This window comes from Paraburkholderia sp. BCC1885, from assembly GCF_900996235.1.
Lineage (GTDB): Bacteria > Pseudomonadota > Gammaproteobacteria > Burkholderiales > Burkholderiaceae > Paraburkholderia.
Window position 1 is genome coordinate 1 of record NZ_CAAJGM010000211.1, and the last position, 57671, is coordinate 57671.

General features: G+C 62.6%; 44 protein-coding genes, 1 tRNA gene, 1 pseudogene and 2 riboswitches (1 of these 48 running past the window's edge). Of the genes and pseudogenes, 11 read left to right on the forward strand and 35 right to left on the reverse strand.

Translation table 11 applies throughout. The features are described 5' to 3' along the window. Nucleotides 1–26: 26 nt before the first annotated feature. From FQ755_RS22860 to FQ755_RS22885, 6 genes are all read right to left on the reverse strand, one after another. Nucleotides 27–1436 carry a YfjI family protein gene (locus FQ755_RS22860; protein WP_260858803.1) on the reverse strand — a complete coding sequence of 470 codons (1410 nt, stop codon included), beginning with the start codon at nt 1434–1436 and terminating at the stop codon, nt 27–29. Beyond that, complete coding sequence (locus FQ755_RS22865; RefSeq protein ID WP_144157299.1) at nt 1436–1786, reverse strand: hypothetical protein; 351 nt, start codon at nt 1784–1786, stop codon at nt 1436–1438. Before FQ755_RS22865 ends, FQ755_RS22860 begins: the two co-directional genes overlap by 1 nt. Next, nucleotides 1779–2402 (reverse strand): hypothetical protein, encoded by a 624-nt coding sequence (locus FQ755_RS22870; protein ID WP_144157300.1) that lies wholly within the window; start codon nt 2400–2402, stop codon nt 1779–1781. Before FQ755_RS22870 ends, FQ755_RS22865 begins: the two co-directional genes overlap by 8 nt. Next, nucleotides 2399–2908: a helix-turn-helix transcriptional regulator gene (locus tag FQ755_RS38260; RefSeq protein ID WP_260858804.1), complete on the reverse strand. Its 510-nt coding sequence runs from the start codon at nt 2906–2908 to the stop codon at nt 2399–2401. Before FQ755_RS38260 ends, FQ755_RS22870 begins: the two co-directional genes overlap by 4 nt. Nucleotides 2909–3101: 193 nt before the next feature. Continuing rightward, nucleotides 3102–4037: a hypothetical protein gene (locus FQ755_RS22880; RefSeq protein WP_144157301.1), complete on the reverse strand. Its 936-nt coding sequence runs from the start codon at nt 4035–4037 to the stop codon at nt 3102–3104. Between the two features lie 233 nt (nt 4038–4270). Next, nucleotides 4271–4346 (reverse strand) — tRNA-Arg (locus tag FQ755_RS22885). A 280-nt stretch (nt 4347–4626) separates the two neighbouring features. Between FQ755_RS22885 and FQ755_RS22890 the strand changes: the two genes are divergently transcribed. Further along, the gene (locus tag FQ755_RS22890; RefSeq protein ID WP_144157302.1) at nt 4627–5538 is read left to right on the forward strand and encodes a c-type cytochrome; all 912 of its coding nucleotides are present in this window, start codon (nt 4627–4629) and stop codon (nt 5536–5538) included. Between the two features lie 119 nt (nt 5539–5657). On the opposite strand, the gene FQ755_RS22895 is transcribed toward FQ755_RS22890, so the two are convergent. Continuing rightward, entirely contained in the window at nt 5658–7742 is a 2085-nt protein-coding gene (locus FQ755_RS22895; RefSeq protein WP_144157303.1) for a UvrD-helicase domain-containing protein, read from the reverse strand. A gap of 189 nt (nt 7743–7931) precedes the next feature. On the opposite strand from FQ755_RS22895, the gene FQ755_RS22900 reads away from it, so the two are divergent. The 8 genes from FQ755_RS22900 to FQ755_RS22935 all read left to right on the forward strand — a co-directional run bounded on the left by FQ755_RS22900 (nt 7932) and on the right by FQ755_RS22935 (nt 19137). Beyond that, complete coding sequence (locus FQ755_RS22900) at nt 7932–8984, forward strand: oxidoreductase (protein ID WP_144157304.1); 1053 nt, start codon at nt 7932–7934, stop codon at nt 8982–8984. Between the two features lie 175 nt (nt 8985–9159). Then, entirely contained in the window at nt 9160–9507 is a 348-nt protein-coding gene (locus FQ755_RS22905; protein ID WP_144157305.1) for a hypothetical protein, read from the forward strand. A gap of 140 nt (nt 9508–9647) precedes the next feature. Beyond that, nucleotides 9648–9750: riboswitch (glycine riboswitch) on the forward strand. Nucleotides 9751–9795: 45 nt separating this feature from the next. Beyond that, nucleotides 9796–9957, forward strand: a riboswitch (glycine riboswitch). 84 nt (nt 9958–10041) lie between these two features. Next, nucleotides 10042–11160, forward strand: coding sequence for a glycine cleavage system aminomethyltransferase GcvT (gene gcvT / locus FQ755_RS22910; protein ID WP_144157306.1), 1119 nt, complete (start codon nt 10042–10044; stop codon nt 11158–11160). 63 nt (nt 11161–11223) lie between these two features. Continuing rightward, nucleotides 11224–11604, forward strand: a complete 381-nt coding sequence (gene gcvH / locus FQ755_RS22915; RefSeq protein WP_144157307.1) for a glycine cleavage system protein GcvH — start codon at nt 11224–11226, stop codon at nt 11602–11604. Between the two features lie 87 nt (nt 11605–11691). Beyond that, on the forward strand, nt 11692–14622 hold the full coding sequence (gene gcvP / locus FQ755_RS22920) for an aminomethyl-transferring glycine dehydrogenase (RefSeq protein ID WP_144157308.1): 2931 nt from the start codon (nt 11692–11694) through the stop codon (nt 14620–14622). Nucleotides 14623–14788: 166 nt separating this feature from the next. After that, nucleotides 14789–15883: an alginate lyase family protein gene (locus tag FQ755_RS22925; protein WP_409937537.1), complete on the forward strand. Its 1095-nt coding sequence runs from the start codon at nt 14789–14791 to the stop codon at nt 15881–15883. A gap of 28 nt (nt 15884–15911) precedes the next feature. Then, nucleotides 15912–17300: an L-serine ammonia-lyase gene (locus tag FQ755_RS22930; RefSeq protein WP_144157310.1), complete on the forward strand. Its 1389-nt coding sequence runs from the start codon at nt 15912–15914 to the stop codon at nt 17298–17300. A gap of 121 nt (nt 17301–17421) precedes the next feature. Next, nucleotides 17422–19137, forward strand: coding sequence for a thiamine pyrophosphate-binding protein (locus FQ755_RS22935; protein ID WP_144157311.1), 1716 nt, complete (start codon nt 17422–17424; stop codon nt 19135–19137). Between the two features lie 244 nt (nt 19138–19381). On the opposite strand, the gene FQ755_RS22940 is transcribed toward FQ755_RS22935, so the two are convergent. Beyond that, complete coding sequence (locus FQ755_RS22940) at nt 19382–20530, reverse strand: branched-chain amino acid ABC transporter substrate-binding protein (protein ID WP_144157312.1); 1149 nt, start codon at nt 20528–20530, stop codon at nt 19382–19384. 88 nt (nt 20531–20618) lie between these two features. Further along, on the reverse strand, nt 20619–24569 hold the full coding sequence (gene putA / locus FQ755_RS22945) for a trifunctional transcriptional regulator/proline dehydrogenase/L-glutamate gamma-semialdehyde dehydrogenase (protein WP_144157313.1): 3951 nt from the start codon (nt 24567–24569) through the stop codon (nt 20619–20621). 295 nt (nt 24570–24864) lie between these two features. Here putA and FQ755_RS37570 point away from each other — a divergent pair, with 295 nt between their 5' ends. Then, nucleotides 24865–25017: a hypothetical protein gene (locus FQ755_RS37570; RefSeq protein WP_186308630.1), complete on the forward strand. Its 153-nt coding sequence runs from the start codon at nt 24865–24867 to the stop codon at nt 25015–25017. Nucleotides 25018–25323: 306 nt separating this feature from the next. Here the strand turns inward: FQ755_RS37570 and FQ755_RS22955 are convergent, their stop codons facing one another. The 3 genes from FQ755_RS22955 to hemE all read right to left on the reverse strand — a co-directional run bounded on the left by FQ755_RS22955 (nt 25324) and on the right by hemE (nt 30810). Next, nucleotides 25324–26763 (reverse strand): YeiH family protein, encoded by a 1440-nt coding sequence (locus FQ755_RS22955; RefSeq protein ID WP_144157314.1) that lies wholly within the window; start codon nt 26761–26763, stop codon nt 25324–25326. 192 nt (nt 26764–26955) lie between these two features. Further along, entirely contained in the window at nt 26956–29241 is a 2286-nt protein-coding gene (locus FQ755_RS22960; protein WP_260858806.1) for a primosomal protein N', read from the reverse strand. A 456-nt stretch (nt 29242–29697) separates the two neighbouring features. Continuing rightward, a complete protein-coding gene (gene hemE, locus FQ755_RS22965; RefSeq protein ID WP_144157316.1) occupies nt 29698–30810 on the reverse strand; it encodes a uroporphyrinogen decarboxylase in 1113 nt (370 codons plus the stop codon). Between the two features lie 190 nt (nt 30811–31000). Between hemE and FQ755_RS22970 the strand changes: the two genes are divergently transcribed. Further along, a complete protein-coding gene (locus FQ755_RS22970; RefSeq protein WP_144157317.1) occupies nt 31001–31822 on the forward strand; it encodes a transporter substrate-binding domain-containing protein in 822 nt (273 codons plus the stop codon). Nucleotides 31823–32640: 818 nt separating this feature from the next. Here FQ755_RS22970 and FQ755_RS22975 read toward each other — a convergent pair. The 23 genes and pseudogenes from FQ755_RS22975 to FQ755_RS23085 all read right to left on the reverse strand — a co-directional run. Further along, nucleotides 32641–34370, reverse strand: a pseudogene (locus tag FQ755_RS22975) (AMP-binding protein). Between the two features lie 265 nt (nt 34371–34635). Next, nucleotides 34636–35061, reverse strand: a complete 426-nt coding sequence (locus FQ755_RS22980; protein ID WP_144143810.1) for a F0F1 ATP synthase subunit epsilon — start codon at nt 35059–35061, stop codon at nt 34636–34638. A gap of 87 nt (nt 35062–35148) precedes the next feature. Next, a complete protein-coding gene (atpD, locus tag FQ755_RS22985) occupies nt 35149–36543 on the reverse strand; it encodes a F0F1 ATP synthase subunit beta (RefSeq protein ID WP_144157318.1) in 1395 nt (464 codons plus the stop codon). Between the two features lie 85 nt (nt 36544–36628). Further along, nucleotides 36629–37513, reverse strand: coding sequence for a F0F1 ATP synthase subunit gamma (gene atpG / locus FQ755_RS22990; RefSeq protein WP_144157319.1), 885 nt, complete (start codon nt 37511–37513; stop codon nt 36629–36631). A gap of 236 nt (nt 37514–37749) precedes the next feature. Then, the gene (gene atpA, locus FQ755_RS22995) at nt 37750–39291 is read right to left on the reverse strand and encodes a F0F1 ATP synthase subunit alpha (protein WP_144157320.1); all 1542 of its coding nucleotides are present in this window, start codon (nt 39289–39291) and stop codon (nt 37750–37752) included. 59 nt (nt 39292–39350) lie between these two features. Next, a complete protein-coding gene (locus FQ755_RS23000) occupies nt 39351–39890 on the reverse strand; it encodes a F0F1 ATP synthase subunit delta (protein ID WP_144157321.1) in 540 nt (179 codons plus the stop codon). Nucleotides 39891–39892: 2 nt separating this feature from the next. Then, nucleotides 39893–40363, reverse strand: coding sequence for a F0F1 ATP synthase subunit B (locus FQ755_RS23005; protein ID WP_144157322.1), 471 nt, complete (start codon nt 40361–40363; stop codon nt 39893–39895). Between the two features lie 137 nt (nt 40364–40500). Continuing rightward, nucleotides 40501–40770, reverse strand: coding sequence for a F0F1 ATP synthase subunit C (gene atpE / locus FQ755_RS23010; protein ID WP_007180033.1), 270 nt, complete (start codon nt 40768–40770; stop codon nt 40501–40503). A gap of 94 nt (nt 40771–40864) precedes the next feature. Continuing rightward, the gene (atpB, locus tag FQ755_RS23015; protein WP_144157323.1) at nt 40865–41716 is read right to left on the reverse strand and encodes a F0F1 ATP synthase subunit A; all 852 of its coding nucleotides are present in this window, start codon (nt 41714–41716) and stop codon (nt 40865–40867) included. Nucleotides 41717–41869: 153 nt separating this feature from the next. Next, on the reverse strand, nt 41870–42412 hold the full coding sequence (locus FQ755_RS23020) for an ATP synthase subunit I (RefSeq protein WP_144157324.1): 543 nt from the start codon (nt 42410–42412) through the stop codon (nt 41870–41872). A gap of 279 nt (nt 42413–42691) precedes the next feature. Continuing rightward, nucleotides 42692–43786: an SLC13 family permease gene (locus tag FQ755_RS23025; RefSeq protein WP_144157341.1), complete on the reverse strand. Its 1095-nt coding sequence runs from the start codon at nt 43784–43786 to the stop codon at nt 42692–42694. 70 nt (nt 43787–43856) lie between these two features. Continuing rightward, the gene (locus FQ755_RS23030; protein ID WP_144157325.1) at nt 43857–44744 is read right to left on the reverse strand and encodes a ParB/RepB/Spo0J family partition protein; all 888 of its coding nucleotides are present in this window, start codon (nt 44742–44744) and stop codon (nt 43857–43859) included. A gap of 38 nt (nt 44745–44782) precedes the next feature. Beyond that, nucleotides 44783–45553: a ParA family protein gene (locus tag FQ755_RS23035; protein WP_144157326.1), complete on the reverse strand. Its 771-nt coding sequence runs from the start codon at nt 45551–45553 to the stop codon at nt 44783–44785. Nucleotides 45554–45629: 76 nt separating this feature from the next. Then, nucleotides 45630–46325, reverse strand: coding sequence for a 16S rRNA (guanine(527)-N(7))-methyltransferase RsmG (rsmG, locus tag FQ755_RS23040; RefSeq protein ID WP_144157327.1), 696 nt, complete (start codon nt 46323–46325; stop codon nt 45630–45632). Next, on the reverse strand, nt 46322–48289 hold the full coding sequence (mnmG, locus tag FQ755_RS23045; RefSeq protein WP_144157328.1) for a tRNA uridine-5-carboxymethylaminomethyl(34) synthesis enzyme MnmG: 1968 nt from the start codon (nt 48287–48289) through the stop codon (nt 46322–46324). Before mnmG ends, rsmG begins: the two co-directional genes overlap by 4 nt. A 173-nt stretch (nt 48290–48462) precedes the next feature. Further along, nucleotides 48463–49215: an ABC transporter ATP-binding protein gene (locus FQ755_RS23050; RefSeq protein WP_186308628.1), complete on the reverse strand. Its 753-nt coding sequence runs from the start codon at nt 49213–49215 to the stop codon at nt 48463–48465. Between the two features lie 11 nt (nt 49216–49226). Next, the gene (locus FQ755_RS23055; RefSeq protein WP_144157329.1) at nt 49227–51011 is read right to left on the reverse strand and encodes an ABC transporter permease subunit; all 1785 of its coding nucleotides are present in this window, start codon (nt 51009–51011) and stop codon (nt 49227–49229) included. Nucleotides 51012–51015: 4 nt separating this feature from the next. Then, nucleotides 51016–52071, reverse strand: a complete 1056-nt coding sequence (locus tag FQ755_RS23060; protein ID WP_144157330.1) for a branched-chain amino acid ABC transporter permease — start codon at nt 52069–52071, stop codon at nt 51016–51018. A gap of 301 nt (nt 52072–52372) precedes the next feature. After that, nucleotides 52373–53539 (reverse strand): ABC transporter substrate-binding protein, encoded by a 1167-nt coding sequence (locus FQ755_RS23065; protein ID WP_144157331.1) that lies wholly within the window; start codon nt 53537–53539, stop codon nt 52373–52375. A 562-nt stretch (nt 53540–54101) separates the two neighbouring features. Beyond that, nucleotides 54102–55073 carry a branched-chain amino acid ABC transporter permease gene (locus FQ755_RS23070; RefSeq protein ID WP_186308629.1) on the reverse strand — a complete coding sequence of 324 codons (972 nt, stop codon included), beginning with the start codon at nt 55071–55073 and terminating at the stop codon, nt 54102–54104. Continuing rightward, complete coding sequence (locus FQ755_RS23075; protein ID WP_144157333.1) at nt 55073–55957, reverse strand: branched-chain amino acid ABC transporter permease; 885 nt, start codon at nt 55955–55957, stop codon at nt 55073–55075. The genes FQ755_RS23070 and FQ755_RS23075 overlap by 1 nt, the downstream gene beginning before the upstream one ends. Before the next feature lie 187 nt (nt 55958–56144). Then, nucleotides 56145–57362 (reverse strand): ABC transporter substrate-binding protein, encoded by a 1218-nt coding sequence (locus tag FQ755_RS23080; protein WP_144157334.1) that lies wholly within the window; start codon nt 57360–57362, stop codon nt 56145–56147. A gap of 56 nt (nt 57363–57418) precedes the next feature. Next, a protein-coding gene (locus FQ755_RS23085; RefSeq protein WP_144157335.1) for an ABC transporter ATP-binding protein crosses the window boundary here: on the reverse strand, nt 57419–57671 show its 3' end. The gene runs 503 nt beyond the window's last position; 253 of the gene's 756 nt are visible here — the last part of the coding sequence; its start codon lies beyond the right edge, outside the window; it ends in the stop codon at nt 57419–57421.

Below are 57671 nucleotides of genomic sequence, written 5' to 3' on the forward strand. Positions count from 1 at the left end.
ACGGCGAAGGGGGCATGCGGAGGTGATCAGACGAGGCGCGGTGGATAGCCGTGAGAACCCGAAGTGAATGCCCAAGGGTTCACGATCAGTTCGAACTTGATGACGCGATGACCGTTTTCCCTGCGGGTGGCGACTTGGGCGAAACCCTGCCCACAGATCCAGGTGATCGCCTCGACTATTTCAGCCTTGGTCCACCCGAAGTTCGGCGCCCCCACTTCAACATCGGCCTTCAGACAGCTCAGCGTATGCAGTCCGGCTTGGCGTGCGCTACCGCACAGGGAGTCCAGCAGTCGTAGCCCACGTTGCGCGACCTCCGGCACCGGCTTCGGCGGAAACACCGTTGCAAGCCAGCACGCTCCGAAGAATTCCGCGATTGTCACAGCTCGGGCCATCGTGTCGGGCGATACCGCACCGTCATATCGCTCGAACACGTGCATGCAGCCAGCGATCCGGCGAGCGTTAGCGGCTAGACGAACGGCAAACACGATCGCATCCCTTGGTGACAGCGCGGCGCTCGCCATGAATCGGAAATGCTCCTGAGCTTGCCGCAGGATCTGCTCGGCATCCGGCTCCAACTTGATATCCGGAAGCTGACCAACCGACATCTCCTTGAGCTTGAGCCGTCCGCTCGCGATCAGCTCAACGATACGGTGATCGTAGTCCAGCAGAGCGAATTCCGGTTGCTGCTCGCCGGCCCCCTCAATGGCAAGTTCATCGGTCTCCATCATGAGAAGCCGGAACAGGTACCCCGAAGCCATGGCGCTTTGACCATACTTGTCTAGCCAATCGCGGTTTGCGTCGTCTTGCACGTTGACGCAAGTGACTAAGATTGCGCTGTCCGGCGCGTGCTCGGCGAGATCCTCATCGTCGTCATCCGCGCGATCGAACGGCGGCATAGTACTGTCGTACAGGTCACTCAGATCCTGAAACGAGCGACTGAGCGGACCTGCAAGATGGCCACGCCCTTCCGGCATGCTGAGCAGCGACAGAACCGAACCCGCACGGATCTTGCGCAGCAAAGTTGGGGGTAGCACGTTATCAAACCGTCGTCCCTTCTTCCAGCCCTTTATCGCTTCGCCGACAGGTGCATTGAACCGGACGTGTGCCTCAGACTTGCCGCTCAAACGTGCGCCGGCAAACCGGATATGCAAGCTGAGCGGCATCGATCGGCCGTTGCGATCACGGATGCGGAAATTGCTGGATACCGCGTACGATACGTTGCCAAGCAGATTGGCAAGCGCGGCTCCATACCCTGCCCCGCGAATAGAGTGACATTCGCATGCCGCGCGGTACAGGCCTGGCGTCAGGGCATTGATAGCTTGCGGTAACGAAGGCGGGCAATAGCCTGCCGGCAGACAGCTCGTAGGCTGTAACCGCGGGCCGAAATTTGGCGAGGGCATAAGGCCCCCGCCGTTCGGATAGACGGGGGGAGTCATCAGGCGGTCACCGTGTCCTTCGCGCCCACTTGCGGCGCACCTGCAGACTCGTCATCACTGGCCTCAGTGTCCTTGCTCGGCACCGGCTCGCCACAACGCTTTGCTTCGGCAGCCAGCAATTCCTCGAACATCGGGTTGCTGATCGACACACTGAGGTCGACCAACGTCTTGATGATCGCGGTTTTGGAAACACCCGCGACTAGCTGATCACGGATGTCCGGATACAGTGCCGCGAATAATTCCGCGCGCTCGCGGTCGCGCTTGACTTTCGGCGATTCAAGTTCGCGCACAGCACGCTTGATCGCCTCGAGGTCTGGCCTTGCGTTTTCGGACGTGGTGACTTTAGCCATGCTCGCCTCCTTGCGCCGGTACGTCGACCCGGTCACCGAGATGCTTAACCCCTTGCATCTGGCCGACGAGCGCCGTGATATTGCTCAGCAAAACAAGCTGAACCGTGTGTTGGCGTTCCAAGCTTTGGCGTTGGTCGAGAAGCAACGCCTCGACATAGCCTGTGAGCTGCCCGACCTGATCGGTGACGATTTCGCGAATGGGCCAGTCGATAATCAAGTGGCCGTCATCATCGCGAGTACGGATCTCCATCAACAGGGCTTTGCAGTCGGAGACCTGACGCATGACGTAGGCCAGCGCCGTGGTTTGATCATTAAAATTCTTGCTTACTGCACCTTGCAATGCGTAGATCCGGTCATCGAGCTTACCCCTCGTATCGAGCACCGCATCGATGATGATTTTCCGACTATGGCTATCAAGGCTCGCGGGCTCAGCATGTCTATTGAGTCGCTGCAACATAAGTTCATAACGCAGCCCGGCCGCCACTTCCATCGAACAGCCAAGCAGATCACTGATATCAGACACCGTGTATTCGAGGTGACCCTGCGTAATGTTGAACGCCATCTGGACGGCCCGTAAGAGGACCGCCTGTTCCTCAGACATTTTCACGAAAGTCATGCTGCCTCCTTTGCGATGTTACGGGCGGCTGCACGAGCCTCAATCCACTCGTTAACTTCGGATTCGAGAAATCCCACCGTGCGCGCAGTTAGCTGGATCTTGCGAACGAACGTCGGATCCTTCATGAGCACGTAGAGCGACGCGCGTGAAATTCCAATGCGCTTGACGAGATCCTTGACCCGCAGAATGCGTGCGTGACCGGATGCTTGGATAGTTGCGCCAGCAAGATTCGGCGGAGTAGCCACCGATACATCACCAGCGCTATCCGCCGCTTTGACCTGCGCAACAAACGTGGCGGCATTCGGCATGTTGGGCAGTCGCGCAGACACGCCTTGGACGTTTGCCAGGTTTTTCAGTCGCGTGAGGAACACGGCTGCGTCAGCCGTAGTCGGCGCATTTGCCTTACGCTCTACCGCATTGACCAAACTTTCGATCAACTCTGCGATACAGCTATCGGGCGACGAAGGCCCCTGCTGCTTCGGAACTGCTTGCTTTATATTTGGCATAATTTTCTCCATCGCGATTTGAAGAACGGGGCTGCCTAACCTCGTTCTCTGTGGCCCAGCTTGCGCCAGGATTGCGATGAAGATCCGATCGGAAATACACTTCCGACCAAGCGAAATTTTGACCTCCGCTGTCTGCCTTGATCCACCTACGTTTGAGGAGATCCGAGTCGGAACCACTCAGAAGAAGTCGGAGTCATTTTTTTCTAGTCACTAGCAGACGGTCTATCTGCTTTTCTTTGGCAAACGCAGCCTTCTTGACGTGGTCAGTAACAGTATGTCTGCTGACCTTGTATTTCTCGGCTGTTTTCTTCGTATGGTCTGGCATGCCAGAATTCTTTAACTTATAGTAATACTCAACAAGCTCTACTTTTTCTGCAGGAGTGAGGCGAGGCTTCCCGACCTTGCTTTCGCTCTTCGCCGACGTTTCACCAAACTCAAGCAGCTCGACATGTGAACCGTCCCGATCAAGAGACGGACCATTCGCTGATTCGCTGAGAGTAAAACCTCGCTCCTCAAGATAGCTTTTCGCGTGGCGCCGAGAAATTAAGCAGCCCAGCCCCGGATGCAGACGCTTAAGCGCGATTCCAGTCGTATCGAAGATACGTACTAAGCCTTCGTCGCAAGCATCCTGCAAAGCAGTCCAGTGTGCGTCAACATAGGGGGCCTGTCGCGTACGCCGAAGCTTAACTTCACTAGGAGTAAACACGTTGGGCTCCCAATTCCTACCATCTGCGACTCTTCGGTAAGCGTCCAAAAATTCAATCCGCCTAACTTCAGATACAGGCCACCTTAGACTCGGCAAGTCATCAAGCACGCTCCGTAACCACACGATCTCCTCCGGCATCAATTTCTGCGGAAGATGCAATTCAAAAACAGTCGGCTCAGGTAGATCAAGCTGCGATTGGGCAAGCAGGGAAGGCGCGGGCGAGTCCTTGCCAAACAAGTCGGCCTGCTGCGGTTCTTGTCCAGAGCTCACCGCAGTCGCATGCAGAATCTTTCCAGCAATACATGCCATTGCCCTTGCGCCGTTTGTCGGCACCGGCAGAAAAGCTCCAGCAATCGCATGGATCAAGTCCCGGCAGTCAATCGGATCGCCATCGGGCAGCTCAACAACGGTGGCAGCGTGCATCCATCCTCCCCAGAGCGTGTGTTCGAACACCTAGTACATCGGCCGAACCTTCGCGATCTTGAGCCTGCCGCGAAGTCCAGACGTAGAGGATCGCCGACCGGTTCTTCGCGCGAGGAATGGAATAAAGGTATGTAGAGGGAAACAGCCAGAATTTTCCCACAACGAATTTCCGTATATTTTCCGTACGAAGCTGATACGGAGGAAGGAAAAATCGCTGGAAGGCTTGCTAGATATGGTGCGCCCGGTAGGAATTGAACCTACAACCCCTGCCTTCGGAGGGCAGTACTCTATCCATTGAGCTACGGGCGCTTCAACACGAAAGCGCCACGAACGCGGCGCCAAAGCGAGACCGAGAGGATACCCGGTTTCCCGCACCCCGTCCACCGAAGGCCCCGAACAGCCCGCGCCATCGCTCCGCGCCAACCCGCCGCCCGGCAACGCCGATACGGGTAAACGCCCGCTGAAGACCACCCGCCGCCGCTCGCCGTCGCCGAAACTCTGCGTCTATAATCGTCCGTGGCTAAATAAAGAATAAGGTCGTTGCCGTCACGCTGTACCGCTCACAATACCCACGGGAGACGAGACAAGCATGAGCGAAGCACCCAATAATCACGAAGCCCCGATCAAAACGCCAGGGCAGTTAATTGCTGCGATCGTCGCCAGTTTCGCTATTCCGATCGTCATTATCGTCCTGCTCGCGGTCTACGCCGATAACTGGACCCGCACGGGCGCCGGCACCGACAGTCTCTCCGACGCCGAAGTCAGCGCCCGCATCGCGCCGCTCGCCCAGGTCGACATTCGCGACGCCAACGCGCCGCGCGTCTACAAAACCGGCGAGGAAGTCTACAAGGCGGTCTGCTCGGCCTGTCACGCCACCGGGGCGGCAGGCGCACCGAAATTCACCAATTCCGCCGACTGGGCGCCGCGCATCGCGCAGGGCTTCGACACGCTCTGGCACACCGCGCTGACCGGCAAAGGCGCCATGCCCGCTCGCGGCGGCACCAGCCCGGACGACTACAGCGACTACGAGATCGCCCGCGCCGTCGTCTATATGGCGAACAATTCAGGAGCCAGTTTCGCCGAACCGCCGGTCCCGAGCGCAGCGCAAGCCGCTTCGGGCGCGGCGGCGGCAACGGCGGCCCCCGCGTCCGGCGCCGCCGCGGACGCAGGCGCGGCGGCCTCGCAGGCCGCCGCCGCGCTCGCCGCCATTGCCAGCGCGCCCGCAGCCGCCCCCGCCGGCGGCGCGCCGAGTGCCGACAACGCGCAAGCCGGCAAGGCGCTTTACGAGCAGGTCTGTCAGGCTTGTCACGCCGCCGGCGTGCTCAACGCGCCGAAGTTCGGCGACAAGACCGCCTGGGCGCCGCGCCTGAAGGATCCGATGGACGTCATCTACAACTACGCGCTGCACGGCAAGGGCGCGATGCCGCCCAAGGGCGGATCGAACGCATCGGACGCAGACGTGAAGGCCGCCGTGGATTACATGGTCGGCGCGGCAAAGTAAAACGGCGCTGCCTTACGCCGCACGCAGTAGCCGGAAAACAAAAATCCCTGCACCGTCGCGACCAGCACGGGCAGGGATTTTTGCTTTGGCGTCGGGCGTCGGGTGACGGGCGTCTGACTTCAAGGCTTCTGCAGCAACGCCTTCAAACTCGCCAACCGATCCTTCGGCGACATCGGCGCCTCTTCCGCCGTCGGCGGCGGCGCCTCATCCAGCCCCATCTCCGGAATGAACCGCGACGGTTCGCACACCACCGTCTCCCGCGCGCGCTTGCGTTTCTTGCACCAGTTCAGATGCAAACTGCGTTGCGCCCGCGTGATCGCCACGTACATCAGGCGGCGTTCTTCCTCGATACGCGCGTCGTCGATCGGCGCGTCGTCCGAGCCCCCGCGGTGCGGCATGATGCCTTCCTCGACGCCCACCAGAAACACGTGCGGATATTCGAGCCCCTTCGACGCGTGCACCGTCGAAAGCCGCACGGCATCGGGATCTTCCTCCTTACCTTCGAGCATCGACATCAGCGCGACCGTCTGGATCAGGCCGAGCAGGTTCTTGCCGGTATCCGCGAGACCGTCGGCGTTGTCGTAGCCGGTGGCTTCCGACCCCGCCGCCGGCTCCGGCTTGGTGCCCTTGCGCTTTAACCACTCGATAAACTCCAGCACGTTCTGCCATTTCGACTGCGCCTGGCGCTCGTCGAAGGCGTCGTACAGGTAGGCCTCGTAGTGGATCGCGTCCATCAGGTCGTTGAGCACCTCGGAGGCCGGATCCTTGTCCGCACGGTCCGTCAGGCGCTGCATGAAATCGCAGAAAGTGCGCAGCGGCTCGACCTGGCGCACGGACAGCCGCGCCTCGATGCCGCCCATATACACCGCCTCGAACAGCGACACCTTCGCCTGGCCCGCGAACGACCCCAGCGCCTCGAGCGTCGTGTTGCCCACTCCGCGCCGCGGCGTGGTGATGGCGCGGATAAACGCGGGATCGTCGTCGGCGTTGGCGATCAGGCGCAAATACGCGCAGATATCCTTGATCTCGGCCTTATCAAAAAACGACTGGCCACCCGACAGCACATACGGAATCCGCTCGCGCCGCAGCACCTGTTCGAAGATCCGCGCCTGAAAGTTGCCGCGATACAGAATCGCGTAATCGCGGAACTGCGCGCGCCGCTCGAACTTGTGCGCGGACAGCCGGAACACGACGGATTCCGCCTCGTGTTCTTCGTCGTTGCAACCGGTGACGGTGATCGTGTCGCCCATGCCGTGTTCGGACCACAGCTTCTTCTCGAACAGTTTCGGATTGTTGGCGATCACGTTGTTGGCGGCGGTCAGAATGCGCACCGTCGAGCGGTAGTTCTGCTCCAGCTTGATCAGATGCAGCTTCGGGAAATCCTTGCTGAGCTGGCCCAGATTCTCCAGCGTCGCGCCACGCCAGCCGTAAATGGCCTGATCGTCGTCGCCCACCGCCGTGAATGCGGCGCGCGGACCGGCCAGCAGCTTTACGAGTTCGTACTGGCACGCATTGGTGTCCTGATACTCGTCGATCAGCAGATAGCGCAGCTTGTTTTGCCAGCGCTCGCGCACCTGTTCGTTCCTCGCGAACAACTCGGCCGGCACGCGGATCAGATCGTCGAAATCCACTGCCTGATAGGCGTGCAGCGTGGCCACGTAGTTGCGAAAAACGATCGCAGCCTGATGTTCGTCCTCGTTCGACGCAATCCGCATCGCCTCTTCCGGCATGATCATGCCGTTTTTCCACAGCGAGATGATCGACTGGATCTTGCGGATGAAGCCCTTGTCCGTCGAGCCCACCTGCTCCTGGATCATGCCGAAGCAGTCGTCCGAATCCATGATCGAAAACTGCGGTTTCAGGCCGACGTGTTCCGCCTCCTGGCGCAGGATCTGCACCCCGAGCGAGTGGAACGTGCACACCGTCAACTGATTGACGGGCACCTTGCGGCCTTCCTTGCCGGGCGTCGTCAGCGTCTTGCCTTCGAGCAGCTTGCCGACGCGCTCGCGCATTTCCGCCGCCGCCTTGTTGGTAAAGGTCACGGCGGCGATGTGGCGCGGCTCGAAGCCTTTGACTTCGATCAGGTGGGCGATTTTTTGCGTGATGACGCGCGTCTTGCCGCTGCCCGCGCCGGCAAGCACGAGGCAGGGACCATCGAGATAGCGCACCGCTTCGTTCTGGGCGGGGTTCAGGCCTGCGGACATCGTCTGTGGATGGGTCTTACGGTTGAGGGGGGAACTGCGGCGGCTGGCCGGCTGAGCCGGTTCGCGCGAGAGGAGCGATGTTAACACGAAGCCCGGGTGGTCTTTGTGAGCGCCGGCCATGCCACAATTACAGGCCGCGCGCCGCCGCCGCGGTGGCAAAGCGGCGCGTCTTTTTCGCAGGAAACTCATATGTCTGCACCGCTGAAAACAGGATTGATGGGTTACGGTTTTGCCGGCGCGACCTTTCACGCCCCGGTGATCGAACACTGCGGCCGGGCCACGGTCGCGGCGATTGCCACCAGCAACGCCGGGAAGGCCCGCGCCGACTATCCGCGCGCCACCATCGTGGCCGATCTCGACGGCCTGCTCGCGCTCGACGAGCTTCAGTGCATCGTGATCGCAACGCCGAACGACACCCACTTCGACCTCGCCAGACGCACGCTCGAAGCCGGCAAACACGTGGTGGTCGACAAGCCGGTCACGCTGACCGCCACCGAGGCCCTCACGCTCGCCAATCTGGCGCTGGCGCGCGGCCTCACGTTCGCGCCATTTCACAACCGCCGTTGGGACGGCGATTTCCTCACCGTTCGCGATCTGCTGGCAAGCGGCGAACTGGGGCGCGTCACGCACTACGAATCGCACTTCGACCGTTTCCGTCCGGACGTGCGGCCGCGCTGGCGCGAGGAAGCGTCGCGCGGCGGCGGCCTGCTGTTCGACCTCGGACCGCATCTGATCGATCAGGCGCTGGCGCTGTTCGGCACGCCGGACACCGTGTCGGCCACCGTCAAGACGTATCGCGACGGCGACGGCGCGCCCGATTACGTGCATCTGCAACTCGGTTATGCGGGCCTCGAAGTCGTGCTGCACGCCAGCGTCCTCGCCGCGCTGGCGCCGCCGCGTTTCGCCATCGACGGCACGCGCGGCAGCTACGTCAAACGCGAACTGGACACCCAGGAAGACCAGTTGCGGGCCGGTCTGCGTCCGGGCGACGCGGGCTTTGCCGGCGGCAACGCAGCGGGCCTGCTGCGCGTGCTGGACGCGAACAATCAGGAAGCCGAGCGCGCCTTGCCCACCCGCGATGGCGACTATGCCGGCTTCTACCAGGCCCTCGCCGCGGCGATCCTCGACGGCCAACGTTTCCCGGTCAGCCCGCAGGATGCCGTCGACGTCATGACCATCATCGAACTGGCGGCGCAGAGCGAAGCGCAGGGCCGGCGTCTGCCGTTCGCGCGCATTCACTGAGATCGCCGCTCAAATCGCAGCTTACATGCCGGTAACTGTCGCCAACAGTTCCGAAAGGAACACCCCGTTACAATATATTGCAGATCTCAGGTCAGCGGGGAGCGGCGGCCAGCCGTTTCTACCCGGTATCGATCTGACCATCGACCAAAGCGACGAAGACAAAGGAGAGTAAGGTATGCAACGTTTCATCCGTGCGCTGGCTGGCTGCGCGCTGGTTTCTTCGCTGGCCGCTTGCGTGGTAACGCCGCCGCCCCCGCCGCCGGGACCGAATCCGCACGAAATCGCGGTTCAGCGTCTCAGACAGGTTGACGGCCGTGCGGATACCCTGAGCCGCCGTATCGATGCTCACGTCAACGCAGGCGCGTATCCGCCGCCGGAAGGTGGTGCACTGCATCACCGTCTCGACGAGATCCGCCGCGAAGCGCATGACATGTCCGCGCAGCATGGCGGCGGCCTGTCCGGCGACGAGCAGCGCGTGCTGAATCAGGAACTCGACGGCGCAGCTCACGCAATCGGCGAGTAAGCCTGCCGTCATTCGCGGGTAAAGCACCGGCGCGGGGAGCCATCCCCGCGCTTTTTTTTGGCGCGCGCCAGGCGCATCGCACCACCCCGCTTCCCTCTGAAGCCTCCATTTGACAAGCCTCCGGGCCTCGCGTACATTCGCCGCACGCGTCGGGAGAGCGCGCTGGCCGCAGATTTTTTGCAGGCCGCGCCGCCGAAGGGGCACACCCGCAAACTCTCAGGCAAAAGGACCGGCCGCGTCGAAGAACCCGTCTGATTCCGGCATGGTCCGGGCTTCTCAGGCAGCGGTTTTTCGCACTCTGGAGAGCGGCAGTAGCCATCGGTATCGACCATCATCGAGCCAGGCAGGCTGCCCACCGAAGGGGCGCGCGTTTCACCGTGACGGTCTGGCAAGACTTGCAAACCCGCACGGCAGCGCAATCTCTCAGGTATCGAGGACAGAGGGGTCATGCACGACGTCGCTCGCAGGCTTTTGGCCGCGAGGGATCGAGCCGCATGGCCTTTTTGTTATCCGTCGAGAATGCCCGAGGCCCCGATGACCGAACTCAAACACACCCCGCTTAACGCCGCCCATCGCGCGCTGAATGCCCGCATGGTCGATTTCGGCGGCTGGGACATGCCCGTCAACTACGGCTCGCAGATCGACGAACACCGCGCGGTGCGCACCGACGCCGGCATGTTCGACGTCTCGCATATGTGCGTCGTCGATTTCACCGGCGAGCGGGTACGCGCCTTTTTCGAGCATGCGCTCGCCAATAACGTCGGCAAGCTGCAAACGCCGGGCCGCGCGCTCTACACCTGCCTGCTGAACCCGCAAGGCGGCGTGATCGACGACCTGATCGTCTATTTCTTCTCCGAGACCCATTTCCGCACGGTGGTCAACGCCGCCACCGCGGAAAAAGACGTCGCCTGGTTCGGCAAGCTCAACGCCGAAGGCCAGTACGGCCTCACCATCACGCCGCGCCGCGATCTGGCGATCGTCGCCGTGCAAGGCCCGAATGCCCGCGACAAGGTCTGGCAAGTCGCGCCGTCCACCCGCACCTCCACCGAACTGCTGAAGCCGTTCAACGCGGCGATCATCGACAGCACGCCGTTCGGCGAACTGATGGTGGCGCGCACCGGCTATACCGGCGAAGACGGTTTTGAAATCGTCCTGCCGGCCACGTCCGTCTGCGAGTTCTGGGACGCGCTGGTGCGCCAAGGTGTCCGCCCCGCCGGTCTCGGCGCGCGCGACACGCTGCGCCTCGAAGCCGGCATGAACCTGTACGGCCAGGATATGGACGACAACGTCTCGCCGCTGGACGCCGGTCTCGCCTGGACCGTCGATCTGAATTCGCCGCGCGATTTCGTCGGCAAGGCCAGACTTGAAGCCGACGGTTGCCGGTCCGCGTTCGTCGGCCTGATCCTGCAAAAGGAAAACGGCAAGGCGGGCGGCGTGCTGCGCGCCCATCAGAAGGTCGTCACGCCGCACGGCGACGGCGAAATCACCAGCGGCACGTTCTCGCCCACCATGCAGGAATCCATCGCCTTCGCGCGCGTGCCGAAAGACGTGAAGCCCGGCGATATCGTCCACGTGCAGATCCGCGATAAAGCCCTTCCCGCAAGCGTGGTAAAACTGCCATTCGTGCGCAACGGCAAAGTGCTGGCCGTGTAGGCAGTCCGTCGCGCACGCGCCCCTCTTTCAAGTCAATTACCGAACCCCGTACAGGAGCATCCAATGAGCATCCCGGCCGATCTGAAATACACCGAATCGCACGAATGGGTCCGCACCGAAGCGGACGGCACGCTGACGGTCGGCATTACCGACCACGCGCAGGAAGCGCTCGGCGACATCGTCTTCTTCGAAGTCCAGGAACTGGGCAAGACCGTCAGCGCCGGCGACACCGTCGCGGTCATCGAATCCGTGAAGGCCGCTTCCGATATCTACGCGCCGGTCTCGGGCGAAATCATCGAAGCCAATACGGCCGTGGCCGACACGCCCGACTCCGTCAACAGCGCGCCGTATGAAAGCTGGCTGTTCAAGATCAAGCCGGCAGCGGGCGCGACGCAAGAACGCCTGATCGACGCCGACGCGTACACGAAGTCCATCGGCGCCTAAGTTTCAAAGCCAGCCTTTAAAACTCGCTCTAAACCGTAAGGTGCGGCATCCGACGAACGCGGATGGCCGCACCGCCAGGAACACCCCATGAAGCTCGAACACCCGGATCGTCTGATGAACCGCACTCCTCTCTCGCTTGCCGCGCTCGAAGTGCATGACGCCTTCGCCGAACGGCACATCGGCCCGGACTCGGCCGACCAGCAGGCGATGCTCGAAGCCCTCGGCTTCGCCTCGCGCGCCGCGCTGATCGACGCCGTGATTCCGCAGACGATCCGCCGCACCGAGGCGCTGCCGCTCGGCCCCTTCGGCCAACCGAAGAGTGAAGCCGAAGCGCTCGCCGCGCTGCGTGAACTGGCGGACAAGAACCAGGTGTTCCGCTCGTATATCGGGCAGGGCTATTACAACGCGCACACCCCCACGGTGATTCTGCGCAACGTGCTCGAAAATCCGGCGTGGTACACGGCTTACACGCCGTATCAGCCGGAAATCTCGCAAGGCCGTCTCGAAGCGCTGCTGAATTTCCAGCAGATGATCATCGACCTGACCGGCCTCGCCATCTCCAACGCGTCGCTGCTCGACGAATCCACCGCCGCCGCCGAAGCGATGACGCTGCTGCAGCGCGTGGGCAAACCGAAGTCGAACGTGTTCTACGTCGCCGACGACGTGCTGCCGCAAACCATCGAAGTGGTGAAGACACGCGCCACGCCGGTCGGCATCGAGGTGAAGGTCGGCCCCGCAGCGGATGCGGCGAACGCCAACGCCTTCGGCGTGCTGCTGCAATATCCGGGCGCGAACGGCGATGTGCGCGACTATCGCGCGCTCGCTGACGCCATCCACGCAGCGGGCGGCCACGTGGTCGTCGCCGCCGACCTGCTCGCGCTCACCGTGCTCACGCCGCCGGGCGAATGGGGCGCGGACGTGGCCGTCGGCAATACGCAGCGCTTCGGCGTGCCGGTCGGCTTCGGCGGTCCGCACGCGGCATACCTCGCCGTGCGCGACGAATTCAAGCGTCAGATGCCGGGCCGCCTGGTGGGCGTCACCGTCGACGCGCAAGGCAAGCCCGCGCTGCGTCTCGCGCTGCAAACGCGTGAACAGCACATCCGTCGCGAAAAAGCGACCTCGAACGTGTGTACCGCGCAGGCGCTGCTCGCCATCATGGCCAGCATGTACGCGGTGTATCACGGCCCGCATGGTCTGAAGACGATCGCCTTGCGCGTGAACCGCATCGCCGCGCTGCTCGCCGCGGGCGCGAAAAAGCTCGGCTACACGCTCGTCAACGAAACCTTCTTCGACACGCTGACATTCGACACCGGCGCCCGCACGCAAGCGCTGCACGACGCGGCAACCGCCCGGCGCATCAATCTGCGCCGCGTGAGCGAAACGCGCGTCGGCATTTCCATTGACGAAACCACCTCGCGCAACGATCTCGCCGACCTGCTGGCCGCGTTCGCGCAAGCGGCGTCCGCGAGCGACGTGCCGCAAATCGACGCGCTCGACGCCGAACTGCCCGGCGAAAGCGCCGTGCCGGCCGCGCTCCAACGTACCAGCGCGTACCTCACGCACCATGTGTTCAACCGCCATCATTCGGAGACGGAAATGCTGCGCTACCTGCGCAGTCTCTCTGATAAGGATCTGGCGCTCGACCGCTCGATGATTCCGCTTGGCTCCTGCACGATGAAGCTGAACGCGACCTCGGAAATGCTGCCGGTCACGTGGCCCGAGTTTGGTCAGATTCACCCGTTCGCGCCGGCTGAGCAGACCGTCGGCTACCGCGAAATGATCGATCAGCTCGAACAGATGCTGGTGGCGGCAACCGGTTACGCGGCGGTCTCGCTGCAACCGAACGCCGGCTCGCAAGGTGAATACGCCGGTCTGCTGATCATTCACGCGTATCACGCGTCGCGCGGCGAGGGGCATCGCAATGTCTGTCTGATTCCCGCTTCGGCGCACGGCACGAATCCGGCGTCGGCGCAGATGGCCGGCATGCAGGTGGTCGTGGTGGCGTGCGATGCGCAAGGCAACGTCGACATTGAAGACCTGAAGGCGAAGGCCGCGCAGCATGCGGACAAGCTCGCGGCAATCATGATCACGTATCCGTCGACGCACGGCGTGTTCGAAGCGAACGTGCGCGAAATCTGCGAGATCGTGCATGCGCATGGCGGCCAGGTCTATGTGGACGGCGCCAACATGAACGCGATGGTCGGCCTGTGCGCGCCGGGCCAGTTCGGAGGCGACGTCTCGCACCTGAATCTGCACAAGACGTTCTGCATTCCGCACGGCGGCGGCGGACCGGGTGTCGGTCCGGTGGCAGTCGGCGCGCACCTTGCGCAGTTCCTGCCCAATCAGACCTCGTCGGGCTACGAGCGCGCACCGCAAGGTATCGGCGCGGTTTCAGGCGCGCCCTACGGCTCCGCATCGATTCTTCCCATTTCGTGGATGTACATCGCGATGATGGGCGCGAAGAACCTCACCGCCGCCACCGAGACCGCGATCCTCAACGCCAACTACGTCGCCAACAAACTGGCGCCGCATTACCCGGTGCTGTATTCGGGCCCCGGTGGGCTGGTCGCGCACGAGTGCATTCTCGATCTGCGTCCGATCAAGGACTCGAGCGGCATCACCGTCGACGACGTCGCCAAGCGCCTCGCCGACTACGGCTTCCATGCGCCCACCATGAGCTTCCCGGTGCCGGGTACGCTGATGGTCGAGCCGACCGAATCGGAATCGAAGGAAGAACTCGATCGCTTCATCGAAGCCATGACGGCGATCCGCGAGGAAATCCGCGCCGTCGAGGAAGGCCGTCTGGATCGTGAAGACAATCCGCTGAAGCACGCGCCGCACACAGCGGCCGTGGTGATTGCGGATGACTGGAAGCACGCTTACCCGCGTGAAACCGCGGCGTACCCGCTGCCGTCGCTGATCGCGAAAAAGTACTGGCCGCCGGTTGGCCGTGCGGACAACGTGTATGGCGACCGCAATCTGTTCTGCTCGTGCGTGCCGATCGCGGATTACGAGTAAAGCCACTTTAGCGACTGTCCTGAACCACACGCCACCTTGAAGCGGCGTGTGGTCCTGTCGCTCGTGCCCGGGAACAGCTAACATCACACACCGAATCAGCCCAACGAAGGAGTTTTGCATGGTGCGAAAGGTGCTAGTGATGCAAGGCCGGAACCATCCAGGACGCATGCCGTCGTGGCAGGCAGGGGGGACCTCGCTGGCCCTGCTGCTGGTATGCGGCGCGGCCGCCATGCTGCCGGCGCGGCAAGCCCGCGCAGCGATGAATTTTTGTGCAGCGCCCGCGCTGCAGACCAGTGAACGCACCAATGCCGATCCCGGCGTCAAGGCGCTCGTCGGCAACGTGCAAGGACATCTGAACGACCCGCCCCACGCGGTGTCGAAGCTGCACACCGAGGGCACGCTGCCGCACGAAGGCATCTACGATCAAAGCGTCGAGGCGGAGAAGGATCTCGACCTGCTGCGCGACGCCGCGCTCGCCTGGCGCGCCACCAGCGACGACCGTTATCTGAAGCTGGTCGACCGTCTGCTATACGCCTGGGTCACCACCTACGAACCGAGTTTCAATCCGATCGACGAAACCCGGTTCGAGGGCCTGATCCTCGCCTACGACATGACCGCGAGCGCGCTGCCGGTGAAGACCCGCAACGCGGCCATGACGTTCCTGACGAAATTCGGCAACGGCTACATCGCGCAGATCGACGCGCAACCGCGCCCGCTCACCGGCACGTTCCGCAACAACTGGCAGAGTCACCGCATCAAGCTGATTGCCATGGCGGCGTTCACGCTCGACAACCGCAAGATGATCAACGCGGCGCAGCGGCTGTTCGTGGAGCACATTGGCGACAACATCGAGCCCGACGGTTCGACGATCGATTTCAAGGAACGCGATGCGCTGCATTACGTCACCTACGATCTGCAGCCGCTCGTGACCGCCGCGCTGGCCGCGCGCCGCCACAACCGTAACTGGTTGCCGGAGAAAGCCAGCAACGATGCGACGCTGGCCGCCGCGCTCAGCTGGCTGACGCCCTACGCGTTGGGCACGAAGACGCACGAAGAATTCGTGCATTCGGATGTCCCGTTCGACGCCAAACGTCGCGAAGCCGGCTTGCCCGGCTATTCGGGCGAATGGGATCCGAAGAACGCGGCAGAACTGTTTCACCTGGCGGCGCGGCTCGATGGCCGCTATGCGCCGATCGCGCTGCATCTGGCACCCAACCCGCCCGCATGGCTGGCCGTGTGCCTGCCGCTGCCGGCGCGGTAATTCGAATTTTTCTCTTGCAGGAGCAGTAATGGCAGTCAGCGTTTTCGACCTCTTCAAAATCGGCATCGGGCCATCCAGTTCCCATACGGTGGGGCCGATGCGTGCGGCGCTGATGTTCGTCCAGGGGCTCGAACGTGACGCGCTGCTGGCGGCCACGGCTTCGGTGAAGGTCGATCTGTACGGCTCGCTCGGCGCCACCGGCAAAGGCCACGGCACCGATCGCGGCGTCATGCTCGGCCTGATGGGCGACGCGCCGGACACCGTCGATCCGGATACGATCGCGCAGCGCCTGGAAGCGGTGCGCGTCTCGCGCTCGCTGCCGCTGCTGGGCACGCATCCGGTGCCGTTCGTGCAGAAGGACCACATTTCGTTTTACCGTCAGGCGCTCACCGAGCATCCGAACGGCCTGAAACTGCGTGCATTCGATGCACAAGGCGGGACGCTGCGGGAATCGACGTATCTATCGGTGGGCGGCGGCTTTGTCGTCACGGCCGGCGCGCCGAATACCAAGGTGCTGAGCGCCGTCGACCAGTTGCCGCACCCGTTTCGCAGCGGCAACGAACTGCTCGCGCTGTGCCAGGCCACCGGCAAGAGCATCGCGCAACTGATGTGGGACAACGAGCGCGTCTGGCATACCGAAGAGGAAACGCGTACCGGCCTGCTGAAGATCTGGGACGTGATGCAGTCGTGCGTCGCGCGCGGTTGCGGCATCGGCAATCCCGACGCGGACGGCAATCTGCCTGGGCCCTTCCAGGTGAAACGGCGCGCGCCGCAGTTGTATCGCTCGTTGTCCGGCAATCCGGAGCTGGCGCTGCGCGATCCGTTGTCGATGATCGACTGGATCAATCTGTACGCGATTGCCGTCAATGAAGAAAATGCGGCCGGCGGCCGCGTGGTCACGGCGCCGACCAACGGCGCGGCCGGCATCATCCCGGCCGTGCTGCATTACTACACGCGGTTCATGCCGGGTTCGAACCAGCAGGGCGTGATCGACTTCCTGATGACGGCGGCGGCGATCGGCATTCTGTACAAGCTGAATGCGTCGATTTCGGGCGCGGAAGTCGGCTGCCAGGGCGAAGTGGGCGTGGCCTGCTCGATGGCCGCTGGCGCATTGGCCGCAGTGATGGGCGGCACACCCGGACAGGTCGAAAATGCCGCGGAAATCGGCATGGAACATAACCTCGGACTCACCTGCGATCCGGTGGGCGGGATGGTGCAGATTCCGTGCATCGAACGTAACGCGATGGCCTCGGTGAAGGCGGTCAATGCGGCCCGCATGGCGTTGCGGGGCGACGGCAGCCACTATGTTTCGCTGGACTCCGTCATCAAGACGATGCGCGAAACCGGCGCGGATATGAAGACCAAGTACAAGGAAACCTCGCGCGGCGGTCTGGCGGTGAATATCGTCGAGTGTTGAGGTCGCGCGGCGGCGCTACCCATGCGCGTGACACCGGCTGCCGAGTCGGCGTAAGCTGTCGAAGCCCGTCGGCCCGCTCGTGGTCGACCCGCCGACCGACCCGCCTGGAGGCCCCATCGCAATGCCGTTGCAGAACAATCCCGCTTCCGCCACCACCACCGGTGCGCGCCTTGTAGTCGATGCCCTGCTGACGCACGGTGTCGAACGTGTTTTCTGTGTCCCAGGCGAGAGTTTTCTTGCCGTCCTCGACTCGCTGCACGACGAGACCGAGCGCATCCAGACCGTCGTCTGCCGGCATGAAGCCGCAGCGGCGAATATGGCCGAAGCGATCGGCAAGCTGACCGGCCGGCCCGGCGTCGCGCTCGTCACGCGCGGACCGGGCGCGACGCACGCCTCGATTGGCGTGCACACCGCTTTCCAGGATTCGACGCCGATGATCCTGCTGATCGGCCAATGCGCGCGCGAACATCTGGACCGCGAAGCCTTCCAGGAAATCGATTATCGACGCATGTTCGGCCAGATGGCCAAGTGGGTCGCGCAGATTGACGACCCTCGGCGCATTCCGGAGTATCTGAGTCACGCGTTCCATACCGCGACCTCGGGACGGCCGGGTCCGGTCGTGCTGTCGTTGCCGGAAGACGTGTTGAGCGACGCTTGCTCCGTCGTGCCGGGTGCGCCGGCATACCACCGCGTGGCGGCGTCGCCGTCCGCGGCGCAGATGGCGCGGTTGCGTCAATTGCTCGAAGGCGCCCAACGGCCGATGGTTATCGCCGGCGGCAGCGGCTGGACGGCAGAAGCGTGTGCGGACCTGCGGCGTTTCGTCGAGAACTGGCAGTTGCCGATCGGCCTCGCATTCCGCTTCCAGGACACCCTCGATAACGAGCATCCGAATTACGCCGGCGACGTGGGCCTCGGCATCAATCCCGCGTTGGCAAAACGTATCCGCGAGGCGGACCTGCTGCTCGCCTTTGGCCCGCGACTCGGGGAATCGACGACCGGCGGCTACACATTGCTGGACATCCCGAAGACGACGCAGACGCTGGTGCACATACACCAGGGTTCGGAGGAACTGGGACGCGTGTATTCGGCCGACTTGCCGATCGTCTCGGGGATGCCCGAGCTCGCCTCACTGCTCGCGGAACTGCGACCCGCTTCTGCCGAAACACTGCCGTGGGCAGGCAGCGCCGAGGAAGCACACCGCGCCTATCTCGACTGGCGCACACCGCGGCCGATTCCAGGCGACGTGCAGATGGGCGAAGTGATCCAGCAACTACGCGCGCATTTGCCGGAAGACGCCATCGTGACGAACGGCGCGGGCAATTATGCGACGTGGTTGCATCGACATTTCTCGTATCGGCATTTCCGCTCCCAGCTTGCGCCGACCAGCGGCGCGATGGGCTACGGCGTGCCGGCGGCGATCGCGGCGAAGTCGCTCTACCCGCAGCGCACGGTAGTGGCGCTGGCCGGCGACGGCTGCTTCATGATGTCCGCGCAAGAGTTGGCGACGGCGATGCAGTACGACCTGCACGTGATCTTTATCGTGGTGAACAACGGCCACTTCGGCACGATCCGCATGCATCAGGAGCGGCATTATCCGAACCGGGTGCACGGCACCGGCCTCACGAACCCGGACTTCGCGGCGTTCGCGCGATCGTTCGGCGCGCATGGTGAGACGGTGGAACGTACCGACGATTTTCTGCCGGCGCTCCAACGTTCGCTGGCGGCGAAGCGTGCTGCGGTGATCGAAATTCGTATGCCGCAGGAAGCGAGCACGCCGGGCGCGACTCTGGAGCAGATTCGGGAACAGGGGCGCAAGCTGAGGGGTGAGGGGAAGTAGGCTCGCTTCCACGAGGTCTTTCTCGTCCCGGATCACACCGCTTTCAGACAAGTGCTGGACACTTACAGGGGCAGGGGCATCGCCGGCAGACCACCAAGGCAGCAAAGAAATGCCAGAGCCCCAAAAAACAAAAGCCCCACGAGTCAGAAAACTCGCGGGGCAATACAGCCAGGCCAAACAGCAAGCGCTTGAAGAGCAGCTAAAAACAGCCCACTAGCCTCAAGCGCCGCCAGGCAAAAAACCGTTACTTCCCACCCACGCTCTGCAACGTAGTCCACTTCCCATCAACAACCTTATACAGCGTGATCCCACCATTCTTGAGATCACCGTGGTCGTCGTACTCGAGATGAGTCGTCGTCACAGCCGGAATATCCGTCTTGGCGAGCAGCGGCAGATACTTGGCCGGATCCGTGGAGTTAGCCTTTTTCATGGCATCGAACATCGCCATTGCGCCGTCGTAGGCATACGGCGAGTACGTCTGCACATCTTCGTTAAAGCGCTTCTTGTACTTGGCAATATAGTCAGCACCGCCAGGCATCTGATCCAGCGGCAGACCCGCCAGCGAAGCCACCGTGCCATTCGCCGCATCGCCGGCCAGTGACAGGAAGGTCGGCGTGTGCACCATTTCGCCGCCCATCAGCGGAGCCTTGACGCCCAGCGTCTTCATTTGCTTGACCATCGGCGCAGCTTGCGAATCGGCGCCGCCGTAATAGATCAGGTCAGGATTCACCGACTTGAGCTTGGTGAGAATCGACTTGAAGTCGACCGCCTTGTCGTTAGTGAACTCGCGATCGACGATCGTCGCGCCCGATGCCTTGGCGGCTTTCTCGAACTGATCCGCCAGACCCTGGCCATAAGCCGTGCGGTCGTCGACAATCGCAATCTTCTTCATGCCCAGGGTCTTCACCGCGAACGTACCCGCGACCGAACCTTGTTGCGTGTCCGACGTCATCATGCGGAACGTGGTCTTGAAGCCCTGTTGCGTGTATTCCGGCGCCGTCGCCATGGCGATTTCGGGAATGCCCGCATTCGCGTAGATACGCGAAGCCGGAATCGTCGTGCCCGAGTTGAAGTGGCCGAGCATGCCCTTGATGCCGTCGTCCACCAGCTTCTGCGCGACGGTCGTACCGGTGCGCGGGTCAGCCTGGTCGTCCGCCGAGTCCAGCACGAAGTGCACTTGCTTGCCGCCGATCACCGGCTTGCTGGCGTTCATCTCTTCCACTGCCAGCGTGATGCCGTTCTGGAAGTCCTTGCCGTAGTGAGCTTGCGCGCCGGTCATCGGGCCGGCAAAACCCACCTTCACGTCTTCGACCTGCTGTGCGTTTGCCGTCCCCGCCAGCGACATCGCAGCGACGAGCGTCGCGCCTGCCAGCTGTTTCATCTTGTGTTGCATAGCTTCTCCTTGATACCAGATGTGAGTGGAGCGGTTTCCGGCTCCCCGTACCGCTTCCGTTTTATTGAATCGACCGTTAAAGGCTCGCTCAACCGATCGTCATCAAATTCGCATTGCCGCCCGCTGCCGCCGTGTTCACGCTGACCGACCGCTCCGTCAGCAGACGTTCCAGCGCGTAGTCCTCGTCACCGCTTTCCAGCGCGCGCGCCGCCACGCCCTGCACGGAGACGATCGGACCGTTGCGCTTGGCGACTTCCTTCACCAGCGCCAGCAGTTCGTCGCTATCGCCTTCGAACAGCACGGCGTCGAAGGCCGGATCCGCGCCCTTCTTCACGCTCGCATACGGCTTGAGCGCGGCCGGCAGCGCCGACACCAGTTGCTCGCCCGCCGCACCTTCGAACAGCGCGCGATTGCCGGTGGCCAGCGCCGCGGCAAATTGCACGCGCGCGCCGCTTGCCGTCGACGCCACGCACAGCACCGTGCCGCGCGCGCCGAGCGTGTAGGTGTTGCGTTCGCCGGTCGGGCCGGGCAGCACGGCGGTCGCGCCGGCCAGTCCTTGCGACAGATAGCCGTCGCAACGTGCCGCCAGCGACGCCTGGCCCTCGCCGATCAGCCAGTCGCGCAAAATCGTGAGGGCTGCGGACGGATTATCGCCGCGATTATCACCGTTTGCGCCCGCTTGCGGTGCATCCGACACCAGCGCCTGCGCCAGCGTTTTCGGCAGACCGGCCGGACGCGTGGCCAGCAGGCGTTGCAGATACAGCGCGCCGCCGGCCTTCGGACCCGTACCCGACAAGCCTTCGCCGCCGAACGGCTGCACGCCAACGACCGCGCCCACCACATTGCGGTTCACGTAGATGTTGCCGACGTGCGCGCGGCTGATTACGTGCGCAATGGTCTCGTCGATACGCGTATGGATGCCGAGCGTCAGGCCGTAACCGGTTGCGCGGATCTGCTCCAGCAGCTTGTCGAGCGCGCTGCGGCGATAACGCACCACGTGCAGCACCGGGCCGAACACCTCGCGCTTCAGTTCGTCGATGCTGTCGAGTTCGATCAGCGTCGGCGGCACGAAGGTGCCTTGCGCACCGCCTTCCGGCATCGACAGTTGCACGACCTTGCGGCCTTTTTCGCGCATCGCCGCAACGTGTGCGTCGATGCCGCGCTTCGCTTCCACGTCGATCACCGGACCCACGTCGATCGACAGACGATCGGGGTTGCCCACCGCCAGCTCGCGCATCGCGCCGGTCAGCATTTCCAGCGTGCGATCCGCGACGTCGTCCTGCAGACACAGCACGCGCAGCGCGGAGCAGCGTTGACCGGCCGAATCGAACGCCGAGTTCAGCACGTCCGCCACCACCTGTTCGGCGAGCGCCGACGAATCGACGATCATCGCGTTCTGGCCGCCGGTTTCGGCGATCAGCGGAATCGGCTTGCCGTCCGCGTCCAGACGGCTCGAAAGCGTCTTGTTGATCAGGCGCGCCACTTCCGTCGAACCGGTGAACATCACCGCGCGAGTGCGGGCGTCGGCGACCAGCGCCGCGCCGACCGTTTCGCCGTCGCCCGGCAGCAGTTGCACCGCGCCCGCCGGCACGCCGGCTTCGCGCAGGATCCGCACGGCTTGCGCCGCGATCAGCGGCGTCTGTTCGGCCGGCTTCGCCAGCACCGTGTTGCCGGCCGCGAGTGCTGCCGCGACCTGGCCCATGAAAATCGCCAGCGGGAAATTCCACGGGCTGATACAGACGACCGGGCCGAGCGGGCGATGCGTGTCGTTGGAAAACTCAGTGCGGATCTGCGCCGAGTAGTAACGCAGGAAGTCGATCGCCTCGCGGATTTCCGCCACTGCGTTCGGCAACGATTTGCCCGCTTCGCGCACCACGAGGCCCATCAGCGTATGCATCTGCGCTTCGAGCAGGTCGGCCGCGCGCGCGAGGCAATCGGCGCGGGCTTCGACCGGCGTCGCCTGCCAGATCGGCGCGGCGGCCACGGCATGCGACAGCGCCGCGCTCACATGTTCCGCCGTGGCTTCGACAACCGTGCCGACGAGGTCCCGGTGATCGGCCGGATTGCGCACGTCACGCGAGGCGCCGACGGCGATCTCGTTGTCTTCGAGCATCGGCGCCGCACGCCACGGATGATGCGCGCTCGCCAGCAGCGCCGAAGATAAGGACGCCAGACGATGTTCGTTCGACAGATCCAGCCCCATCGAATTGACGCGCTCCGCCCCATACAGATTGCGCGGAAGCGGAATCTTCGCGTGCGGCGCGCCGAGCGGCACCAGCTTCGACGCTTCCTCGACCGGATCGGCCACCAGATCCTTGATGGCGACGTTTTCGTCCGCGATACGGTTCACGAACGACGTGTTCGCGCCGTTTTCCAGCAGACGCCGCACCAGATACGCCAGCAGCGTTTCGTGCGTGCCGACCGGCGCGTACACGCGGCACGGCCGGTTCAGCTTTCCAGCCGACAGCGGGCCGGTGACTTCTTCGTACAGCGGCTCGCCCATGCCATGCAGGCACTGGAACTCGTACTGGCCGGGATAATAGTTCTGCCCCGCGAGGTGATAGATAGCCGAAAGCGTGTGCGCGTTGTGCGTGGCGAATTGCGGATAGACGGCATCCGGCGCGCCCAGCAACTTTTTCGCGCAGGCGAGGTACGAGACGTCGGTGTAGATCTTGCGCGTATAGACCGGATAGCCTTCGAGGCCGTCCACCTGGGCGCGCTTGATTTCGCTGTCCCAGTAGGCGCCCTTCACGAGGCGCACCATGATGCGGTGACGGCTGCGGCGCGCCAGATCGACGATGTAGTCGATCACGAACGGGCAGCGCTTTTGATACGCCTGCACCACGAAACCGATGCCGTTCCAGCCCGCCAGTTCCTGATCGAAGCACAACGCCTCGAGCAGATCCAGCGAGATTTCGAGTCGGTCGGCCTCTTCCGCGTCGATGTTCAGGCCAATGTCGTAGCGGCGCGCGAGGATCGCGAGCGAACGCACGCGCGGCAGCAATTCGCTCATCGTGCGTTCCTGCTGCGAACGCGAATAGCGCGGGTGCAGCGCCGAGAGCTTGATCGAAATGCCCGGCCCTTCGTAGATGCCACGCCCGCCGGCCGCCTTGCCGATCGCGTGGATCGCCTGCTCGTAGGAGGCGTAGTAGCGCTGCGCGTCGGCTTCGGTGGTGGCCGCTTCGCCGAGCATGTCGTAGGAATAGCGGAAGCCGCGCGCTTCAAACTTGCGGCTGTTGGCGAGCGCCTCGGAGATGTTCTCGCCAGTGACGAACTGCTCGCCCATCAGGCGCATCGCCATATCGACGCCCTTCCTGATGAGCGGCTCGCCGCCCTTGCCGATCAGCCGCGTCAGCGCCGACGACAGACCCGTTTCGCTATTGGTGGTCACTAGCTTGCCGGTGATCATCAGGCCCCACGTGGCGGCGTTGACGAACAGCGACGGCGCCTGGCCGACGTGCGATTTCCAGTCGCCCTTGCTGATCTTGTCGCGGATCAGCGCGTCGCGCGTGGCGCGATCGGGAATCCGCAGCAGTGCTTCGGCGAGGCACATCAGCGCTACGCCTTCCTGGCTCGACAACGCAAACTCGTGGATCAAGCCTTCGACACCGCCGCCCTTGCTCTTGCCGCGCAGCGTTTCGACCAGCCGGCTCGCGAGCGTCTGGACGTCATTGGCGAGATTGGCCGGCAGACGCGCCTGGCCGAGCAGAAACGGCAGGCATTCCGGCTCGGGACGGCGGTAGGCCGCGGTGATCGCCGCACGCAACACCGATTGCGGTTGCACGTTCTGCGCGAAATCCAGAAACGGGTGCGCGGCGCCGTCCTCTTCGGATTCGACGCTCGCGCCGTCGGCCAGATCGGCCGAGCCGTGCGCGCCGGACAATTCCGCCGGCAACTGACCATGCTCGATCCGTTCCAGATACGCGAAGATCGCCTGCTTGATCAGCCAGTGCGGCGTGCGTTCGAGACGGGTGGCGGCATCTTTCAGCCGGGAACGCAGGAGGTCGTCTACCTTGACGCCAAGGGTGGTGCTAGCCATGTTTCCTTCTTCATATGCCAGCCAACCCGCGCCGGCCAAAGACTAAAAGTTGGCCGAATCCTACGCTTCCCAATAAAAAGGTGCAACCACCCTCACTGTACGGTTGCACCGCCGTCGAAGCCTTGTCAGATCGGGGTTTCCGGCCGGCCGCGGCGCGCCGGGGCGGATGCGTGTCGCATCAGTACTTTCCCTGGCGAATTTCTTTTTTGGACACCCTTATCAGAACCCAAAGCGCGCCGTTATATAGAGCATGGATGCGCAAAAGCGCACGTTACGGGGCTGACGAGGTGTCGAAATGGAAAAGTGGCTGGTAGCAGCAGGAATCTGGACGATGTGCGGGATGTGCGCCGTGCTGTTCATCCGCGGCGCGACGCGCCAGGTTGCACGCACAAACGCCGATGAACAGCGGGCGCCGGGCGGTGCGCAAGGCGTCGCCGTCAGGGACTAGGCGGCGCGCCCGTTAAAAGGCACACGGTGTCACCAGGCGCCATCGCGGCGATCAGGTGGCGTCACGCCCGTTAAACGCGTGCCGCGAACTGGCTGCAGGCGTCATCCGGTGAGACGAGCTGGTCGTGCAGGCGGCACAGGCGGCTTGCCGCCACGCTTGAGCCGAACCCTGAACTGAATACCACGAGGCCCGGGATGCTCTGCTCAAGCGTTTGTCGATCATCGGCGCGGTACCGGCAACCGGCGCAACTGGGCCGGCACGCGCGCAGCGCCTGCTTCGGCACGTCGGCGCGCTCCGCCGGGACTGTCACGATCCCTGCCCCAAGCTATTCCAATACGACGCGAACACGTGCGCGGACAGCGCGTAGCCGATGGCGATATTGACGACCACGCCGGCCGTGAAGGCGAGGAACGGTTTCACGCCGGTAGCGCTCAGCAGACGCAAACGCGTCGTCAAGCCGATGCTCAGAAAACAGAAGATGAATGCCCACGTGCGCAGCGCGGTGATCGGCGCGACGAATTCCGGCGTCACCACCTTGCGGTAATCCGTCAGCGAATAGTGGCTCGCGATCCACGTCACGAGTGCCGAGGCAATCACAAAGCCGATCACGAATTTCGGAAAGCGTCCCCAGATCTCGCCGGCATTGGCTTTCGTCCTGATGCCGCTCTCCTGACTCTCCCAGCGGGTCGACGCAACGAACGCCAGCACGAACGCCCAGATGCCGATCCAGATGTCGCGGCCGACCACCTTCATCAGCGTAAAGGCTTGCACCGAGGCTTCCGGCGCACCGGCAATCGCGCCGCCCGCCTGTTTGGCCAGGTCGCCATAGGCCTGAGCAGCGGCAATGCCGGCCGCATCGGCGAATTCCGAGGTGCCGATCCACGCGCCGCCGACCGCCGTCGAAAGCCCCAGCGAGCGCGACGCAAACGGCAACACGAAGATCATCACGATAGCCCACAGGATCACCAGCGTGATCGCCACCGAAGCCTGCTCACGTTTGGCGCGCACGGCGCCCGCAATGGCAATGGCCGCCGAGACGCCGCACACCGCGCCGCCCACGCCCAGCACCGCGGCAAAGCGGCGGTCGAGACCGAACGCCTTGGCGGCAAAGAAGATCACGAAGAACGTCACCAGCGAAACGATGCTGGCCTGCGCGACCGCCACCGGGCCGGCCCACACGAGCAAGGTGAGCGGCAGCGTGGCGCCGAGCAGCACAATCCCCACCTTGATATAAAACTCGACCCGCAAGCCCGCCGAGAACCACTCCGGCAAGCCGAACACATTGGAGATCACCAGACCCAGCACGAGTGCAACCAGCGGCGGCTCCAGGTTGTACTTCGACGCATTGGCCCACGCGCCCAGCGTGAAGATCAGAATCGACGCGACGAACAGGATCAGGAACGACGGCAGAAAATGCGCGAGCCGCTGTTTGAGGGCGGCCAGACTGACGCCGAACAGCACGGCAAACACCACGAACAGCGCGGCATAGTTCGGCACGTGTCTGAGCAGATCCTGAGCGGCCGCCGCCGGATCGGTCCACTTGAGCGGCGCGACCGCCAGCCATTTGATGCTGTTGCCCGAGGCGAACAGCGCCCACGCCACGACGATCACCAGCAGGCCGATCCAGACAGCCCACCAGTCTTCCGTGGCGAACAGGCCGCCGCCGCGCTGGGTGGCGGTGTCGCGGTTGGGATCGGATTTGGCCGGTGCTGCGCCCGCCGGCAGGCTGTGATTGGTATCGCTCATCGCAAAGCCCCGAGAGTTGAGGTGCGTCGGCGCGGGTGAAGTTGGGATTGTTGTTGAAACTGCGCCGATTTGGCGAAATATAGATGACCGGCTTTCAGAACTGAAACGACCTTTCGCTCTATGAATATGACTGAAAGGGATTTGCACGCCGGTCGGCTCGCACCGGCAGCAACACCGGCCGTTTGCCGGGCGTTAAATGTCGAGCGGATCGACTTCCAGATTCCAGCGCAACACGCCCTTCAAGGTCCGCAAGACCGGTTGCCAGGCCCGCAGCGTGGCTTGCAGTGCGCTACGCGAGGCGCTTTCGATCAGCAGTTGCGCCCGATGCACATGCATCACCTTGACGATGGTGAGCGGCACGGCGTCGTAGACAGTGACCCGCTCGGCGGACGGCATCTCCGCGAGCGCCGCCGCGGCCTGTTGCAGAAAGGCGAGCGCTGCATCGAGGGTGCGCCCTTCGGCACGCAGCAAAGCCTGATAGACGAAGGGCGGCAGATGGGCGTCGCGCCGCTCGGCGAGGGTCGAATTGGCGAAGCCCACGTAGTCGTGCCGTCCCAACGCGTGATACAGCGCGTGCCGTGGATAGCGCGTCTGCACCAGCACCTCGCCGGGCAGCCCGGCGCGGCCGGCGCGGCCGCTCACCTGCATCAGCTGCGCGAACAGGCGCTCGCTCGCGCGGAAGTCGTGCGAGAACAGCGCCGTGTCAGCATTGAGCACGCCCACCAGCGAGACGCGCTGAAAGTCGTGGCCCTTGGCGATCATCTGCGTGCCCACGAGGATGTCGACGTCGCCTGCGTGCACGTCGGAGAACAACGCCTGCGCGCTGCCTTTGCGCCGTGTGCTGTCGGCGTCGATGCGCAGCACGCGCGCGCCCGGCACGGCGGTGGCCAGCGTCTCTTCGACGCGCTGCGTGCCGCGCCCGAGCGGCGCGATATCCACGTTGCCGCAATCGGGACATGAACGCGGAATGCGCGCCTCCCAACCGCAGTGATGGCAACGCAGGGCGCGCTCCGGCTTATGCAGCACGACATAGGCGCTGCAACGCGGGCAGCCGGCCACCCAGCCGCATGCGTCGCAGGCGAGTTGCGGCGCGTAGCCACGCCGGTTGAGAAACACGAGGCTTTGCTCGCCCTTCTCCAGCCGTGTCTTCAGCGCCGCGATCAGCGGCCCTGATAGGCCGTCCACGGAAGCGCGGCCGCGGCGGCGCTCCTCTTCCAGATCGATCAGCCTGACGGTGGGCAACACCGCCTCGGCGACCGCGCGGCGCGACAGCGTGAGCCGCGTGTAGCGCCCCTGGTCGGCCTGCCACCAGCTCTCCAGCGAAGGCGTCGCGGAGCCGAGCACCACCGGCAGGCCCAGTTGCTTGGCGCGCCAGATGGCGAGATCGCGCGCCGAGTAACGCAAGCCCTCCTGCTGCTTGTAGGCGGGGTCGTGCTCCTCGTCGACCACGATGATGGCGAGCTTCGGCAGCGACGCCAGCACCGCGAGCCGCGTACCGAGCACGATCCGCGCGCGGCCGCTGTGCGCCGCGAACCAGTTGCGCGCCCGTTCGCCTTCCGCGAGACCGCTGTGCAAGGTGACGATCGAGGTGGCGTCGAGCGCCGCGAAACGCGCGCGGAACGCGGCCTCGAATTGCGGCGTGAGATTGATTTCCGGGACCAGCACGAGCGCCTGGGCATCCGGCCGCGTCGCGAGGATAGCGGCGAGCGCGCGCAGATAGACCTCGGTCTTGCCACTGCCGGTCACGCCGTGCAGCAGGAAGGGCGCGAAGCCGTCGGCGTCGCGGATCGACTCGACGGCGGCGGCCTGCTCGTCGGTGAGAGTCGGCAAGATGGGCGCGGCGGGGCGCGGCGGGGTGGTGTTATCCGCATGGTCTGCGTGGTCCGCAAGGCTTGCCGGTGCGACGCCGAGTGCGGCCGCTTCGGTCACTTCCCGCGTCACCCAGCCCTCGGCCTGCCACGCGTCGAGCGTCGCGGCGGCTTTCGGATGGATCACGCGGGCGTCGGCCACCAGCAATGCTTCCGCCTCGATCAGCGCCGCGGCCAGGCGCCGCAGCGCGCTGGCGCGCGCCGGCAACGCGTCGGGCAACGCCGCCCCGCCGGCCGGCAGCAGGCGGTAGCACTCCTGGGGCGCCAGCAGACGCGCCCAGCGCGACGTGTCGCGCAATGCCTGCGGCAAGGCCGGCAGTGCGACTTCGCCCAGCCCGCGCTGATAATAGTCCGCGGCGAAGGCGGCGAGCGCCAGCCACTCGGCTGACAACGGCGGGCAAGCCTCGCAGATACTGTCCACGGCCCGCAGCTTATCTGCCGGCACGTCGCTGTGAGTGGTCACTTCGCACACGAGCCCTACCACCTGACGTCTGCCGAACGGCACGCCCACGAGCGTGCCGGGCCGAGGCGGCACGGCGGCGTCGCAGCGATAGTCGAACAGGGTCGGCAGCGGATGATCGAGCGCGACGCGGACGAAAACGTGGTTCAAGTTGGAGTAGTAATGGCGATCGGGACCGGCAGCGGCAGCACGGCGATGAGCGGGATCCGCCGTGAAGCGGCGGCGCATCTGACGAAGTTAAAGTAAAACTTCACTTTCCGCGCTAAGTTTTGGATTCCACTGAACAATTGCTATTTACCCGCGTGCCCTGTGGATAACTTTGTTGAGAACTCCGCCCGGAAGGCCGGAAAACCGCGCCGTAGCGGCCTTGTGTGGGTTTCCGCACATTTCCTTGCGGTCCGTGCAAACCCTTGCCAGTCAAGGACTTGATCAAATGTGCACGCAACTTGCAAGGGCAATGCTGCGACGAAAGGCTCTACCGCGCCGCAGCGTGATAAGTGTGCATAAGTCAAGTCTTGACAACGGCAGAAGCGCCATCTGACGGCCCCATTAACACTATTTTTACCTTAGCCCGAGAGCCCAGCTCGCCGCAGCGCAACAAATTTGTCACGTTCCGAGCGTGGTTCCGCCTGCTGCGGCAGCGCGAATGGCGCGGCTGTGGCGATGCACTTCGTCCACCAGTTCGGCGACGTGTTCCGGCGGTGTGAACTGCGAGATGCCATGGCCCAGGTTGAAGACGTGGCCCGGATGATTGCCGAAGCTGTCGAGCACCGCGCGCGCTTCGATGCGAATCGCCGAGGGCGGCGCGAACAACACCGACGGGTCGATATTGCCCTGTAGCGCCACCTGGCCACCCACCCGCTCGCGCGCTTTGGCAAGATTCACGGTCCAGTCGAGGCCCACCGCGTCCACGCCGATGGCCGCGATTTCCTCCAGCCACAAACCGCCGCCCTTCGTAAAGGTGATCACCGGCACCTTTTCGCCGTCGTGCGTGCGCTTGAGCTGCTTCACGACCTGCTCGATGTAGTGCAGCGAAAAGCGCTGGAACACGCCGTCGGCGAGTGCGCCACCCCAACTGTCGAAGATCATCACGGCTTGCGCGCCGGCTTCGATCTGTGCGTTGAGATAGGCGGCCACGCTTTGCGCGTTCACCTCGAGAATGCGGTGCATCAGATCCGGGCGGGCGTACAGCATGGACTTGACCGTGCGGTAATCCGACGAGCCGGCGCCTTCGACCATGTAGCAGGCCAGCGTCCACGGACTGCCCGAAAACCCGATCAGCGGCACGCGCTGACGACCTTGCCCGTCGGTCAATGCTTTGCGGATTTCGCTCACCGCGTCCGTGACGTAGCGCAGCGTGGCGTCGATGTCGGGCACGGCGAGCCGCGCGACGTCCGCTTCGGTGCGTACCGGGTGGGCGAACTTCGGTCCCTCGCCGGCCACGAACTCCAGCCCGAGACCCATGGCGTCGGGCACCGTGAGGATGTCGGAGAACAGAATGGCGGCGTCGAGCGGGTAGCGGTCGAGCGGTTGCAGCGTGACTTCAGTCGCGTAGGCCGGACTCTTCGCCAGGCCCAGGAAGCTGCCGGCGCGGCTGCGCGTTGCGTTGTATTCAGGCAGATAGCGGCCCGCCTGACGCATCAGCCAGATCGGCGTGTAGTCGGTCGGCTGGCGCAACAGGGCGCGCAGAAAGGTGTCGTTGAGAAGGTTATGGGCCACGTTGCTTACGACCGAAGGCAAAGGGGCATTTTACCGGACCTCGCGTGTCCGATTCCTGCATCTTCGCTGATCCAGATGATAACGACGCGCCCAAGGCCCTCGCAAACGGCCATTCGGCCAATGTTCAGGCGCGCGGCGCCGGGCTATGATCGGCGGCCTGACCGGTAACCACGGCGTTCGAGGAGAGCAAATGATCAAGGCGGTATCGATTCTGGCCGGCGCGCTGCTGATTGCTGCAGCCGGCATGGTAAACGCGCAAACCGTAGCGGCGCCGTCGACGGCGGGCGGCGCCATGACATCCGCCACGCCCGCTTCGCGGCTCGACGAAATTCTGGCGCGCGGCGTCCTGCGCGCCTGCACGACCGGCGACTACAAGCCGTACTCGTTCGACAAGGGCGACGGCCAGTTCGAGGGTATCGACATCGACATGACCGAGTCGCTCGCGCGCTCGCTTGGCGTCAAGGTCGAATATGTGAAGACGTCGTGGTCGAACCTGCTGAACGACTTCGTGGCGAAATGCGACGTCGCCGTGGGCGGCGTGTCACCGTCGCTGGAACGGCAGAAGCGCGCGTTTTTCACGCAACCTTATGCGGTGGACGGCAAAACCCCTATCGTGCGCTGCGACGAGGTGAACAAATACCAGACCGTGGCCGATATCGACCGGCCTGCTACTCGCGTCATCGTCAATCCGGGCGGCACGAACGAACGCTTCGCCAGACAGTATTTGCCGCACGCCACGCTGACCGTGTATCCGGATAACGTCGCCATCTTCAAACAGATCCTCACCGGCAAAGCGGACGTGATGGTGACGGACGCCTCGGAGACGCTGTTGCAGCAGAAGCTCAATCCCGGCCTATGCTCGGTGCATCCCGACAAGCCGTTCCAGTACGGGGAAAAGGCGTGGCTGCTGCCGCGCGGCGATGTGGTGTTTCAACAATACGTGGATCAATGGTTGCATCTGGCGCAAGCCACAGGCGAGTATCGGGCGATCTCCGACAAGTGGTTGAAGTAATGAAATGAAAGCTGCGACGCGGCGCGCGACCGATCCGCAAAACTGTGTAACTGCGGGTCCGCCGGAAGTCGACACAGAATAGCTGCGGCAGCGCTTCCGCCTGCCCGACGATCCAGGCTGATAACGCGGTCAGGAATCGAAGACGCTCGGCAGTTTCGCAGACCCATCCGTCCCGCAATCCGTCAGATTATTGGAACCGCATCATCCCAGACAGACGGTGTCGGGCCGGCGATAGCCCGACATGCATTTGACGCTCATGCAGTGAAAACTAAATCAAAAGCGATGTTTAATGCGTTCCGAATAGCATCAATCGCGCCTGTTTAATAATCGCGTAAGGCATCGGTAAAAAATACGTTTTAAACAGCTTTCAATGGCAATATATCCTCCAGAGCCTTATCTGGCGGGCGTTACAACCTGAAACACTTTGTTACCGCGCTGCCTGATTTATTCGCCCACAATGCCCTTCAACGGTTTCAACACGGATGTGGCTGGGTGCGTGGTGTGAGCGGATACGATGCACTTGCCGGTCGGCATTATGCCGAAGCCCTGTAAAGGGGCATCCCTGTTGGCGCCGTGGTCAACGCGTTAAAGCGTCGGCCACTCGGTTCCTCCAATGGTCTCCTCGCGCTAACCCCGTAGCGTGTGGTTTTTAGCGGGCTCCAGGCCCGCTTTTTTTTTCTCTAGCCAAACGTTTGCGCGTTGCCTCAACTTGGCACAAGAGCCTCGTAAGGGTCGCTTCCCGACTCGGCTTTGCAAACGGTGGTTGTCAGGCCCAACACTGCGGCGTCACGTGAGTCTTACGTGACGCCGCAGTCGTTTCAGACTGTCTTGTCTTCCCTTATCTTCAGCTCCTGAACCATGCGTTCGCGCATCACGAACTTCTGCACCTTGCCCGTAACGGTCATGGGCAACTCGTCGACAAAGCGGATGTACTTCGGGACTTTGTAGTGGGCAATCTGGCCGCGACAGAACTCCTGCACTTCTTCGGCACTTACCTGCTCGCCGGCGCGCAGCACGATCCACGCACACACTTCCTCGCCATACTTCGGGTCCGGCACGCCGAATATCTGCACGCTCTGGATCTTCGGATGACGAAACAGAAACTCCTCGATCTCACGCGGGTAGATGTTCTCGCCGCCGCGAATCAGCATGTCCTTCAGGCGGCCGACAATGTTGCAGTAACCGTCGGCGTCGATGGTCGCGAGGTCGCCGGTGTGCATCCAGCCGTCGACGATGCTTTCGCGCGTCCTGGCGTCGTCGCCCCAGTAGCCCTGCATCACCGAATAGCCCTTTGTGCATAACTCGCCGGTCGCGCCGATCGGCACGATATTGCCGAGCGCGTCGATCACTTTGACTTCGAGATGCGGCTGGACGCGCCCGACCGTCGAGGTGCGCTTGTCGAGCGGGTCGGCGGTCGAACTCTGGAAGGACACCGGGCTTGTCTCCGTCATGCCATAGGCGATGGTGATTTCGGCGAGGTGCATCTTCGAGACCACTTTTTTCATGGTCTCGATGGGGCATGGCGAGCCCGCCATGATGCCGGTACGCAAACGCGTCAGATCGAAACGCGCGAAGTCCGGATGATCGAGTTCTGCGATGAACATGGTCGGAACGCCGTGCAACGCCGTGCATTTTTCTTCGGCCGCCGCGGCGAGCGTGGCGGCGGGGTCGAACGCCTCGCCGGGGAAGACCATGTTCGCGCCGACCGAGACGCAGGCGAGTACCGCCAGCACCATGCCGAAGCAGTGATAAAGCGGGACGGGAATGCACAGACCGTCCTCTTCAGAGAGGCGCATCGCCATCGCGATATAGCGGGCGTTGTTGACGACGTTGCGATGCGTCAGCGGGCGCCCTTCGGATTGCCCGTGGTGCCGCTGGTGAACTGGATGTTGATCGGGTCGTCGGCCGAAAGGGTGACGCCGATGGCGTCGAGCGTGGCCGGATCGAACGTCGCGCGGCCCTGCTCGATCACGTCGCAAAAACTCAGCATGCCCGCCGTCATGGCGTGGCCCATGCGAATGACGACGCGCAAGTCCGGCAGACGCGCGGCACGCAGATCACCCGGCGTTGCGCCGACGAGCTCCGGCGCCAGTTCCTGCAGCATTTCCAGATACTTCGACGACTTGAAACATTCCGCGGCGATGATGGCTTTGCAGCCGACCTTGTTCAGCGCGTACTCGAGCTCCGCCAGCCGGTAAGCCGGGTTGATGTTGACCAGCACGGCGCCGAGGCGCGCGGTCGCGAACTGCGTCAGCAGCCACTCGACCCGGTTCGGCGACCAGATGCCGACCCGGTCGCCCTTGCCGATACCCAGCGCCAGCAAGCCGGCGGCGAGCACGTTGACCTCCTGAACGAACACCTGCCACGTCCAGCGAATGCCCTGTTCGCGGAACACCACGGCGGGGCGTTTCGGGAAACGTCGAGCGGTGTCGAGCAGGAATTGTCCGACGGTTGCGTCGCTCAACGGGATCGCTTTCGAGCCACGCACGTAGGAAAGACCTTCTTTCGGTTCGATCAGTGCGTCATCGTTTGCGGCTAGCGGTGTCATGGCCGTGTCTCCGTGAACGGATGTTCTGCTCTATGGGTCAGAATTCGCCACCGATTGTCCCCCGGCGGATCACGACAAGGCATCAAGTCTTACCCGCACGCGTCTGCATGCATTTGCATGGATTTGCGCGGCTCTCGCGATTTTCACTGCGGCGGGTCAAAGCGCGGTCTGATTTCCCTTTCCGTAATCGTCAATCGAAGCCGAAAAAAAGCAGCCCATCGGGCTGCCTTTCCTTTACTGCTTGTTGCTTGCGCTGCTGCCTGGCTTAATTCTGACCGCGCAGCTTGCGCAGACGCTGGATTGCCGCGAGCTGAGCCGTCGCATAGGCCAGTTCCGCCTGAGCGGTGGCGTATTCGAGGTTCGAGCCTGTGTTCTGCAGCGCTTCTTCCGCACGCTTGCGTGCTTCTTCGGCTTTGGCCTCGTCGAGATCCTTGCCGCGGATTGCGGTGTCGGCCAGAACCGTCACTGCGCCCGGCTGAATTTCGAGAATGCCACCGGCGACGAACACGAACTCTTCTTCGCCGTTTTCAGCTTCGATACGCACGGCGCCCGGACGAATCCGCGTGATGAGCGGCGTGTGGCCCGGCAGAATGCCGAGCTCGCCCGCTTCGCCCGGCAGCGCGACGAATTTCGCCTGACCCGAGAAGATCTGCTCTTCCGCGCTGACGACGTCTACTTTAATGGTTGCCATATCGACTCCTTCCTGGTTGAGCGTGATGCGTTCGGCGCGATTCTTACGTTGCCGCGAAAACCGCGCCTCGGTGCCAACACCCGACCATTACTGGATCTTCTTGGCCTTTTCGAAGGCTTCGTCGATCGTGCCAACCATGTAGAACGCCTGCTCCGGCAGATGATCGCACTCACCGCCCACGATCATCTTGAAGCCGCGGATCGTTTCCTTCAGCGGCACGTACTTGCCCGGCGAGCCCGTGAACACTTCAGCAACGTGGAACGGCTGCGACAGGAAACGCTGGATCTTACGCGCGCGCGCCACGGCGAGCTTGTCTTCCGGCGCCAGTTCGTCCATGCCCAGAATCGCGATAATGTCGCGCAGTTCCTTGTAGCGCTGCAGCGTTTGCTGCACGCCGCGCGTGATCGAGTAGTGCTCTTCGCCGATCACGTTCGGGTCGATCTGACGCGAGGTCGAATCGAGCGGGTCCACGGCCGGGTAGATACCCAGCGAAGCGATGTCACGCGACAACACGACGGTTGCGTCCAGGTGGCCGAAGGTCGTAGCCGGCGACGGGTCGGTCAAGTCATCCGCAGGGACGTACACGGCCTGCACCGACGTGATCGAACCAGTCTTGGTCGACGTAATACGCTCTTGCAGCTTGCCCATTTCCTCAGCGAGAGTAGGCTGATAGCCCACTGCCGACGGCATACGGCCGAGCAGTGCCGACACTTCAGTACCGGCCAGCGTGAAACGGTAGATGTTGTCGACGAAGAACAGCACATCCAGACCTTCGTCACGGAAATGCTCAGCCATCGTCAGACCGGTCAGCGCGACGCGCAGACGGTTGCCCGGCGGCTCGTTCATCTGGCCGTACACCAGCGCGACCTTATCGAGAACGTTCGAGTCCTTCATTTCATGATAGAAGTCGTTCCCTTCGCGGGTACGCTCGCCAACACCGGCGAACACGGAGTAACCACCGTGTTCCTTGGCGATGTTGTTGATCAGTTCCATCATGTTCACGGTCTTGCCCACACCGGCGCCACCGAACAGACCCACCTTGCCGCCCTTGGCGAACGGGCAGATCAGGTCGATCACCTTGATACCCGTTTCGAGCAGTTCCGTGGACGGCGACAGATCTTCGAACGCCGGAGCCTTCTGGTGAATGCCGCGCGTCACGTCCGAGTTAATCGGGCCGGCTTCGTCGATTGGACGGCCCAGCACGTCCATGATCCGGCCGAGAGTCGGCTTGCCGACCGGCACGCTGATCGGTTTGCCGGTGTTCTTCACCGTCGTACCACGGCGCAGGCCGTCCGATGCACCCAGACAGATGGTACGGACGACGCCGTCGCCCAGCTGCTGCTGGACTTCGAGGGTCAGTTCCGAACCGTCGAGAATGAGCGCGTCGTAAATCTTCGGCATGTGTTCACGCGGGAATTCCACGTCGATCACCGCGCCGATGCACTGTACGATCTTGCCTTCTACCAAAGCAGTAGTACTCATCGCTTTTCCTTTAGATACTCAATTCTTCACTCGCGCAAAGGCGCAGTTTCGTAGCGCTTGCCCTAAGGCGCGCTGACCGTGATGGTCAGACCGCCGCAGCGCCACCGACGATTTCCGACAGTTCTTTCGTGATCGCGGCCTGGCGGCTCTTGTTGTACACGAGCTGCAGTTCGTTGATGACCGTCTTCGCATTGTCCGAAGCGGCCTTCATCGCGACCATCCGTGCCGACTGCTCCGACGCCATGTTTTCCGCGACGGCCTGATAAACCAGCGCTTCGACATAACGCACGAGCAACTCGTCCACCACCGCCTGTGCGTCCGGCTCGTAGATGTAGTCCCACGACGTGCCCGGGATCGTGCCGTCGTCTTCCTCGCGCTCGAACTGGTCTGCCGACAGCGGCAGCAGTTGCTCGATCACCGCTTCCTGCTTCATCGTATTGACGAAGCGCGTGTACGCCAGGTACACCGCGGAAATCTTGCCTTCCGAGTACATGTCGAGCTGCACTTTCACCGCGCCGATCAACTTCTCCAGATGCGGCGTGTCGCCCAGATGCACGACATTCGACGCAACTTTCGCGCGCAGTCGATTCAGAAAACCGAGACCCTTGCCGCCGATCGCCGTTGCTTCGACCGTCTTGCCCTGGCCTTCCAGTTCCTTGAACTTCTGCAGCGCCGCACGCAGCACGTTCGTATTCATGCCGCCGCACAAACCCTTGTCAGTCGTGACGAGGATCATGCCGGCCATCTTCGCGCCGTCGTTCGACACCATGAACGGGTGACGATACTCGGGGGTCGAACGGCTCATGTGCGCAGCGATGTCGCGGACCTTGTCGGCGTAGGGGCGAGCAGCGCGCATGCGCTCCTGAGCGCGGCGCATCTTCGATGCGGCCACCATCTCCATCGCTTTCGTGATCTTGCGCGTGTTTTGCACGCTCTTGATCTTGCCGCGAATTTCCTTCATTCCAGCCATTGCTTGCTCCTTTGTCGGCCCGAGTTAGCGCTTTAGCGGTTACTCGGGTCCCATGCAAAGCGTCGGCCCGAGTTAGCGCTTTAGCGGTTACTCGGGCCCCATGCAAAGCGTCGGTCCGAGTTACCGCTTTAGCGCTGACTCGGGTGCCATGCAAAGCGATCGAAGCGGCGCGGGGGCATTCACATGCGGCCCGCGCCGCTTCAAGGTCCGTTTATGCCTTGCGGGTCACTCGCGGATCAAAAAGCGCCGGACTTCTTGAAGTCTTTGAGAGCGGCATGCAGCGCGCCTTCGTCGTCCTTCGAGAGTTCCTTGGTGTCTTCGATGCGCTTGATCAGGTCAGCCTGTTTCGACTTCAGATAATCGCGCAGGCCCTTTTCGAACGGCAGCACTTGCGCAACTTCCAGATCGTCGAGGTAACCATTGTTCGCAGCGAACAGCGCCACCGCCAGTTCCCACACCTGCAGCGGCTGATACTGCGGCTGCTTGAGCAGTTCCGTGACGCGGCGGCCGCGTTCCAGTTGCTTGCGGGTGGCTTCGTCGAGGTCCGAGGCGAACTGCGCGAACGCAGCCAGCTCACGATACTGCGCGAGGTCGGTACGAATACCGCCCGACAGCTTCTTCACAACCTTCGTCTGAGCCGCACCGCCCACGCGCGACACCGACACGCCAGCGTTGATTGCCGGGCGGATACCTGCGTTGAAAAGGTCGGTTTCCAGGAAGATCTGGCCGTCGGTAATCGAGATCACGTTCGTCGGAACGAAGGCGGTCACGTCGCCGGCTTGCGTTTCAATGACCGGCAGCGCCGTCAGCGAACCGCTCTTGCCCTTCACTTCGCCGTTCGTGAACTTCTCGACGTACTCTTCCGAGACGCGCGCCGCACGTTCCAGCAGACGCGAGTGCAGATAGAACACGTCGCCCGGATACGCTTCGCGGCCCGGCGGGCGGCGCAGCAGCAGCGAGATCTGACGGTATGCCCAGGCTTGCTTGGTCAAGTCGTCATAAACGATCAGCGCGTCCTGACCGCGGTCGCGGAAGTATTCGCCCATCGAGCAGCCGGCATACGGTGCGAGGTATTGCATCGCAGCCGATTCCGAAGCCGAAGCCGCGACGACGATGGTGTATTCCATCGCGCCGGTTTCTTCGAGCTTGCGCACCACGTTCATGATCGACGAAGCCTTCTGGCCGATCGCGACGTAGATACAGAAGAGGTTCTTGCCCTTCTGGTTGATGATCGTGTCGATAGCGACAGCCGTCTTGCCGCACTGGCGGTCGCCAATGATCAGCTCACGCTGGCCACGGCCAACCGGCACCATGGCGTCGATGGACTTCAGACCCGTTTGAACCGGCTCCGAAACGCCCTTACGCCAGATCACGCCCGGCGCGATCTTTTCGATGGCGTCGGTATGCTTGGCGTTGACCGGACCCTTGCCGTCGATCGGGTTGCCGAGTGCGTCGACCACGCGGCCGAGCAGTTCCGGACCCACCGGCACTTCGAGAATGCGGCCCGTCGTCTTGACGATGTCGCCTTCCGAAATATGTTCGTATTCACCCAGAATCACGGCGCCGACCGAGTCGCGCTCGAGGTTCAGCGCGAGACCGAAGGTGTTGCCCGGGAATTCGAGCATTTCGCCCTGCATCACTTCCGACAGGCCGTGAATACGCACGATACCGTCGGTCACGGAGATCACGGTGCCCTGGTTGCGAACGTCTGCGCTCGCTTCAAGGCCCTGGATCCGGCTCTTGATCAGCTCGCTGATCTCAGAGGGATTGAGTTGCATTATTCGCTCCTGATAGTCAATTCTGTTGCGTGCCAGCCGCTTCAGCGCTTATAAGCGCTTCAGGCCGTCAGAGCCGTCTGCATGCTGGCAAGCCGCGCGCGGACCGAGGTATCGAGCACTTCATCGCCGACCGTCACGCGCACGCCGCCGATCAGCGACGAGTCGATCTCGACCACCGGCTTCAGCTTGCGCTTGAACTTGCGTTCGAGGCTGGCGACGAGTTCGTTCAACTGTGCGCCTTCGAGCGGGAATGCGCTAACGATATGCGCATCGGCCGCGCCCTCACGGGCGTTTTTCAGCTCTTCGAACTGCGTGGCGATTTCCGGCAGCAGTTGCAGACGGTGGTTGTCCACCAGCATTTGCACCAGATTCTTCGCTTGCGCGTTGTCCTTGAGCGGCGACCTGACCGCGGCCAGCAGCAGATCGCTGACCTGGGCGCGGCTTACTTTCGGGCTCGTGGCGATCGACAGCACTTCGGGCAGACGCGCAACCTGTGCCAGCTCCTGCACGAGCGTGGACCAGGCGGCGATGTCACCAACTTCGGCCACGCCAAACAGCGCTTCTGCGTACGGACGGGCGATGGTTGCAAGTTCGGCCATGATCAGAGCTCGGCTTTCAGTTGATTCAGCAGGTCAGCGTGAGCTGCCTGGTCGACTTCGCGCTTCAGGATCTGTTCCGCGCCCTTGACGGCGAGTGCAGCCACTTCGCCGCGCAGCGTTTCACGCGCCTTGACGACTTGTTGCTCTGCATCAGCCTTCGCTTGCGCGAGAATGCGGGCGGCTTCGGCGTGAGCCTGAGCCTTGATTTCATCAGCAAGGGTCACTGCGCGCTTTTCGGCGTCAGCAATGCGTTGCTGACCGTCGTTGCGTGCCTGTGCCAGTTCCTGGTCGACGCGCTTGTGCGCGGCTTCCAGTTCCGCCTTGCCCTTTTCAGCAGCAGACAGACCGTCGGCGATCTTCTTCGCGCGCTCGTCGAGAGCGTTGATCAACGGGGGCCACACGAACTTCATCGTGAACCACGCGAGGATCAGGAACACGACCATTTGCGCAAACAGGGTTGCGTTGAGATTCACGGTGTTTCCTTAAACGTTGCTAGTTCGGAAAGTGAAACGGCAAGGCGCTCATCGATTCTGTATTCGATCAGCGCCCGAGTGCCCGTTCCGCCCTGCGCCTTAACCGTTATAGCTCAGGCGCAAACTTCCGAGGAACCTCAGCCTGCCAGCTTCGACAGCAGCGGGTTCGCGAACGCAAACAGCATTGCCACACCAACGCCAATCAGGAACGCCGCATCGATCAGACCAGCCAGCAGGAACATCTTGGTTTGCAGCGGGTTCATCAGTTCCGGCTGACGAGCGCATGCTTCAATGTACTTGCCGCCCATCAGGCCGATACCGATACAGGCGCCGATTGCACCCAGGCCGATGATGATGCCGATACCGATGGCGGTCAGACCCTGGATGTTGGCGATGAAAGCTTGCATGATCACTCCTTTGTGAAAAGTCTTTTTGGAACTGGTTGGAACTAGGATTTAAAAAACTAAAAAGCTAAAGCAATTCGTGGTTCGACAGCGCAGGTTAGTGCTTGTCGTGTGCCTGGCCGAGGTACACCAGCGTCAGCATCATGAAAATGAACGCCTGCAGCAGCACGATCAGAATGTGGAAGATGGCCCACACGCTGCCGGCGATCACGTGGCCGATGAAGCCAAGCACCGTCGTGTCCGCGCCGAAGCTCCAGATGCTGCCGAGCAGGGCAATCAGCAGGAACAGCAGTTCGCCCGCGTACATGTTGCCGAACAGCCGCATGCCGAGGGAAACCGTCTTTGCGACGAACTCGATGATGTTCAGTGCAAGGTTCGGGATCCACAGGAGCGGATGCGCGCCGAACGGAGCGGACAGCAGTTCATGAACGAAGCCGCCGGCGCCCTTGATCTTGAAGTTGTAGTAAATCATCAGCACGAACACGCCGAGTGCGATGCCGATGGTGCCGTTCAGGTCGGCCGTCGGCACGATGCGGTGGTGCGGGATGACTTCCGAAAGCCCCAGCCAGCCGATCACGCGGCCCGGCAGGTCGACAGGGATGAAGTCGAGCGAGTTCATCAGCGCCACCCAGACGAACACGAACAGTGCGAGCGGAGCGATGAAGGTGCGGCTGCCGTGGATCATCGACTTCGATTGGTCTTCGACCATCTCCACCAGCATTTCGATAGCGCACTGGAAGCGGCCCGGCACGCCGGAGGTTGCCTTACGGGCAGCGAGATGCAAAATGAAAATCGTGAGCAGGCCGCAGACGATGGACCAGAACAGGGTGTCCAGATTCCAGACGTGGATATCGAAAATCGACGTCTGGTGCGCGGTAGAAAAGTTCTGCAAGTGGTGCGCGATGTACTCGGACGGATCCATCGCGCGCGTTCCTTCGCTAGCTGCCATATCGTTAATGCCACCCAAATTGTCGAAAATCAGTCGGGCTATTCCCGCTGCAACAGTCTATTGCAGGAACACGCCGGCGCGGGTCATGTCATACCCGCACGCCTTTTTGCCGACGCCTTGCGCCAGCCAGTATTTTTTGCGTCACTTCACCGCTCACCGCCAGGCGAGCGCGATCCAGTACGTCTTCAATGCAATCAGGTAGGTCACGAGCAGCGGCACCCAGCGTACGTCGTGATACCAGAAAGCGATGGCTACAAACATCGCTATCGTTGTCCCCATCTTGAGCGCTTCACCGATCATCCAGCTCATCACTGTTTCGGCGCCGCTCAGTGTTCTTAGGCGTGCCGCGAACAATGCGCCCGGCACCCAGCAAATCGCCCCACCGAGGAACGCGGACAGCGCAGCAGCGCCCGGCGGCTTGTAGAACAGCCACCACACCAGCGTAGCACCCAGGGATAAAACCATTTGCGCCGCCACGACCTTAAACGGCGTAACGCGCGATGGACGACTCACATTCGGACCGAACAGCTTCTCTGCTTCAGCCCGCGTGAGCGGAACGATATTGTTATCTTGCTGCTCGACATCCCACCCATCTTCAGGTGTAACGGGCTGACCAGAAGCAGCGGAAAGCGTGCGTTCCGCGCGGTCTTCGTCGTGCCCATTCTTCGGCGCCTGGTTCGACGTTTTGACCGCCATCGCTGTGTTCCGAAAGTCTGATTCTGCCCGCAGCCTTACGCGACGCTTACGGGGTTGCCGTGCAATTAAATCCGGGCGATTGTAAGCGATAGTTGCAGGCAATTCAAGACTTTAGGCCGTTCAATAACCTGCGTGAAACCACGCTCCGTGATGCGGGAAAACGGCTTTCGCAACCACATGGACGTCAACTGTAAGGCTGTCGGGCGGCCGCGCAAAAAGCCGGCTGAATTGACCTGATCAGGGCCGAAACGGTAGCACGGGGATGCTCCGGCGTCCGTATCAAATATGCAACAGAAGCCAGCCGCCCACGGCCCCGCTGGCGAGCCAGAACGGCACGGAGTACAGGTGGAACGGCAGCCATATACCGCGCTCTTTCGAGAGACGCACCGCAATCAGATTGGCCAGCGAGCCGATCGCGATGCCAAAGCCGCCCACACTTACGCCAAAAGCGAGCGCGCGCCAGTCTTTGGTGAACTCGGCGAGCATGATGGCGGCCGGTACATTGCTGATGCCTTGCGACAAAACCGCCCCTGCGGCAAAAGCGCGCAGCGGGGTCGTGATACCCAGTTGACCGACCGTCGCATGCACCCACGGCAGCGCCGCGACGCTGCGCAACACGATGAACATGAACACGAAGATCAACAGCAGCAACCAGTCGATCTTCAGGACGATCTCGCGGCGCCAGATGAGGAAACCCGCCACGATGGCCGCGAGCGCGATGCCGGCGTGATGCGAATCGGCGAGCACCACGAAGGCGACGAACAGCAGCGCCGCCACGCCTACCAGCACCCGGTCGACCGGGTGAGCCTCCGTGTCTTTGGACAGATCGAGCGGCTTGCCGCGAAAGCTCGCCGCCGCGATGACGTAGAGCATCACCATCAACGCGGCACACAGCGGCGCCAGCCCCAAGACGAAGCCGCCAAACGACACGCCGCTGGTCTGCCAGAGAAACAGGTTCTGCGGATTGCCGAGCGGCGTCAGGATCGAGCCGGCATTCACCGACAGCGCGATAAAAATCACCAGCCGTTTGAGCGGCAGCGGCGTGAGTTCATGCAGGGACAAAGCCAGCGGAATCACCACGAACAGCGCGACGTCGTTGGTCAGCAGCGTCGACAACACCGCGGCGAGGCCGATCAGCAGAAACGCGAGTGAACGTTCCGAGTGAATGTAATGAATCACGCGGTGCGCCATCCACATCAGGAATCCTGACAATTCGATGGCCTTCGTCAAAATCAGGAGTCCTGCGAGTGTCAGGACGGTCTGCCAGTCGACCAGACCCGGCAGCGAAAGCCACGCGCGCGGGTGCAGGCACTGCAGCGCGATCAGTGCGACGACGAGTACCGACAACACCGGCTCTTTCGTCGCGACACCCATCAGCTTGCGCAGTGGATTTTTGCTGTCCGCTGGGGATTCATGCCCGGCAACCGTCACGGCGACTCGCCGCTCAGGCCGTGGCGCTGCCGCGCAGCCGCGCGAGGATGCCTTCCAGCGCGTCGAGGTCGCCGAAGTCCACCAGCACCTGGCCACGTCCGCGGCGGCCGAGCTTGATCTTGACCGTGGCGGCCAGCAGGTCCGACAGTTCCTCTTCGAGGCGCCGCGTGTCGCGTCCGCCGTCGTTGTTCGCCTTCGCTTTGACCGCCGGCGCGACCTTGGTGGTCGTAGTCACCAGTTTCTCGGTCTCGCGCACCGACATCCGCTTGTTGACGACCTGGTTCGCGAGCGTGATCTGCGTGGCCGCATCCACGGCCAGCAAGGCGCGGGCGTGTCCCATGTCGAGATCGCCGGCGAGCAGCATGGTCTGCACCGGCGTGGCCAGATTCAGCAGACGCAGCAGGTTCGACACCGCACTGCGCGAGCGCCCCACCGATTCGGCCGCCTGCTCATGCGTAAAGTTGAATTCGTCGAGCAGACGCTGGACGCCCTGCGCCTCTTCCAGCGGATTCAGGTCCTCGCGCTGGATATTCTCGATCAGCGCCATCGCGGCGGCCGCCTGGTCCGGCACGTCGCGCACCAGCACCGGCACTTCATCGAGTCCCGCCAGACGTGCCGCACGGAAACGCCGCTCGCCGGCGATGATTTCGTACTTGTCCGCCGAGATCGGACGCACGAGGATCGGTTGCATCAATCCCTGGGCGCGAATGCTGGCGGCGAGCTCCTGCAGCGCGCCTTCGTCCATGCGCGTGCGCGGCTGGTACTTGCCGGCCTGCAGTTTGCCGAGCGGCAAAACATTCGGCGCGCCCTCGATCTTCACCGCCTCGGTGATGTCCGCGCTGCCGCCGAGCAAGGCTTCCAGCCCCCGGCCCAATCCCTTCTTTCGTGCTACTGCATTCATCGTGCTTCCTCGATCAGCTTGGGGTGCCCGGCCGCGCGTCAGATGGCGCGAACCCGCTCAATCATTTCCATGCCGAATTGCACGTACGCTTGCGCGCCGCGCGACGCGCGGTCGAACACCACGCCCGGCAGACCATAGCTCGGCGCCTCGGCAAGACGCACATTGCGCGGAATGACGACGTCAAATACCTTGTCGCCGAAATGCTCTTTCAACTGGTCCGACACCTGCTGTTGCAGCGTGATACGCGGGTCGAACATCACGCGCAGCAGGCCGATGACCTTCAGGTCGCGATTCAGGTTGGCGTGCACCTGCTTGATTGTGTTGACGAGATCCGACAGCCCTTCCAGCGCGAAGTATTCGCACTGCATCGGAATCACCACGCCGTGCGCCGCGCACAGGCCGTTCAGCGTCAACAACGACAGGGCCGGTGGGCAGTCGATCAGCACGAAGTCGTACTCGCCTTCCACCGGCGCCAGCGCCTCCTTTAACTGCCGCTCGCGATTCTGCACATTGACCAGTTCGACTTCGGCTCCGGCCAGTTCGCGATTGGCCGGCAATACATCATACGAAACCGCTTCCGGCCGCACGCGCGCATCCGCCAGTGCCACGCCGTCCACCAGCACTTCGTAGACGGTATTCACGCACGCGGCCTTGTCGACGCCGCTGCCCATGGTGGCGTTGCCCTGCGGGTCCAGATCGATGAGAAGGACACGCTGTCCCTGCGATGCGAGGCTCGCGGCGAGATTGACTGCTGTCGTCGTCTTCCCGACGCCGCCCTTCTGGTTCGCAACGCAGAAGATTTTTGCCATCGTTGGTGTGTCCCTTTTACTGCCTGGATGAAGTGGAATGCGTGTTTGGTGAGTGCTACCGTGTGCCGCGCCGGGATCAGTTATCTGCGTCCAGCACTACTTCGACGAGATGCCGCTCTGCCTCAAGCGACGGCACCTTGAGCCGGATAATCTGTTTAGCGTGGGAGCCTGCCGGCAGACGCTCGATCTCGCCATCGGGGCGCACACCCTTCATGGCCCAGATGGCGCCCTGCCCGGCAACCAGATGACGGGCCAGTGTAACGAAATCCGCGAGCTCTGCGAATGCACGCGAGACGATCACGTCGAATTTGCCCGGCACTTCCACGCCCGGCTTCAGCGTCTCGACGCGACCGGTCACCACGGAAAGATTGCTGAGGCCCAGTTCCGCTTTGGCCTGTACCTGAAACGCCGTCTTCTTGTGGACGATGTCGTTGAGCGTAACCGTCCATTCGGGCAAGACGATCGCCAGCACGATGCCGGGCAAACCGCCACCCGAGCCCACGTCGAGAACCGACGACGGCCCCAGGTGGGCGAGATGCGGCACGATCGAAAGCGAATCGAGAATGTGCTGGATTAGCATTTGCCGTGGATCGCGGATAGCCGTGAGGTTGTACACGGCATTCCACTTGGCGAGCAAGGCGACGTAATCCAGCAGCTTGCCGAGTTGATCGTCGCTCAGTTGAAGGCCCAATTCCGCGACGCCCTCGTTAAGCAATGCGCCGAGCGCCTCCCGGCTATCCGCGCCGCCAAAACCCTTCTGCCGTGCGGTCATTGCGTCACCGGCGTGGGGTCGGCGCCGCCGTCGGCGGGACCGGCGGATTGGTTCGAACGACGTCCAAGACCGCGCTTCAAGTGGACCATCAGCAGCGAGATGGCCGCCGGCGTGATGCCGGAAATGCGTGATGCCTGGCCGATGGTTTCCGGGCGGAATTGGGTCAGCTTTTGGCGAGCTTCGAATGACAAGCCGCGCACCTCGGCGTAGTCCAGACCGTCCGGCAGACGCGTGTTTTCATGCGACTCGTTGCGCTCGATTTCGCCGGCCTGCCGCTCGATGTAGCCCTGATATTTGATACCGATCTCGATCTGCTCCTTGATCTGCGCCAGCAGGACGTCGTCCTCGGCAAGGGGTTCGGACGGCGCACAGGCACCTTCACGCAGACCGCACACGCCGTCATAGCTCACACCCGGGCGGCGCAAAAGATCAGCGAGACTGTATTCATGGTCTATGGGCTTACCGAGCAAGGCCGTCGCTTCTTCCGCAGGCAACGTCTTCGGATTCACCCATGTCGTGCGGAGGCGTTCTGTTTCACGTGAAACAGCCTCACGCTTGCGGCTGAACGCTTCCCAGCGGATGTCGTCCACCACGCCCAGTTCCCGGCCCACTTCCGTCAGACGCATGTCAGCGTTGTCTTCACGCAAACTCAGACGATACTCCGCCCGACTGGTAAACATGCGGTACGGCTCCGACACACCACGCGTGACAAGATCGTCGACCAGCACGCCCAGATAAGCCTGATCACGACGCGGACACCACGCCTCCCGCCCCTGCACATGCAGACCGGCGTTGATTCCCGCGAGCAGACCCTGCGCCGCCGCCTCTTCATAACCGGTCGTGCCGTTGATCTGTCCCGCAAAGAACAGCCCGTTGATCACCTTGGTTTCCAGCGACGCCTTCAGCCCACGCGGATCGAAATAGTCATACTCGATGGCATAACCCGGACGCAGGATGTGGGCATGCTCGAGACCCACCATCGCGCGCACGAGTTCGAGCTGCACATCGAATGGCAGGCTCGTGGAGATCCCATTCGGATAGAACTCGTTCGTGGTCAAGCCCTCGGGCTCAAGGAAAATCTGATGCGATTCCTTCGACGCAAAACGGTGAATCTTGTCCTCAATCGACGGGCAATAGCGCGGCCCCACCCCTTCGATCACGCCCGTGTACATTGGCGAGCGGTCGAGTCCGCCGCGGATGATGTCGTGGGTGCGCTCATTGGTATGCGTGACCCAGCATGGCACCTGGCGCGGATGCTGTTCGACGCGGCCAAGGAACGAGAACACCGGCACCGGATCCAGATCGCCCGGTTGCTCTTCGAGCTTCGAGAAATCGATTGTGCGGCCGTCGATCCGCGGCGGCGTGCCGGTCTTGAGACGCCCTTGCGGCAGCTTCAATTCCTTGAGACGCGCCGACAACGACACCGCCGCCGGATCTCCCGCACGGCCGCCCGTGTAATTGTTCAGGCCGACGTGAATCTTGCCGTCGAGGAACGTCCCCGCCGTCAGCACGACAGCACGCGAGCGGAAGCGAATTCCAACTTGCGTCACTGCACCCACCACCCGGTCGCCTTCCACCATCAGGTCATCCACGGCCTGCTGGAACAACCAGAGATTCGGCTGGTTTTCGAGACGATGGCGGATCGCCTGTTTGTACAGCAGACGGTCGGCCTGCGCACGAGTCGCCCGAACCGCGGGGCCTTTCGACGAATTGAGGATGCGGAACTGGATGCCGCCTTCGTCGGTTGCTGCCGCCATTGCGCCGCCGAGCGCGTCGACTTCCTTGACCAGATGGCCTTTGCCAATGCCGCCAATCGACGGATTGCAGCTCATCTGACCAAGGGTTTCGATGTTGTGCGTCAGCAAGAGCGTCTTATTGCCCATGCGTGCGGAAGCCAAGGCGGCCTCGGTGCCGGCATGACCGCCGCCAACGACGATTACGTCAAATTCAGTGGGATAAAGCATCGGATCTCACGCCGGAACCTCGCGTGAACCTTCTAAAGGAAAATGTATGGGCGAATTATAGCGGGTTCGGTTTTGGCCCGAATTCGTCCGTTTGGCTAATGGCGTAAAAAAAGCGGCGTGTTTCACGTGAAACACGCCGCTCTATTTCTCGCAATCCCTTGATACAAAAGGCTTTACGCCACCTTCTTCGTCAACCCGAGGTACGTCTCGATCACACGAGAATTCTGCGCCAGTTCCGCCGCCGGGCCTTCGAGCGCCAACTCGCCAGTTTCCAGAACGTAGCCGTAATCGGAAATTTGCAGAGCGGCGCGCGCGTTTTGCTCGATCAACAGCGTCGCGACGCCCGTCTGACGCAGCGCGCTAATGATGTGGAAGATCTCTTTCACGATCAGCGGTGCGAGCCCGAGACTCGGTTCATCTAGCATCAACAATTCCGGCTTGCCCATTAGCGCGCGTCCCACCGCGAGCATCTGCCGCTCGCCGCCGGATAGTGTTGCAGCCGCCTGCTTGCGACGCTCCTTGAGCCGGGGAAACAGCATGAACACCGGTTCGAGTTGATCAAGGTAATGGCGCTCCCCCGCCCGCTTGCGCCGGTAGGCGCCCAACACCAGATTGTCCTCGACGCTCATCGTTGCAAACAGCTCGCGTTTTTCGGGGACGAGGCACATGCCACGCGCCACCCGTTTTTCAACGAGTACCGCGCTCACGTCCTCGTTCTGGAAGCTGATCAAGCCCTTCGCGTGGCCACTCACCGGCAAGGAGCCCATGATCGCGTTGAGCAGCGTGGATTTGCCCGCACCGTTCGGGCCGATTACCGAGACGATCTGCCCCGGCCGTACCTTGATGCTGACGCCGTGCAGCGCCTCGACCTTGCCGTAGCGGACCGCCAGGCGCTCCACCTCGAGGATCGGCACGGCGGAATTCATCATCGTTCTCATCAGTCCACTCCACCCAGATACGCTTCGAGCACAGCTGGATCCTGCTGCACGTCCTGTGGCAGGCCTTCCGCAATACGCGTCCCGAACTCCATTACCACCAGCCGGTCGGTCACGTTCATGACGAAATCCATGTCATGCTCGACCAGCAGCACGCTCATGCCCTCCGCCTTCAGACGGCGCAACAAGTCCGCCAATTGTTGCTTCTCCTGATACCGCAAGCCGGCCGCCGGTTCATCGAGCAAGAGCAGCGTCGGATCGCAGCACAGTGCCCGCGCGATCTCCAGGATCCGTTGCTGGCCTAGCGCCAGGCTGCCGGCTTCGTCGTACATATGCGCATCCAGCCCGACGCGGCGAATCTGCCGCGCCGCTTCCGCCATCAGGCGAGCCTCTTCCGCGCGGTTCAACCGCACGACGCTGCGCCAGACGCCCGCATGTCCACGCAGATGCGCGCCAATCGCGACGTTCTCCAGCACGGTCATGCCCGGCAGCAGCTTGACGTGCTGAAAGGTGCGTCCGATGCCCCGTTTGACGATTCCACGTGAAGTGAGCCGGTCGATGCGCTCGCCGCGAAACGTGATCTCGCCGCGCGTCGCACGCAACACGCCGGTGACCAGGTTAAAGGTGGTCGACTTGCCCGCGCCGTTCGGACCGATCAGGCCGATAATCTGCCCCGCCTTCACCTCGAAGCTGACATCGTTCACCGCCACGAGGCCGCCGAACTCCTTGCGCGCCTTATCCACGACCAGAAGCGTTTCACCCGCTTCCGGCTTGCTGCGCTGCGACAACGGTTCCGCATGCTCCGGCACACGGGCGCGTGACCCACGCGGAAAGAAGCGCGCCACGAATGGCCACACGCCCTGCCGTGCCGACTGCAGCAGCACGACCATCAGCACGCCAAAGACGATCACTTCGAAATTGCCGCTCTGCCCCAGCAACCGGGGCAGCAGCGTCTGCAGATAATCCTGCAGGACAGTCAGGATCGCCGCGCCGAGCACCGCGCCCCACACGTGCGACACGCCGCCCACCACTGCCATGAAGAGAAATTCGATACCGTGATTCAGGCCGAACGGCGTCGGATTCACCGAACGCTGCAAATGCGCGTAAAGGAAGCCGGAGACCGACGCCAGCACCGCCGCGTACACGAAGATCACCACGCGCATCCACGCCGTGTTGACGCCCATGGCCTCAGCCATCGCCCCGCCGCCTCGCAGGGCGCGAATCGCCCGTCCAGGCCGGCTGTTAAGCAGATTTTGCACGGAGACCACCGCCGCGATCACCACCAGCCAGATCAGGTAGTAGATATGGCGTCCCGATTCCAGATTGAAGCCGAGCACGTTGAGTACCGGAATGCCGTTGATGCCGTCGTACTTACCGAGGATATCGAGGTTGCCGAACAGATAGAACAGTGCCAGCCCCCAGGCAATCGTGCCGAGCGGCAGAAAGTGGCCGGACAGACGCATCGTCACGGCGCCGAGCATCAGCGCGACCAACGCCGTCAACACCATGCCAGCGATTAACCCGAGCCACGGCGACACACCGTACTGCGTCGTCAGGAACGCGGTGGTATAGGCCCCGACGCCGACGAATGCCGCCTGCCCAAAACTCGTCATACCGCCGATGCCCGTCAGCAGCACCAGCCCGATCGCCACGATCGCGTACAGTCCGATGTAATTGAGCAGCGTCACCCAATACTCCGGCACATGAAGCGGCTGCGGCAGCACCGGCAGTGCCAACATCACCACGAGGAACAGCCAGAATAACCCGCGTTGCTTGATCTGTTTCATCGCGTCACTCCTCGTCCTCTTCGGCGTGCGGGCTGGCGAGACTGCGCCAGAGCAACACCGGGATGATCAGCGTGAATACGATCACTTCCTTATACGCGCTCGCCCAGAACGACGAATACGACTCCAGCAGTCCCACCAGCACCGAGCCCGCCGCCGCCAGCGGATAGCTCACCAGCCCGCCGATGATGGCTCCCACAAAGCCCTTCAGACCGATCAGGAAGCCCGAGTCGTAGTAGATCGTGGTCAGGGGCGCCACGAGCACGCCGCATAGCGCGCCGAGCCCCGCAGCGAGGGTAAAGGCGAGCCGGCCGGCCTGCGCCGTGCCGATCCCGACCAGCCGCGCGCCCACCCGGTTGACCGAGGTTGCGCGCAAAGCCTTGCCCGAGAGCGAGCGGTCGAAGTACAGATAAAGCGCCGCGATCAACACCACCGCCGTGCCGACCACCCAGATGCTTTGCCCGGAGATCGACAGGCTGCCGAGGTTGAAGGTCGCATCGGAAAACGCGTTGGTGCGCGAGCCTTCCGCGCCGAACATCACGAGGCCGAGACCGACCATCGCAAAGTGCACCGCCACGGCCACGATCAGCAGCAGCAACGTCGTGCCGCCGGCGATCGGCTCGAAAGCCAGCCGGTAGACGAACGGCCCCATCGGAATCACGATCAGCAGTGTCAGCGCGATCTGCGCGAGCATCGGCAGCGGCTGCGCGAACAGACCCTGCGTCACCCCGTACACTGCCGCTGGGAACAGCAGATACTTCGCCGCCAGTATCGCCAACGAGCGTGCAACGCCCGCATACCGCTCAGGATGCCGAACCAGACTGGCCGTCTCCAGGACAAAGCACGCCGCGCCCATCGCCATCAGCAGCCAACAGGTGGCCGGAAATTTCTGCGACTGCACGGCCGCCAGCGTCAGCGCGCCGTATGAGACAAACTCGCCCTGCGGAATAAAGATCACCCGCGTCACGGAAAACACCAGCACCAGTGCGAGCGCGAGCAGCGCGTAAATCGCCCCGGTGGTGATACCGTCCTGCGCGAGGATCGCCGCGATAGATAGATCCATACTTCCTCGTCCTGAAACGTCGTGAGACCGTCATGGCAGATCGTGACGACAAGTTGATACAAACGCCGCGCCTGAAACCCACGCGGCCAATACATGCATTGTCATCGACCACAAGGGCGATGCGGCGTCCGCCACCGCACGCCGGAGACGAGCGGCGTGTATTGTGCGGATGTTTCGCCCTGCCCGCCCCGCCGCATCCATGCGCGCCCGACACACTTCGCGTGTCACGCGAGCATTAAAAAAGGCGCGTCAACTGCACGCGCCTCTCTCGTTGATTCCGACTCGCGGACCTGTTCTTCGTTTAGTCGCCAGCCAGCTTCCACTTGCCGTCGACGATTTCCACCATCACACGAGCGCGCTGGTCGAGACCGGCATGGTCGTTCGCGCTCATGTTGAAAATGCCATGCGACGCGGGCAAATCCTTGGTGCTTTCGAGCGCGGCACGCAGCGCCTCACGGAAAGCCTGGGTACCCGGTTGCCCCTTTTGCAGCGCGAGCGGAATGGCCCGTTGCAGCAGCAAACCCGCGTCCCACGCGTGGCCGCCGAAGGTCGAGATCGAGCCTGCGCCGTATGCCGCTTCGTAAGCATGCTTATAAGTGAGCGCGCTCTTCTTCACCGGGTTGGAATCGGGCAGTTGATCGGCCACCAGCAGCGGCCCCGCCGGCAGCCACGTGCCCTCGCAATCCTTGCCACACACGCGCAGAAAGTCGTTGTTCGCCACGCCGTGCGTCTGATAATACTTGCCCTTGTAGCCGCGTTCTTTCAGCGTCTTTTGCGGCAGCGCTGCGGGCGTACCGGCGCCTGCAATCAACACCGCGTCCGGGTTCTGCGACATCATCTTTAGCACCTGGCCCGTAACGGACGCGTCGGTGCGGGCAAAGCGCTCGTTAGCGACGATCCTGATCTTCGCCAGATCCGCGGCCTTGCTGAATTCCTTGAACCAGCCTTCACCGTAGGCATCCGCGAAGCCGATAAAAGCCACCGTCTTTACGCCGTGATTGGCCATGTGCTGCGCAATGGCCGTCGCCATCAGGATGTCGTTCTGCGGCGTCTTGAAGACCCACGCGCGCTTCGCATCCATCGGTTCGACGATCGTCGCGGAGGCGGCCATGGAGATCATCGGCGTCGAGGTTTCAGCGGCCACGTCGATCATGGCGAGCGAATTCGGTACCACCGTGGAGCCGATCAGTGCGTCGACGTGGTCTTCGCTGGTGAGCTTGCGGGCGTTCTTGACGGCCTGGGTGGAATCGGTCGCGTCGTCGAGCACGATGTAGTCGATTTTCTGCCCCGCCACTTCTTTCGGCAGCAATGCGATGGTGTTCTTTTCGGGAATGCCAAGCGACGCGGCCGGTCCGGTTGCCGAAACCGTTACGCCGATTTTCACGTCCGCAAACGCATGGCTGCTCCACATTGCCGATACGCCCGTCGCAATCAATGCCGCACTCATCCAACGCAATGCCGAATTCATCCCGCTCCTCTTGCTGCCCGTTATTCGTTCGAATTAAATCTGCCGATTTAAAGCCCCAGCCCACGACCGGTGAACGGCGAGTGTAGCGGACGCCGACGGCTTGCGGCAAGCGCTTTGCGAGCGTGGTTGAGGGCGTGGCAGAGCTGCAATGAAAGCCTTAAAACCCGCGGCCCTACGCTAAAGAAAGCGACGCAATCGAAAGCCGAAAACAACAAAAGACCGCATCGAAAAAGGCGAAGAAAAGAGCGCGAAAACGACTCCGTGACTTTATCGAAGCACAAATAAAAAGCGCTGTTGGATCAATATCCAACAGCGCTTTCGTCTGGGCACTGAGTGCCTCATTGTCTCCTCGTTCTCCACCTGCAAATTCGGTGTTCGTCAGAACTGGGAGAAGATTAAACAACCGCTTCCATCCGGACAACTAGCATTTACCCTAGTGGTGCATCGCAGCACTGTATTGGGGCACGTTTGAAACATCAGGATGCAGCCCTTTCAACGATGCCGTCCATCCACGTCAGCAAAATTATATCGGATGCCGAAGTATTTCGAAATCGCCCGCCGCTCATGCGCGCAGCGGCCGAACCCGCGCCACGATCTCGCCGACGATGCCGCGTCTGAACGCCAGCACACACGCGATGAAGATCAGCCCCGTGACGATCGTCGCCGACTCGCCCAGCGAATTGAACCATTGCACGCCCGTCACCGACGCCAGCGCGCCGCCGATATCGCCAAGCCGATCTTCGAGCGCGACGATCAGCGCCGCGCCCAGCAGCGGCCCAAACAGCGTGCCCATGCCACCGACCAGCGTCATCAGGATCACCAGCCCCGACATGGTCCAATACGCGTCGCCCAGCGTTTCAAACCCCAGCACCAGCACTTTCATCGAGCCGGCCAACCCCGCGATCCCCGCCGACAAGACGAACGCCAGCAATTTATAGCGGTCCGTGTCATAGCCGAGCGAAACCGCCCGCGGCCCGTTCTCCTTGATCGCCACCAGCACCTGCCCAAACGGTGAATGAACGATACGCACGATCAGCAGGAACATCAGCACCATCACGACCAGCACGACGTAGTAGAGCGTGAGATCCGACGAGAGATCCAGCACGCCGAACAGCTTGCCGCGCGGCACGCCTTGCAGGCCGTCTTCGCCATGCGTAAAGGGCGCCTGCAGAAACACGAAGTAGACCATCTGCGCGAGCGCCAGCGTCACCATGGCGAAGTAGATGCCCTGACGGCGGATTGCAAACAGGCCGACGATAAAACCAAGCACCGTCGCCGCAGCCGTACCCGCCAGCACGCCGAGCTCGGGCGAATAGCCGAGCGCCTGGATCGCATAGCCCGTGGTATAGCCGGCCATGCCGAGAAACATCGCGTGACCGAACGACAACAGCCCCGTATAGCCGATCAGCAGATTGAAGGCCGCCGCGAACAACGCAAAACACAGCACCTTCATCACGAATAGCGGATAGATGCCGATGAACGGCACCGCGAGCAGCACCAGCAACAGCAGGCCGTAAAGCACTTTCCTCTGCATCATTTTTCCTTGCCGAAAAGACCCGCGGGGCGCACCAGCAGCACCAGCGCCATGATGACAAAGACGACCGTCGCCGACGCCTCCGGGTAGAACACCCGCGTGAAGCCTTCGATCACGCCGAGCATCAGGCCGGTGAGAATCGAGCCCATGATCGAGCCCATCCCGCCGATCACCACCACCGCGAACACGGTGATGATCATAGGCTGCCCCATCAGCGGCGAGACCTGGATCACCGGCGCCGCCAGCACGCCGGCAAACGCGGCGAGCGCCACGCCAAAGCCGTAGGTCAGCGTAATCATCAAGGGCACGTTGACGCCGAATGCTTCCACCAGTTTTGGATTCTCGGTACCCGCGCGCAGATAGGCGCCAAGACGCGTTTTCTCGATCACGAACCAGGTGACGAAGCACACCACCAGCGAAGCGACCACCACCCACGCGCGGTAATTCGGCAGAAACATGAAGCCCAGATTAGTAGCACCGGAAAGCGCCTCGGGGACGTCATAAGGCTGCCCCGACGAACCGTAGATGGAGCGAAACACGCCTTCGACGACGAGCGTCAGTCCGAAGGTCAGCAACAGCCCATACAGATGATCGAGCTTATACAGCCAGCGCAACATCGAGCGCTCGATCAGCATGCCGAAAGCGCCCACCAGCAGCGGCGCGAGCACCAGCATCACCCAGTACGGCAGATTGAAATACGACAGCCCCATCCATGTGAGCATCGCGCCCAGCATGAACAACGCGCCATGCGCGAAATTGATAACGTTTAGCAGGCCGAAGATAATCGCCAGACCCAGACTCAGGATCGCGTAGAACGAGCCGTTCACGAGCCCGAGCAGCAACTGGCTCAGCATCGCCGAAAGCGGTATGCCAAAGATTTCCATGGAACGCCTTAGCCCTTAACCCATCGTCAAGGTGTGATCGGAAGGCGCGCGGTCTTCCGTACTGCCCGCGCGCAGCGTGGTGAGCCTCGTCCGTGTGTGTCCGTCTGCGTCCGCGAAGCGTGCCGCGAACAGCAACGCCAATGCCGACGCAAATACAAACGCTACCGGACGAAGCCGCAACCCGCGCTTATTTCCACAACGCGCAGCGTGTCTCCGCTTTGGTCGTGAATGCCTGCTCGCCTGGAATGGTCGCGGTGATCTTGTAGTAGTCCCAAGGTTCTTTGGATTCCGCCGGCGTCTTCACCTGCATCAGATACATGTCGTGGATCATGCTGCCGTCCTCGCGGATGTAGCCCTTGGCGTAGAAGTCGTCGATCCTGGTCTTCTTCAGTTGCGCCATGATCTTGTCCGGATCCGTCGAGCCGACCGCCTGCACCGCTTTCAGATAGTTCGTGACGGCCGAATAGTCGGCGGCCTGCAGGCTCGATGGCATCTTCCTCGTCTTGTCGAAGTAGCGCTCGGCCCATTTGCGCGTGGTCTCGTTCTTGTTCCAGTACCAGCTGTCGGTGAGCACCAGACCTTGCGTGGTCTCCAGACCCAGGCTGTGGATGTCGTCGATGAAGACCAGCAGCGCCGCGAGCTTCATGGTCTTGCTGATGCCGAACTCCTTCGCCGCCTTGATGGAGTTGACCGTGTCGCCGCCCGCGTTGGCGAGGCCGAGCACCTGGGCCTTCGACGCCTGCGCCTGCAACAGGAACGAGGAGAAATCCGAAGCCGACAGCGGATGGTGTACGTCGCCGAGCACCTGCCCGCCGTTGGCCTTCACCACGTTTGCGGTGGCCGTCTCCAGCGCCTTGCCGAAGGCGTAGTCAGCGGTCAGGAAGTACCACGTCTTGCCGCCCTGCTTTGTCACCGCTGCGCCCGTGCCCTTCGCCTGCGCCGTGGTGTCGTATGCATAGTGGATCGTGTAGGGCGTGCACTGCTCGTTGGTCATGGTGTCGGCGCCGGCGCCGACGTTGATGTACACCTTGTGCTTTTCGCCCGCTACCTGGTTCATCGACAAGCCCGTTGCCGAGTTCGTGCCGCCGATCAGCACCTGAACGCCATCGCGGTCGAACCATTCACGCGCCCGCGACGCCGCAATGTCCGCCTTGTTCTGGTGATCGGCGTAGAGCAGCTCGATCGGCTTGCCGTTGACCTTGCCGCCGAAGTCGGCGATCGCCATGCGGATCGCTTCGAGGCCGCCGGGGCCGTCGATATCCGCGTAGAGGCCGGACATGTCGGTGATGTAGCCGATCTTGACGGTGTCGTCGGCAGCTCGCGCGCTGCCCATAGTCAGCGCGGCGCCCGCCGCCACTGCAGCAAAGCAGCATGCCGAAAGTCGCGCGAGTGTTTTGATCTTCATTGCGGTCTCCTTGTTTCCTGGCTTTTGGTTATCAGAGGCAATCGGACGCTTCGCAGCTACACGCCGAGCAGATCGTGCAGCGCCGGCATCTTGCTTTCGAGTTCGCCCGCGCCGAAGTGCTCGACGATGCCGCCATGCTCCATCACATAGAAGCGGTCGGCGAGCGGCGCGGCAAAGCGGAAATTCTGTTCGACCATCACGATCGTGTAGCCGCGCGCCTTGAGCGTCACGATCATGCGCGCGAGCGCCTGCACGATGACCGGTGCGAGTCCCTCGGAGATTTCGTCGAGCAGCAACAGACTGGCGCCG

Coding starts and splice junctions, on each gene's coding strand:
- FQ755_RS23035 (WP_144157326.1), bottom strand. CDS start 45,553: ATGGCAAAAATCTTCTGCGTTGCGAACCAGAAGGGCGGCGTCGGGAAG.
- FQ755_RS22925 (WP_409937537.1), top strand. CDS start 14,789: ATGCCGTCGTGGCAGGCAGGGGGGACCTCGCTGGCCCTGCTGCTGGTA.
- atpA (WP_144157320.1), bottom strand. CDS start 39,291: ATGCAACTCAATCCCTCTGAGATCAGCGAGCTGATCAAGAGCCGGATC.
- gcvP (WP_144157308.1), top strand. CDS start 11,692: ATGAAGCTCGAACACCCGGATCGTCTGATGAACCGCACTCCTCTCTCG.
- FQ755_RS22870 (WP_144157300.1), bottom strand. CDS start 2,402: ATGACTTTCGTGAAAATGTCTGAGGAACAGGCGGTCCTCTTACGGGCC.
- FQ755_RS23025 (WP_144157341.1), bottom strand. CDS start 43,786: ATGGGTGTCGCGACGAAAGAGCCGGTGTTGTCGGTACTCGTCGTCGCA.
- FQ755_RS23065 (WP_144157331.1), bottom strand. CDS start 53,539: ATGAATTCGGCATTGCGTTGGATGAGTGCGGCATTGATTGCGACGGGC.
- FQ755_RS38260 (WP_260858804.1), bottom strand. CDS start 2,908: ATGCCAAATATAAAGCAAGCAGTTCCGAAGCAGCAGGGGCCTTCGTCG.
- FQ755_RS23050 (WP_186308628.1), bottom strand. CDS start 49,215: ATGAATTCCGCCGTGCCGATCCTCGAGGTGGAGCGCCTGGCGGTCCGC.
- atpG (WP_144157319.1), bottom strand. CDS start 37,513: ATGGCTGGAATGAAGGAAATTCGCGGCAAGATCAAGAGCGTGCAAAAC.
- FQ755_RS37570 (WP_186308630.1), top strand. CDS start 24,865: ATGGAAAAGTGGCTGGTAGCAGCAGGAATCTGGACGATGTGCGGGATG.
- FQ755_RS22970 (WP_144157317.1), top strand. CDS start 31,001: ATGATCAAGGCGGTATCGATTCTGGCCGGCGCGCTGCTGATTGCTGCA.
- gcvH (WP_144157307.1), top strand. CDS start 11,224: ATGAGCATCCCGGCCGATCTGAAATACACCGAATCGCACGAATGGGTC.
- FQ755_RS23055 (WP_144157329.1), bottom strand. CDS start 51,011: ATGAAACAGATCAAGCAACGCGGGTTATTCTGGCTGTTCCTCGTGGTG.
- rsmG (WP_144157327.1), bottom strand. CDS start 46,325: ATGACCGCACGGCAGAAGGGTTTTGGCGGCGCGGATAGCCGGGAGGCG.
- FQ755_RS23070 (WP_186308629.1), bottom strand. CDS start 55,073: ATGCAGAGGAAAGTGCTTTACGGCCTGCTGTTGCTGGTGCTGCTCGCG.
- mnmG (WP_144157328.1), bottom strand. CDS start 48,289: ATGCTTTATCCCACTGAATTTGACGTAATCGTCGTTGGCGGCGGTCAT.
- FQ755_RS22940 (WP_144157312.1), bottom strand. CDS start 20,530: ATGCAACACAAGATGAAACAGCTGGCAGGCGCGACGCTCGTCGCTGCG.
- FQ755_RS22865 (WP_144157299.1), bottom strand. CDS start 1,786: ATGGCTAAAGTCACCACGTCCGAAAACGCAAGGCCAGACCTCGAGGCG.
- atpD (WP_144157318.1), bottom strand. CDS start 36,543: ATGAGTACTACTGCTTTGGTAGAAGGCAAGATCGTACAGTGCATCGGC.
- FQ755_RS22935 (WP_144157311.1), top strand. CDS start 17,422: ATGCCGTTGCAGAACAATCCCGCTTCCGCCACCACCACCGGTGCGCGC.
- atpB (WP_144157323.1), bottom strand. CDS start 41,716: ATGGCAGCTAGCGAAGGAACGCGCGCGATGGATCCGTCCGAGTACATC.
- gcvT (WP_144157306.1), top strand. CDS start 10,042: ATGACCGAACTCAAACACACCCCGCTTAACGCCGCCCATCGCGCGCTG.
- atpE (WP_007180033.1), bottom strand. CDS start 40,770: ATGCAAGCTTTCATCGCCAACATCCAGGGTCTGACCGCCATCGGTATC.
- FQ755_RS22980 (WP_144143810.1), bottom strand. CDS start 35,061: ATGGCAACCATTAAAGTAGACGTCGTCAGCGCGGAAGAGCAGATCTTC.
- FQ755_RS22905 (WP_144157305.1), top strand. CDS start 9,160: ATGCAACGTTTCATCCGTGCGCTGGCTGGCTGCGCGCTGGTTTCTTCG.
- FQ755_RS22880 (WP_144157301.1), bottom strand. CDS start 4,037: ATGCACGCTGCCACCGTTGTTGAGCTGCCCGATGGCGATCCGATTGAC.
- FQ755_RS22900 (WP_144157304.1), top strand. CDS start 7,932: ATGTCTGCACCGCTGAAAACAGGATTGATGGGTTACGGTTTTGCCGGC.
- FQ755_RS23080 (WP_144157334.1), bottom strand. CDS start 57,362: ATGAAGATCAAAACACTCGCGCGACTTTCGGCATGCTGCTTTGCTGCA.
- FQ755_RS23060 (WP_144157330.1), bottom strand. CDS start 52,071: ATGGATCTATCTATCGCGGCGATCCTCGCGCAGGACGGTATCACCACC.
- FQ755_RS22955 (WP_144157314.1), bottom strand. CDS start 26,763: ATGAGCGATACCAATCACAGCCTGCCGGCGGGCGCAGCACCGGCCAAA.
- FQ755_RS23075 (WP_144157333.1), bottom strand. CDS start 55,957: ATGGAAATCTTTGGCATACCGCTTTCGGCGATGCTGAGCCAGTTGCTG.
- FQ755_RS23000 (WP_144157321.1), bottom strand. CDS start 39,890: ATGGCCGAACTTGCAACCATCGCCCGTCCGTACGCAGAAGCGCTGTTT.
- FQ755_RS22895 (WP_144157303.1), bottom strand. CDS start 7,742: ATGTCCGCAGGCCTGAACCCCGCCCAGAACGAAGCGGTGCGCTATCTC.
- FQ755_RS22890 (WP_144157302.1), top strand. CDS start 4,627: ATGAGCGAAGCACCCAATAATCACGAAGCCCCGATCAAAACGCCAGGG.
- FQ755_RS22930 (WP_144157310.1), top strand. CDS start 15,912: ATGGCAGTCAGCGTTTTCGACCTCTTCAAAATCGGCATCGGGCCATCC.
- putA (WP_144157313.1), bottom strand. CDS start 24,569: ATGGCTAGCACCACCCTTGGCGTCAAGGTAGACGACCTCCTGCGTTCC.
- FQ755_RS23030 (WP_144157325.1), bottom strand. CDS start 44,744: ATGAATGCAGTAGCACGAAAGAAGGGATTGGGCCGGGGGCTGGAAGCC.
- FQ755_RS22860 (WP_260858803.1), bottom strand. CDS start 1,436: ATGACTCCCCCCGTCTATCCGAACGGCGGGGGCCTTATGCCCTCGCCA.
- FQ755_RS23020 (WP_144157324.1), bottom strand. CDS start 42,412: ATGGCGGTCAAAACGTCGAACCAGGCGCCGAAGAATGGGCACGACGAA.